Below are 57,671 nucleotides of genomic sequence, written 5' to 3' on the forward strand. Positions count from 1 at the left end.
TCTTTTATCAGATTCCATGCCGTCTGCCGCCCTCCGTGCGTCTAAAGAATAGATCAACTGCCAGCGATACGAAATGTGATTATGCGAGGTACTCAGAATAACCTATCGTTTCGCTGCCGCCATCAGAGATGAAAAAGCGCCCGCAGGCGCTTTTTCTTGGGCTTTACACCATTACTGCAGCACGGAGATATCCGCGACCTGCAGGAACAGCTCACGCAGCTTGCTCAGCAACGTCAGGCGGTTCACGCGCACCGCTTCATCTTCTGCCATCACCATCACGCTGTCGAAGAACGCATCCACGGTTTCACGCAGTGCGGCCAGTTCTACCAGCGCTTCCTGGTAGCGGCCTTCGGCGAAGAACGGTTGCAGCTTATCGCGCAGCACCACCAAGTGGGTTGCCAACTTCAGCTCGGCCGGTTCTTTCAATACCGAAGCGTGGACCTGGTCCAGCAGCGTATCGTTGGATTTGGCCAAGATATTGGAAACGCGCTTGTTGGCCGCCGCCAATGCCGCTGCTGCTTCCAACGTACGGAAATGCGTCACCGCTTTTACCCGCGCATCGAAGTCGGCTGGCTTGGTTGGACGACGTGCCAATACGGCCTGGATGGTATCCACCGCATGGCCTTCTTCCTGATACCAGGCGCGGAAACGGCCCAGCATAAAGTCGACAACCTCGTCCACCACCTTGGCGTTGGTCAGCTTGTCACCATACAGGCGGACAGCTTCTTCGGTCAGGGTTTGCAGATCCAGCGGCAGGTTTTTCTCAACGATAATACGCAGCACGCCCAGCGCAGCACGGCGCAGTGCGAACGGGTCTTTATCACCTTTTGGATGTTGCCCGATGCCGAAGATCCCGGCCAGGGTGTCCATCTTGTCGGCAATCGCCAACGAGCAGGCCACCAACGATTGCGGCAGTTCATCACCGGCAAAGCGTGGCTGGTACTGTTCGTTCAACGCCACTGCCACGTCTTCGGCTTCACCGTCGTGGCGCGCATAGTGCATGCCCATGACGCCTTGGGTGTCGGTGAATTCGAACACCATGTTGGTCATCAGATCGCACTTAGACAGTAGCCCCGCACGCGTAGCGTGGTTGACGTCAGCCCCGATCTGGCCGGCGATCCAGCCCGCCATGGCCTGAATACGGTCGGTCTTGGCGCGCAGGGTGCCCAGTTGCTGTTGGAACAGCACGGTTTCCAGACGCGGCAGGTTGTCTTCCAGACGTTGCTTGCGGTCGGTATTGAAGAAGAATTCAGCATCTGCCAGACGCGGGCGCACCACCTTCTCGTTACCGGAAATGATTTGCTGCGGATCTTTCGACTCGATATTGGCGACGAAGATAAAGTTTGGCAGCAGTTTGCCCGCGGCGTCATACACCGGGAAATACTTCTGATCGCCCTTCATGGTGTACACCAGCGCTTCCGCAGGCACCGCCAGGAATTTCTCTTCGAACTTGGCGGTCAGCACCACTGGCCATTCGACCAACGAGGTAACCTCTTCCAGCAGGCTCTCGCTCAGATCGGCTTTACCGCCAATCTGTTGTGCAGCCAACTCGGCATCGCGCTTGATCAACGCTTTACGAGTTTGATAATCCGCCACCACTTTGCCGCGCTCCAACAGGATCTGCGGGTATTGATCGGCGTTATCGATGGTGAATTCGGCTTCACCCATAAAGCGGTGGCCGCGAATAGTGCGTGCTGAGTCGATACCCAGCACGGTGCCAGGGATCAGTTCTGCCCCCAGCAGCATGGTCACGGTATGCACAGGGCGGACGAACTGGGTTTCTTTATCGCCCCAGCGCATCAGTTTCGGGATTGGCAGCTTGGACAGCGCGGTGCTCACCATACCGGCCAGCAGTTGCTGGGCAGATTGGCCTGGCACATGGGCGCGATACAGCAGCCATTCGCCTTTATCGGTCACCAGGCGCTCGGCCTGATCGACGGTAATACCACAGCCACGCGCCCAACCTTCGGCCGCTTTGCTCGGTTTGCCTTCGGCATCGAACGCCTGAGCAATGGCTGGACCACGTTTTTCAACTTCACGATCGGCCTGCGCAGCACTCAAATCCGTCACTTTCAACGCCAGGCGGCGCGGAGCGGCAAACCACTTTACTTCGCCATGTTCCAGGCCAGCGTTGTCCAGTTCAGCGGTAAAGTTGGCAGCAAAGGCTTCTGCCAGTGAGCGAAGAGCCTTCGGCGGCAGCTCTTCCGTGCCGATTTCCACCAGGAAAGTCTGTTGTGTCATAGCTGCCTCTACTTCTTGTTACACATTGGGAAGCCCAGCGCTTCGCGGGAAGCGTAGTAGGCCTCGGCAACGGCTTTGGTCAGCGTGCGAATACGCAGAATATAGCGCTGACGCTCGGTAACCGAGATCGCCTTGCGTGCATCCAACAGGTTGAAGGTATGAGCAGCCTTGAGGATACGTTCATAAGCCGGCAGCGGCAGCGGTTTCTCCAATGCCAGCAGCGTTTGCGCTTCCTTCTCATACTGCTCGAAGCAGGAGAACAGGAAATCGACATCGGCGTATTCGAAGTTATAGGTGGACTGCTCCACTTCGTTCTGATGGAACACGTCGCCGTAGGTGGTAACGCCCAACGGGCCGTTGCTCCACACCAAATCGTAGACGCTGTCCACGCCCTGGATGTACATCGCCAGGCGTTCCAGACCGTAGGTGATCTCACCGGTGACCGGTTTGCACTCCATACCGCCAACCTGCTGGAAATAGGTAAACTGCGTGACTTCCATGCCGTTTAACCACACTTCCCAACCCAGACCCCAGGCGCCGAGCGTCGGGTTTTCCCAGTTGTCTTCCACAAAGCGGATATCGTGGATGGTCGGATCCAGACCCAGTTCCTTCAAGGAACCCAGGTAGAGTTCCTGAATGTTTTCTGGCGATGGCTTAATCACCACCTGGAATTGGTAGTAATGCTGCAGGCGGTTCGGGTTTTCCCCGTAACGGCCGTCGGTTGGGCGGCGTGAAGGTTGCACATAGGCGGTGGCCATTGGCTCCGGGCCCAGTGCACGCAGGCAGGTCATCGGGTGGGATGTCCCCGCGCCAACTTCCATGTCCAGCGGTTGCACGATGGTGCAGCCCTGGCGCGCCCAATAGTCCTGTAGTGTCAGGATCAGACCCTGAAAGGTCTTGGTATCAAACTTTTGCATGTTGATTTCGCACGCGATACAAGTGGATTTAACAGAATGGGTCAGTATACCCGTTGACCGTAAGATATACAGCCAGAATCCCGCAGCAAGTGTCAATCTTCGTGAAAAAAGCGCGCTTCGCGGCCAGTTAGGAAGGGATCGGGTTGATAGCTGTTGCCTGAACGGGGTTGAGCCAGGCGATAGGCCCCAATTTAGGGTTGGCTTAAGCAACGGTGTGTAATACCGCAACACCACCCGACAATGATCATCGACACGTTCAAGCCGGAAGGCAACGTTGAGCTCTTGATCACTCTCATTCCCGATCGGAAAACACCGGCCTGATGAGCTTCAGTTCAACGCCAAGCCTGATGGCATGTTTGGCATTGGTAACGCCTAATTTTTTGACCACGTTGCCGATATGATATTTTACTGTGGTGAGCTTGATCCCCAAAATCAGCGCAATTTCCTGATAGGATTTTCCCATGCTTGCCCAGTAAATCACCTCATTCTCGCGCTTGGAGAGCAGCTCTTTTTGGTTGATTTGGTCATAATCGCTGGTGTTATTCAGTTCGTGATAAAGTGCGATTAATTTATCATGCACGGTGATCAACAGCATTTGCAGTTTATGTTGGTTCTCTTTGAGAATCTCTTCTATATTTTCGTCACAGGAATCATCCATAATAAGAGACAGCACCACCAGATTATTGTTGTGATCGTGCAACACAAACGTATAGCCATTGATGACATTATAGTTCTTGGCCATATCAAAAATATTGGGGTATTTTGCCCCGGAGCTGATCGTAATACTTTCATCCCAGAAGAAAGGGGTCACTCTGCGGGATGTGGCAATCAATACCGGATCGATGAACTGGTAGTTATTTGCGGTATAAAACTCAAACCATTCTGTTTTGTTGGAAATAATGGCGAAGTCGGCAGGATTTATTTTGCTCATGATCGCATAAGCGTACTTTATGCTGTTATACTCTTGTAAGTTCACTTCCAAATAGCTCTTTATGACTGAGTTAATAAATTCATTATTAAAGAATAAACTCGGCACGCAAAGTCTCCTTATTGAAATTCCCGTTACAAATTTCAGAGCACAGCATAGAAGTAATATTTTATCATAAAAAAAACAGAAAACTAATAGTAAGTAAAAAAATTCCGTGAGCTTTTAAGCAATAACACCGTGAAGATTTTAATGCTTGATATATTTAATGAAATCACTGTTCTTTTTTAACCACACTCACCCCAAGACATCAAAACCTGATTTTTTCGCTGCGTTAATAACGAGTTTGCGACAGTTTGCGTGATAAACGTTTAGTTGCTGAAGTGTTTTAAATTGGGTGTTTTTTTGCCAAAAATGTTAACATTCAGCAAAAAACACTACGTCATATCTGATAATAACTGACTTTCTGATTATCGACACCGGGTTAAAGCTAAAAAACTAATGATAGGGGCTGAAATTGATACGTTTTTTATATATTTAAGGCACGCAAAAGCCTCCCACTCGTTGATTAGCGAGCGAGAGAACAATTGACAGACAACCTGTTATTTATAATAATGACAACAAAATTTCCCTGGTGTTGGCCGAATTGGCTCCTGATCCTTTAAACGGGATCAGTTTTTTTTATTTAAATCTTTTGTTCTTATGGCGTAACGATAAAGTCTTTTAGGAACAAATGATAGTTATACTAAAGTACAGTCAGACACTGTACTTTTTCGGTGAAGTGCTTGGGCAAGGCGATGGCTAACAGGGCTGACAGCCCCTGATATCAGGCACTGTCCCGTAATAATGGTAAGCACAGCTCCCTCCTATTCTTCCCAGCACCAAACCGTCTGGCACCGGGCAATTAAGTTTAAAGCCATTCTTCAAAAACGCGCACTGACCCCCACGTTGTACATAAATTGCTCACCACTGCTCAAGCCGCTGGTTTGCGAAACCGTCGCAAACGCCGCCACCCGATCGCTCAACGGCATATTCGCCCCCAAGGTGATATCCATCCAGTTTTTATCCTGGCTGGCGCTGTCGCGGGTGAATGAGGTCTGGGTCGATTTCAATCCACCGCCTGCCCGGTAAACGCCATCACCAAACTGGTGCTGATAGCTCACCTCCGCATACGGATTAACTATCCCGAGCTGGCTATCCAATCGCCATCCTACAGCGCCGATCTGCGAATGATAGGTCTGATCGTTGAAACGCATGGCCGTACTGTCGTCGCCATTCTCGCTATAACCGGAGACGTTGCTGTAATCCCAGGCAAACTGGGCCATCGGCCCGGTGGTGAGGTACGAAGCGATCGGGAAGTCATACCCCGCCGTAACGCGTGCGCCCCACTGCTTACCATCGGTATCGCCGGTTTCTGTTCGGGTTAGCGAACCCAACTGCATACTGCGGTTAATGTCGTCGTAATTCACGCTGGCATAGTGCAAATCGGCATTAACCCATCCTTGCTCAAATAGCGTCAGGGAGCTGAAGGCCGACAGCAGCACACCGCGCGCCTTATAATCGTAACGGCTGGAAGGTTGCTGATTGTCGTTGGAACCCGAGATTAGCGCACCTATCAGCCACTCATCCGTCAGTTGGTAATCCACGCCCAGCGTTAGGTTATGCGTGGTGGCGTCGCCATCCCCGGCAACTGTATTGGCAGAATAATCGTAACGTTGCCCGGCATAGCCGCCGAACACGCCCAACGACCCCTGCGGATTGCTGCTGGTGCGTAACTGCTGAAGACGGCTGTCCAAGGTAGCACGGCTATCACGCGCGAAAGCGGCGGTTGCCTGGTTGAGAGCCACCGCCTGCGCCGGGCCATCCAATACCGCCTGAATATAATCGGCGATCAGTTGATGAGCCTGCGGGCTGGGGTGGAAATGGTCGGCAAACAGATAAGCCTGCTCGCTGTTAAAACCTGGCATGGACGAACTGCATACCGCCGAAGAAACTCCCGCTGGGCAGGCCATACCGGCAGTGTTGGTAAAACCAAACTGGCCCGGGTTGGCGATCGCCTCGCTGAACAGTTTGTTGACATCAACGCGCACGATATTACCGCCGCCCTGAGCCAGCAGGCGATCTTCGCTCTGGTTATAAAAATCGGTAAGCTGGGCCGCCTGGGCGCTGAAACTGTCAAAAGCCGCGCTCAATTGGGCAGCAATGGCCTGCTGCACCAGAGGATTGCTGCTGGCCTGCTGTGCAGCGGCACCTAAAGCCTGATGGATCGCCTGCTGGCGCGAAGCGTTATCCGGCGTGGCGAGAGTATTAAGCTTGCCATACGCCGCCAGTATGGCCGCACCCTGCACTGGCCCCAGCGCCTGCTGAATAATCAGTTCCATCAGTTGCGGGGTTGAGCCGATATTCGGTACCGTTGGCACTATTACCGTCCCGGCACCGGCGTTCAGTAAAGCGTGCACCTGCGTCGCCGCAGCCAAGGCGCTAGTGAAGGCCACCTCCGGTGCGGTTGCCACATTCATCGCCGCAGCGGCCAGATCGTTGCCGCCAATCCAATGAATATACAAACCGTCGCCGTCGGCCCTGCCGTTAACCCGCGCAAGGTAGCTTTGTAGCTGATCCTCGGTGTTGTCCGCCGGGTTTAGCGCCGGTACGGCAACACCACCACCGGCAGCATAGTTGTAGCCACCGTTATCGGACGCCACCAGCGCAGCACCGATACGCTGGCCCAGTATTTCGTCATATAGCTGATGTTGGTTACTGTCATAAGTGAAGCGGCCGTTATTGCCGGTATCACTCAGGCTGTCACCAAACACGTAAAGTTGATCGTAAGCCTGTGCCGTAGCACTGAGGCAAAAAGCTAACGCCACGGCAAGCACAGTTGGGGTGTGCTTGCCCTGTCTTTTCAGAGGCATAAATAGACTCCTAGTCATAGATAGAGGAAATCCTGTTCTTATCGTTGGCAGTTATCACCATAGCCGTGTAGTAAATATTGCGGGGATTCACATAACGTCAAGTTAACTGACGATAAATCGTGCAAAGGGTTGCCAAGCGGGCGGCTTACGGCGATGATTACCTGTAAATAATTACAGCATAAGGAATCCTCGTATGGCCAACGAACGTTGCGGTTGGGTTACCGCCGATCCGCTATATCTTGAGTATCATGACCAGGAATGGGGCGTACCCACCACCGACGCACGCGAGCTGTTCGAAATGCTGTGCCTGGAAGGCCAGCAGGCGGGTCTTTCCTGGATCACCGTGCTGAAAAAGCGTGAAAACTACCGCCGTGCCTTCCACAATTTCGATCCGCAGCGCATTGCAGCCATGACCGAACAAGACGTGGCAACGCTGATGCAAGACAGCGGCATTATCCGCCATCGCGGCAAGATCGAGGCCATTATCAATAATGCCAAAGCCTATCTGGCGATGGAGGCCGCCGGAGAAGATTTTGTCACCTTTATCTGGCAGTTCGTCACCGGCAAGCCGCTGCTCAATCACTGGCAGGCGCTTGGCGAAGTCCCCGCCAAAACCGAACAGTCCGATGCCCTGTCCAAGGCGCTGAAAAAGCGCGGCTTTAAGTTTATCGGCTCAACCACCTGCTATGCCTTTATGCAGGCCAGCGGCCTGGTGAACGATCATCTTACGGGGTGCTTCTGCCACCCAAAGCAGCGCCAGGCATGATCCGTACCGCCGTTCCGGCCGATATCGAGCCGCTGATGACGCTGTGGCTGGCAAGCACCACCCAGGCCCATCCGTTTATCGCGGCCGATTATTGGCAGCAAACTGCCCAGTTGGTGCGTGAAAGCTATCTGCCGCGTGCCAAAACCTGGGTTTATCTGCACCACCAGCAGATCGCCGGTTTTATCAGCGTGCTGGATGAACGCTTTGTGGGCGCGCTGTTTGTCGATGAGCGCTTCCACGGCCAAGGCGTCGGAGCCGCGCTGATGGAGCAAGTACAGCAACAGCACGGCTGGCTAAGCCTGGAGGTATACGAGCAGAATCTGCGGGCCTGCGCCTTTTACCGCAAGCTTGGGTTCAGTGAAGTACAACGCCAGTTCAATCAGGAGACCCAGGCCCATACGCTGATCATGAACTGGGCCACCGCGGAACTGCGCCATCCCTGAAGAAGCCGCGGGCGGGCTTTGTCATCCCTGCCCGCTTCTGGTACTTTGGCAGCCAACCTTGTCAACGAGATCCAGCATGTTTACCCATATCGCCTTATCCAAGCTCAACGGTCTTGAATTGATGGTGTACAACTACGTCATCAAAAATAAGGACAAGGTTATGTATATGACCATTCGCGAACTGGCGGACGGTGCCAAGGTCTCCACCACCACGGTATTACGCTTTTGTAAGAAAATGAATTTCAGCGGCTATTCGGAATTCCGCATTCGCTTTAAACTCTATCTGGAACAGGAAGACAAGCTGCTGCTAACCTCCGGTGTCAGTGAAATTGTCAGCTTCTTCAAAAGTATTAACAATGAAGAGTTTGAGCAGTTAATTACGGATGCGGCAGCACACATTGCCAACGCGGAACGGATCATCTTTGTCGGAGCAGGAACATCCGGCACGTTAGGTAAGTACGGCGCTCGCTTTTTCTCTAACGTTGGTAAATTCAGTAATTATATCGATGACCCTTATTATCCCATCAGCAGCGATATGTATAAAAATGCGGTGGCCATTATTTTATCGGTTTCTGGAGAAACGCCGGAAATTCTTAAACTGGCCAGCCAATTTAGCCTGCATAACTGTAAAATCGTCAGCATTACCAATAGCGAAACCTCTTCACTGGCGCGCATGGCGGACTTTAATCTCTCTTACCACATGCCGCAAATCCGCATTGCCAGCGAATATGATATCACTACTCAAGTACCTGTAATGTATATATTGGAAGCGATAGGCAAAAAGCTGGCAAAAAGTCTCGGCCATTAATTTTATTAGCTAAATCACGCTAAATAACACCCTGTTTTTTGCATGTGACAAATCACTATTTCGCCATTTTGTTATATCGTGACATTCCCTTGCTGTTTGCTACTATCCCTTTAGAAATCACCTTAGAGCGACAATAAAGTCCGATATTTCTGTACACCACAGATGGAGTTACGTTGATGGCAATTAATTATGCTGACTCGGCAAAAGAGATCGTACGCCTGATTGGCGGCGATAATAATGTGATTAATGTCACACATTGTGCCACACGTTTGCGATTTATTTTAAAAGACAGTAGCCAGGCCGATAAAGACACGCTGAAACGCGTCAAAGGCGTTATTACCGTTATCGAATCCAGTGGTCAATTGCAGGTGGTGATCGGCAACCACGTCGGCGATGCCTATCGGGAAGTGCTCAAGCTGGTCAATATGGATGAGAACGTGGCGGTCAGCGCGCCGAACGTCGGCATCGTCAGCCGCCTGATGGACATTATCTCCAGCATCTTCGCCCCCTTCCTGTATCCGCTGGCAGCCTGCGGGGTATTGCAGGGGCTCATCTCGCTGTTTGCTGCCTTAGGCTGGATGGATCCGGCCAGTGGCACCTATCGTATTCTGAACTTCGTTTCCTGGACCGGCTTCACCTTCCTGCCAGTGATGGTAGCCTTCACCGCCGCGAAAAAATTCAACGTCAATCCGTTCACCGCGGTGATCGCGGCCTGTGCGCTGGTCTCTCCAGACTATATGAACATGCTCACTGCCAATAAAATTCTGTTGGTGAACTCTGCCGATCCGGCCATGCAGGCCTTGATGCAGGAAGCCGTCAATAACCCACAGATTGCCAGGGTGCTGGCCGAGGTGGCCGGTATCCCGATTAACGCCGGTCCCCTCACCTTCCTGGGCATGCCGGTGCAGTATCTCAGCTACACCGCCTCGGTGATCCCGATCATCCTGATGGTCTGGATCATGTCTTATGTACAGCGTTTCTTTGAACGCATCCTGCCGCTGGTGATCCGCAACCTGTTCACGCCGATGTTCTGTATCGCGATCATGGTGCCGCTGACGCTGCTGGCCTTTGGCCCGATCGGTAACATGATTGGCGGGGCCATCGGCGGCGTCTATAACACGCTGTATCACCTCAGCCCTTCCATTGCCGGAGCGGTAGTCGGCGCACTGTGGATGCCGTTGGTAACGCTGGGCGTACACTGGGGGATCACGCCGGTCACCGTGGGAAACTATGCCACGCTGGGCTATGACACCTTTACCGGCCTGCAGGCCTCGCCGGTGTTTGCCATGGCGGGTGCCGTGCTGGGCGTCTATTTGAAATCCAAAGACCCGGAGATGAAGCGCGTTTCGCTGTCTGCAGGCATGACCGCGCTGTTTGGCATCACGGAACCCGCCATCTACGGCGTAGCGTTGCGTCTGAAACGCCCAATGATTTGCGGCTGTGTCGCCGGCGCGGTCGGTGGTTCCATTGCCGGAGCCTTCAACGCGGTGTCATGGAGTTATTGCCTGCCGGGGATTGCCGTGCTGCCGGTGTTCTTTAAAGAAGGCCATATGCCGCAGTTCCTTGGCTTCCTGCTGTCCATCTGCGTGGCGTTTGTGCTGGGTGCCGTACTAACCTATATCGTCGGCTTCAAAGAGGAACAGCCTGCGCCAACGGCACCGCTCAACAAGCCTGAAATGGCCTAAATTCATCTACCAAGAGAACCAACGTTATGAAAAAACAGTTACCGGATGATTTCCTGTGGGGCGGCGCGGTAGCGGCGCACCAGGTTGAAGGCGGCTGGGATCAGGGCGGTAAAGGCCCAAGCATCGTCGATGTACTGTCCAGCGGTGCCCACGGCGTCGATCGCGTGATCACCGACGGCATTGAACCTGGTTACCTCTACGCCAACCACGACGCGGTGGACTTCTATCACCGTTATAAAGGCGATATCGCGCTGTTTGCCGAAATGGGCTTCAAGTGCTTCCGCACCTCTATTGCCTGGTCGCGCATCTTCCCGCAAGGGGATGAGCTGGAGCCGAACGAGGAAGGATTACAGTTCTACGACAACCTGTTTGACGAGTTGCTGAAATACGGCATTGAGCCGGTGATCACCCTTTCCCATTTCGAGATGCCATGGCATCTGGTGAAAGAGTATGGCGGCTGGAAGAATCGCAAGGTGGTCGATTTCTTTGTGCGCTTTAGCGAAGTGGTCATCTCCCGTTACCAGCACAAAGTGAAGTACTGGATGACTTTCAACGAGATCAACAACCAGCGCAACTGGAAGACCCCGCTGTTCGGCTACTGCTGTTCAGGGGTGATTTTCACCCAGGAACCGAACCCGGAAGAGTGCATGTACCAGGTGCTGCACCATCAGTTTGTCGCCAGCGCACAGGTGGTCAAACTGGGGCATGCCATCAACCCGGCATTGCAGATTGGCTGCATGATCGCCATGGTACCGCTGTATCCGTTCTCCTGTAATCCGGACGATGTGATGTATGCGCAAGAGGCGATGCGTGAACGCTTCCTGTTTGGCGATGTGCATATGCGCGGCTATTACCCGTCCTACATTCTGCACGAATGGGAGCGCAAGGGTTACCACATCCAGATGCAGCCGGAAGATGAGCAGATCCTGCGTGAAGGCTGTGCGGACTATATCGGCCTGAGCTACTACATGAGTAACGCGGTGCAGGCGGACTCCATCGGCACGGGCACGGCGCTGGCCGGTTTTGAAGGCAGCGTGCCGAACCCTTATGTGAAAGCGTCCGACTGGGGCTGGCAGATCGATCCGGTGGGGCTGCGCTATACGCTCAACATCCTCTATGAACGCTACCAGAAGCCGCTGTTTATCGTCGAGAACGGCTTCGGTGCGCTGGATAAGCCCGAGGCCGATGGCCAGATCCACGACGATTACCGCATCGCCTATCTCCGCTCGCATATCGAGCAGATGAAAAAAGCGGTGATAGACGACGGCGTTGAGCTGATGGGCTTTACTCCCTGGGGCTGCATCGACTGTGTGTCCTTCACCACCGGGCAATACAGTAAGCGCTACGGTTTTATCTACGTGGATAAGCACGACGACGGCAGCGGCAGCTTTGCCCGCTCGAAGAAACAGAGCTTCGACTGGTATCGCCGCGTGATCGCCAGCAATGGCGAAACGTTGGCTTAACCGCATCTCATCGGGGCGAAACTCTTCGCCCCTTTGTCCTAAAGATCAACCCTTCCTGCATTAATTCAGTTTGTTCTGGTTCCCAAGCGGCGATTTGGCGGCTACCTTCCTGCCTGGCTTACAGGTTTATAATTTGTCACGATTTTTATCGGAACTGCTGGCCAAAAGGTACGTCATAGTTGCGCGGCCCGTTTGGGGCTCGCGGCTGAATGCCGATGATTTAGCGCCTCCAGTTTGGAGTAGCGCACGCAGATATCCCTGCTTTTAAAGGAACTAACAATGAAAAAACGCATTGCGATAATTGCTGGTGCAGTAGCCGTTGCCATGACGCTATCGGCTTGTACCACCAACCCTTACACCGGGGAGTCAGAAGCCGGCAAGTCCGGTATTGGCGCTGGCGTTGGCGCAGCCCTGGGTGCCGGTATCGGCATGATCTCTTCATCCAAAAAAGACCGGGGTAAAGGCGCGCTGATCGGCGCCGCAGCCGGTGCCGCATTGGGCGGCGGAGCCGGATACTACATGGACGTGCAGGAAGCCAAACTGCGCGACAAAATGAAAGGCACCGGCGTTAGCGTTACCCGTCAGGGCGATAATATCGTGCTGAATATGCCAAACAACGTGACCTTCGATACCGACAGCAGCACGCTGAAACCGGCGGGTGCCAACACCCTGACCGGCGTAGCGATGGTGCTGAAAGAGTATGAAAAAACCGCCGTCAACGTGGTGGGTTACACCGACAGCACTGGGGCTCGCGCGCACAATATGACGCTGTCCCAACAACGTGCAGACGGTGTGGCCAGCGCGCTGATCACCCAAGGGGTCGCCGCCAACCGCATCCGTTCAATCGGTGCCGGCCCGGATAACCCGATTGCCTCCAACAGCACCACCGCAGGCAAGGCGCAAAACCGCCGCGTTGAGATCACCCTCAGCCCGCTGTAAGCACACAGTGCGGGGCCTTTGCCCCGCCAGTTCGCATTTCCTGCCCTCGCCTCTCCCGCCAATTCCTCTGCCTGTGTTACTCTCGCCCGGCATCCCAATACCTTCTGTAGAGTGAAATATGTCCCTGAAAGCGATTGCCAAAGCATTGGATCTCTCCGTTACCACCGTGAGTCGCGCCCTGAATGGCTACGGCGACGTCGCCCAAGATACGCGCCAACGGGTAGAGGCTGAGGCAGAGCGTTTGGGTTATCGCCCCAATACCCTGGCACGCCGTTTGAAAATGGGCAAAATCGACGCCGTTGGGTTGGTTTTCCCGTTCAATAACTACACGTTAAGTAACTCTACCTTGATGGAAATGATCGGTTGTATCAGCAACGAGTTGGTACGCCACGAGATCGATCTGCTGTTGGTGGCAGATGATGCGCCCCATCATGCCTTTACTCGCCTGATTGCCAGCAAACGTGTTGATGCGTTGATTGTTGCCCATACGCTAGACAACGATCCGCGTCTGCAGGAATTACAGCGGCTTAACTTCCCCTTTCTGGCACTGGGCCGCAGCCAGCTGGAGAAAGATTACGCCTGGTTTGATTTTGATAACCGCGCTGGCAGCCTGATGGCCGTGGACTATCTGGTGGCGCTTGGCCACCGGAAAATTGCCTATCTGGGCGAAAATAACCAGCAGTCGTTTATCAGCCAGCGCCGCCAAGGGTATCTGGATGGATTGGCCAGCCACCAACTGCAACAACGTGACGATTATCTGTGCAGTATCACGCCAAGCCGTCGCGCGGGTTATCTGACCACCCAAGCGTTATTGGCGTTGGCCGATCCGCCGACGGCAATCATTACCGACGGCAACGGTCACGGCGAGGGGGCAGCAATGGCGCTACGTGATGCCAATAAACTCGGCCCCGGAGGGGTTTCTCTGGTGGTGTATGACGGATTACCAGCGGAAAGCCTGCTCGACCTGCCTGTAGCCGCCATAGTCCAAGCCACCCGCGCGGAAGTCGGCCAACAAATCGCGCAAATGACCCTTGGCCTGATCCGTGGTGAACCGCTGCAAAAATTACAAGTACTGTGGCAACCGGTGCTAAAACCCAACCCGGACGAACTCCCCTTGACCTCCTGATCGTTTAAAACAACGCCGTTTTTTGCCCGACCAGATCACAGATCCGAAACGTTTAGGTTTTAATCCGAAACGTTTCGGATCAATGATGACGCCACTGAGTTGAGCCAAAGATCGTAAAGGAGTCAAAAGATGGAACCCACCATTGTGCGGTTAACCAGCCCCACGACCGACGTCATTGTTCGTTGCCAGCCGTTTGCCGAAATTCTCTATTGGGGCCCCCATTTAAGCGGGTTTATGCCGGAGGATGTCTTGACGCTGGGCCGGGCGGTGCCAAACGGCAGGCTGGATGTAGATACGCCTCTGACGCTAGCGGCAGAATCTGGACGCGGTCTGTTTGGCTCGCCGGGAGTGGAAGGCCATCGTGACGGCTACGATTGGTCACCCGTGTTCACTACCAGCGAAATCACGCATCAGGACAATCAGTTGCTGATCCTGGCAGAAGACCCACAGGCAGGGCTGCAACTACGCAGCGAACTGCAATTGGACAGCGCTAGCGGCGTGCTAAAAATGCGCCATACGTTGATCAATCACCATGCTGCTCGTTACTGGGTTAACCGCTTGGCGTTGACACTGCCATTGCCAGAGCATGCTGGTGAAGTGATGGCGTTCCATGGCCGCTGGATCCGCGAGTTCCAACCGCACCGCGTCACCCTTGAGCATGGCGGGTACCTGCAGGAAAACCGCCGAGGTCGCAGCTCTCATGAATACTTCCCCGGCATGATGGTAGGTAGCCGTGGCTTCAGCGAGCAACAGGGGGAAGTCTGGGGTATCCATCTAGGCTGGAGCGGCAACCATCGTCTGCGCGCCGATGTGAAAACCGATGGCCGCCGCCTGTTGCAGGCAGAGGCCCTGTACCTGCCAGGCGAGCAGGAGTTGGAAGGCGGAGCCAGCCTAAGCACACCCTGGCTGTATGCTGCCAGCTCTCGCACTGGTCTGAATGCTCTTAGCCAGCAGTTTCACCGTTATGTCCGCCAGAATATTCTGCGCTTCCCCGACCACAGGCCGCGCCCCGTGCATCTCAATACCTGGGAGGGCATCTATTTCGACCACCAGCCCGAGTACATCATGCAGATGGCCACCAAGTCGGCCGAACTGGGTGTAGAACGCTTTATCATTGATGACGGCTGGTTCCGTGGACGCGACCACGATCGTGCCGCACTTGGCGACTGGTACCTGGACGAGAAAAAATACCCGAACGGGCTGGCTCCGGTGATCGAGCATGTTAAACAACTAGGCATGGAATTCGGTATCTGGGTGGAGCCAGAGATGATCAATCCAGATTCCGATCTGTTCCGGGCTCACCCCGACTGGGTGTTAGGTTTACCGGGCTATCAGCAACCTACCGGGCGTTTTCAGTACGTGCTCGATCTGTGCAACCCACAGGTCTTCGAATACCTGCTGGAACGCATGAACTGGCTACTGAGCAATCATGATATCGACTACATCAAGTGGGACATGAACCGCGAGATAGTACAACCCGCTCACCTTGGCCGCGCCTCGCTGACAGCCCAGACCGAGCAATTCTATCGCTTGCTGGATAGCTTGAGGGAACGCTTCCCGCAGGTGGAATTCGAATCCTGCGCCTCCGGTGGGGGCCGTATTGATTTTGAGGTCCTGCAACGCTGCCACCGCTTCTGGACCTCCGACAACAACGACGCGCTGGAACGCCAAACTATTCAACGCGGCATGAGCTATTTCTTCCCCCCGGAAGTGATGGGCTCACACATCGGCAACCGACGGTGTCACGCCACCGAACGTCAGCACAGCATCGGTTTTCGCGGCCTGACGGCGTTGTTCGGTCACATGGGTATAGAACTTGACCCGGTTAAAGAAGGCGACACAGAACAGCTTGGTTTCGTCCGCTATGTGGCGTTGCACAAATCTCTCCGGCCATTGCTACATAGCGGCGATGTTATCCGTATCGATCATCACGACCCAAGCACCCAGATTAATGGCGTGGTTGCCCCAGGACAGGAGCGAGCTGTCATTTTGGTCAGCCAGTTGACGATGCCAAATCACCAACTGCCGGGTAATTTGCGCATTCCAGGGTTGAGGCCGGATGCTCGTTATCGCATCACCCTGCTGGATACCCCGCCGCTTATTCACCAGCAGCAGGGCGGCCATACCATGCGCCAGTTGCCCGCCTGGATGAAACAGCCCTGCGACGTTAGCGGGGAATGGCTGGCACAGGTTGGCCTGGCATTACCGGTACTGGATCCGGAAAGCGCCATGCTGATCGGCCTGGAACAGCTCTGAGTTATCCCATAGATTTGCAGGTGCAGCGCTCACCACAGCGAGCCGCTGCACACCCAAAGCTCGTCGTGGAAGGACAATCACCATGAACGCCACCGTCTGTACCTATAAAAATAACCGTAATTTCTGGATATTTGGCGCTTTCTTTTTCCTCTACTTTTTCATTATGGCCACCTGCTTTCCGTTTCTGCCGATCTGGCTGTCGGAAGTCATCGGGCTGAATAAAACCGAAACTGGCCTGGTATTTTCCTGTCTGTCTCTGTTTGCCATTCTATTTCAACCCATTTTCGGCATTATTTCCGATAAGCTCGGGCTGAAAAAACATCTGCTTTGGGTGATTACCCTGTTGCTGTTTTTCTTTGCTCCCTTCTTCCTCTACGTCTTTGCACCGTTGTTGAAAATGAACGTCTTGCTCGGAGCCATGGTGGGCGGGGCCTATATCGGATTTGCTTTCTCAGGGGGGGCTGGAGCCGTTGAGGCTTATATCGAACGAGTCAGCCGCAAAAGTGCCTTCGAATACGGCAAGGCGCGGATGTTTGGCTGTTTCGGCTGGGGGATCTGTGCGTCTACCGCCGGAGTGTTATTCAACATCAATCCGGATATCGTCTTCTGGATGGGATCTGGAGCGGCAGTGCTACTGATGCTACTCCTGATACTGGCCAACCCGCGCGAAAATCCTAACGCCATTGTCATGGGCAAGCTGGGGGCCAATCAGAGCCAGTTCAATCTGAGGATGGTGGCAGAGCTGTTCAGGATGCCGAAGATGTGGATGTTCATCCTGTATGTGGTCGGGGTAGCCTGCGTCTATGACGTGTTCGATCAACAGTTTGCCAACTTCTTTAAAACCTTCTTCAGTTCTCCCCAGCGCGGTACCGAGGTCTTCGGCTATGCGACCACCGCCGGAGAGTTGGCCAATGCGCTGATCATGTTCTGTTCGCCGTGGATTATTAACCGCATCGGGGCGAAAAATACTCTGCTGCTGGCCGGTACCATCATGTCGATACGCATTATTGGCTCCGCCTTTGCCACAACCGCACTGGAAGTCATCATGCTGAAAATGCTGCACGCGCTGGAAGTGCCTTTCCTGCTGGTCGGTTCCTTCAAGTACATCACCGCCAACTTTGATACCCGCCTTTCCGCCACGATCTATCTGATTGGTTTCCAGTTTGCCAAACAGGGGGCCGCCATCTTCCTTTCTGCCTTTGCAGGTAGCCTGTATGACCGTATGGGGTTCGCCGAAACTTACTTGGTCCTCGGCAGCCTTGCCTTGGGTGTCACGCTGATTTCTGTCTTCACCCTCAGCAGCCCCGACAAGAAAATCCAGCCGCAGGCCAAAGCGCAGGAGGCCACCTCCTGACATGGGTCATTCCCGGCTTTAGGCTTGGTGTGTTAGTCTCCTTGGCATTGAACCGCAGGGGAGATTGGCTGTGAGCAGTGATAAAGCAACGCGTGCCTCAGGGCGCGCCACCATCAGTGATGTGGCAAAACACGCCCAAACCGGCAAAACCAGCGTGTCGCGCTATCTCAATGGTGAACAGCACCTGCTCTCCGACGCCCTCAAGCAACGTATCGATATTGCGATCCAGCAGCTCGACTATCGCCCAAGCCAGATGGCACGTAGCCTGAAGGGCGGACAAACGCGGCTGATCGGTCTGATCATCGCCGATATCACCAATCCCTATTCCGTCGACGTGATGCGCGGCATCGAAGCAGCCTGCCGCCAGCATGGCTTTACCCTGCTGGTCTGTAACACCAATAACGAGATCAATCAGGAACAGCATTACCTCCAGTTGCTGAGCAGCTACCGGGTGGAAGGGATTGTGGTGAACGCCGTCGGGATGCGTGAAGACGCGCTCTCCATGCTGCAACAGTCGATGCTGCCGATGGTGCTGATCGACCGTAAAATCCCCGACTTTGCCTGCGATGTGGTGGGTTTGAATAACCACGAGGCCACCGCCACCGCAACGGAACACCTGCTGCAACAGGGTTTCGAGGCTATCCTGTTCCTCAGTGAGCCGATTGGCACCGTGAATACCCGGCTTGAGCGTCTGCACGCTTTTCGCCAGACGATGGCCCAACATCCCGATTTGTCCGCTGAGCAGGCCGAAACTCCGCTAAACGACGCCGAAAAGCTGGCAACGGTATTACAGACCTTCAACACCCGCCATCGCGGGATGCGCAAAGCGGTGATCTCGGCCAACGGTGCCTTAACGCTGCAAGTTGCGCGCGCTATGCGCCACCTGGGCATGCAGTGGGGCAACGATATTGGCCTGCTGGGATTTGACGAACTGGATTGGGCCGAACTGGCCGGGGTGGGGATCACCACCCTGAAACAGCCCACCTACCAGATAGGGCATGCCGCGCTGGAACTGCTGGTGCAGCGTATTCAGGGTCTCAATGCTCCCGTTAGCGAGCAGCTATTCTCCGGTGAGCTGATCGTTCGTGGCTCCACCCTGCGTTGACCCCTCACCCTAACCCTCTCCGTTAGTGAGAGGGGACCGATCGAGTTCGTTGATTGCTTTGCGTAACACCTTGTCTTTGTTGTTTTTCCTACCTACTTTCCGAAACTGCACGAACTCACCACTTACTCTGGCAGCGCCACACAGGGGACCGTTCGAGTTAGCCTGAAAGTACGGTGACCCATCATGTGCATTCGTTGACTCTCCTTGGATAAATGGAAGCTCAAGCCTTGCTGAGATTATCTTCGTTCTTCCAACAGAGCAGGGGCTAACAGCTCCCTCTCCCTGTGGGAGAGGGTTGGGGTGAGGGGCCATTTTTTAACCAACTCCGTGATTGCGATCATAGTTCTGCATGCTGCTGCTTTTCAATGGAACCGGTTCCATTTACCGTTACAACAACAGTAGCGGTGGTGATAGGTCACCTCAGGAGCCAAAAGATGAAGCAACAGATTATTGTAGTAACCAGCGCCTACGGCAACGACAGGGTGCAGCAACTAGGTGGCCAGGCGGCGTTGTTGCCCCTGATCGCCCAGGCAGGTGCCGACGGCGTGGAAATCCGCCGTGAACTGCTTTCCCCGCAGGAGTTGGACGCTTTACCCACCCTGGCAAAAGCCCTACAGCAACACCAACTGGCCGCCGTGTATTCCGCACCTGAGTCACTGTTTACGCCACAGCATACCCTGAACCCGAATCTGCCCGCCTTTTTGGCTGAGGCGAAGATCCTGCAAGCCAGCCGTCTCAAGCTAGCCTTGGGTCACTACCAGCCGGGCTTTGACTTTACCGAGTTAAAAATCGCGCTGGGGCAATCCGCAACCCAACTGGTGGTCGAGAACGATCAAACACCAGACTGCGGCATCCTGTCGTTGATGAACGCCTTTTTCCATGCGGTGGAAGCGAGCCAGTTGCCGGTCGGCATGACGTTCGACATGGCCAACTGGCATTGGGTGGGGCAAGACGCCCTGGCCGCCGCCAATCTGCTGGCCGCACACGTTGGCTATATTCATGTTAAAGCCGCCACCCTTGGCCCACGCGGCTGGCGCGCCATCGCCCTGGATGACACCGACGGTAGCTGGCGTGAAGTGCTGGCCCGCTTGCCGCAGGACGTGCCGCGCGGCATCGAGTTCCCACTACAGGGCAGCGATCTGGAGGCGGTAACCCGCCATTACGTGGATGTGTTACGCGGGGAGCAGGCATGATGAACACGCAAAATTCTTTAGACGTCGTAACGCTGGGTGAAGCCATGGCGATGTTTGTCGCCGCGCAAACGGGTGATTTGGCCGAGGTAGAAACCTTTACCAAACGCATCGCCGGTGCCGAACTGAACGTGGCGATCGGGCTGGCCCGCCTGGGTTTGAACGTCGGCTGGGTAAGCCGGATAGGTAACGACTCCTTTGGCCGCTTTACCTTGCAACAGCTGGCGAAAGAAGGGGTTAACGCCCAGCAGGTCACCGTCGATGGCCGCTACCCAACCGGTTTTCAGCTGAAATCTAAAAACACAGATGGAACCGATCCCAGTGTGGAGTATTTCCGCAAAGGCTCCGCCGCTAGCCATCTTTCCACCGCCGATTTTGACCGCGACTACTTCGCTGGGGCGCGCCACCTGCACCTGAGTGGGGTGGCCGCCGCCCTGTCTGCCGAGTCGCTGGAGCTGTGCCATTTCGCCGCTGCCGAGATGCGCGCCCTGGGCAAAACCATTTCCTTCGACCCCAACCTGCGCCCAGTGCTGTGGTCTAGCCGGGAACTGATGATCGAACAGCTCAACAAGCTGGCCTGCGCGGCCGACTGGGTGCTGCCAGGGTTAAAAGAGGGCCAGATCCTGACCGGGCAATCCACCGCAGAAGGTATCGCCGACTTCTATCTGGAGCGCGGCGTACAGGCCGTGATCATCAAAACCGGGCCAGAGGGTGCCTGGTTTAAAACCGCCGCCGGCGACCAGGCTGCGGTACCCGCGGTCAAAGTCACCAACGTGGTAGATACCGTCGGTGCCGGAGACGGCTTCGCAGTAGGGACGCTGAGCGCCCTGCTGGAAGGCAAAACGCTGCTACAGGCAGTGCAACGCGGCAACAAGATCGGTTCGCTGGCCATCCAGGCCATCGGCGACAGCGAAGGGTTGCCAACCCGCGCCGCACTGGCGGAATAATCATTTGCTCCAATGAGCGCCCACCTCTGTCCCTACAACCGAGGCACGCCGGGAGAGCACAAGCCCCAGCGGATGGCGACAAGCCAGCGCTGGTGAGAAGACTCCACTGAAGGGTTCTGCACATGAATAAAGCAACTATTGCGGCCAAACGCTGGTGGTACATCATGCCCATCGTGTTTATCACCTACAGCCTGGCCTATCTGGACCGCGCCAATTTTAGCTTTGCCTCCGCCGCCGGGATTAATGACGATCTTGGCATCACCAAAGGGATGTCATCTCTGCTGGGTGCCCTGTTTTTCCTCGGCTATTTCTTCTTCCAAATTCCCGGTGCCATCTACGCCGAACGCCGCAGCGTCAAGAAGCTGATTTTCTGGTGTTTGATCCTGTGGGGCGGGTGCGCCTCGTTGACCGGCATGGTCAGCAATATCCCGATGCTGGCGGCGATCCGCTTTATCCTCGGTGTGGTGGAAGCTGCGGTAATGCCCGCGATGCTGATTTACATCAGCAACTGGTTTACCAAGTCTGAACGCTCCCGCGCCAACACCTTCCTGATCCTCGGCAATCCGGTCACGGTGTTGTGGATGTCGGTGGTTTCCGGCTACCTGATCCACGCCTTTGGCTGGCGTGAAATGTTTATCATCGAAGGGGTTCCAGCGGTGATCTGGGCATTTTGCTGGTGGGTACTGGTCAAAGACAAGCCGTCACAGGTCGGCTGGCTGAGCGATCAGGAAAAGCTGGCGTTGCAACAGCAACTGGCCGAGGAGCAGAAAGGCATCAAGGCGGTACGCAACTACGGCGAAGCCTTCCGCTCGCGCAACGTGATCCTGCTGTGCATGCAATATTTTGCCTGGAGCATCGGCGTGTATGGCTTTGTGCTGTGGCTGCCTTCTATCCTGCGCAGCGGTATGCAGATGGGGATGGTTGAAGCGGGCTGGTTGTCATCAGTACCTTATCTGGCCGCCACCATTGCGATGATCGTGGTTTCCTGGGCATCGGACAAGATGCAGAACCGCAAGCTGTTTGTCTGGCCGCTGTTGCTGATCGGCGCGCTGGCCTTCTTCGCCTCCTACGCCATTGGCCCGAACCATTTCTGGATCTCCTATGGTCTGCTGGTGGTCGCCGGGGCGGCCATGTATGCGCCTTACGGTCCGTTTTTCGCCATCATTCCGGAGATGCTGCCAAGAAACGTCGCCGGGGGTGCCATGGCGTTGATTAACAGCATGGGCGCGCTGGGCTCCTTCTTCGGCTCCTGGTTTGTCGGCTACCTCAACGGGGCGACCGGCAGCCCGGCAGCCTCTTATATGTTTATGGCTATCGCGCTGCTGGCCTCGGTGGGGCTGACGCTGATCGTCAAGCCTGCACGTAACGAAGCTCAGCCACAGGTGGCCTAATCTTGCGAGTGAGGGGCTCAGCCCTTCACTCTCCTGCAATATGTTATGTTGAACATCTCGTTCGCCAGATGGAGTTATTTGATGAAGCCTGCAATCGTGTTGTACAAAAGTATTCCTGCCGACCTGCGTGCCAAGCTGGACCAGCACTTTACCGTTCATGCCTTCGACGGTCTGCAACTGGACAACGCCGCCTTCGATCAGGCGCTACAACAGGCCGAAGGCATCCTCGGTTCCGGCGGCAAGATTGACGAAGCCTTTTTGCAACGCGCCCCCAAACTGCGTGCGGCATCCACCGTCTCCGTCGGTTACGACAACTTTGACGTCGCAGCGCTCAACGCCCACCGGGTGCTGTTGATGCATACCCCAACCGTCCTGACCGAAACCGTGGCCGATACCATCATGAGCCTGGTGCTGGCCACCGCACGCCGGGTGGTCGAGGTGGCCGAGCGGGTCAAAGCAGGGGAATGGCAAGGCAGCATCGGGCCTGACTGGTACGGCGTTGACGTGCATCATAAAACCATCGGCATCCTCGGCATGGGCCGCATCGGCCTGGCGCTGGCTCAGCGTGCGCACTTCGGCTTTGGCATGCCGGTGTTGTACAACGCGCGCCGTACACATGAAGAAGCAGAGCAACGCTTCAATGCCCGCCGCTGCGATCTTGATACGCTGCTGGCCGAGTCGGACTTCCTGTGCATTACGCTGCCGCTCACCGAGCAAACCTTCCATCTGATTGGCCGCGAACAGCTGGCGAAGATGAAGCAGAGCGGAATTCTGATCAACGCAGGGCGTGGCCCGGTGGTGGATGAGCAAGCGCTGATTGAAGCCTTACAGGACGGCACCATTCACGCCGCTGGGTTGGATGTGTTCGAGCAAGAGCCGGTCGCGGTCGATTCGCCGCTGCTGAAAATGGCCAACGTGGTCGCGTTGCCGCATATCGGTTCCGCCACCCATGAGACTCGCTACGGGATGGCCGAGTGCGCCGTGGATAACCTGATTGCCGCCTTGACCGGTACGGTCACAGAAAACTGCGTTAACCCGCAGCTGCTGAACAAGTAACCCTTATGAGATGCCAGCGTTTACCAACTGGCATCTCATCAAAAGAACCTGTAAGCGTTTCACTATTACGCAGGTGCTTACGATGTTCGGCGATTTCCAGCAGTGATAATGGACTTTCGTCACTTACTACCCCATTAATCACAGCCTGACGGACAAACTCATCACTCACTTTCTGGTGTTCTAGCGGGTCGTTGAAAACCATAATAACCTCAGTTACCAGCGTTTCTCCGGCGGTCGCCTTCGTGTATGAAATACTCTAAGAATATGTATTTCCTTATTTTTAATCCGGTAAGGGATCAAGTAAGGGAAAGTTTGCATGACAATTTCTCGGGTACCCATTACTCGACCAGGTCTTCCTAAAGCAGGTTGCGTAACCAGCAAGTTCACCGAGCGAACCACCTCTTTAGCAAATTCTGTCGCTACTTGCGGATCCTCTTGGTAAAGCCATTCATATTCATCATCAAAATTTGTTGCAGCTTTCCTTAGCCATTTAATTTTCATTGCTAATAGTCACCCCCATTTTCTTAAAACGGGCCGCCATTTCATCATCAGAGGCAAAGTCACCATTATCGGCTTCAACGATGGCCTGTTGAATTTCAGCAACCTGCCATGCCTCGCGGCTTAAAAAATCTTGTATCGCCTGAGTCGCCAAAAATGATTTCGTTCTGCCGGTCGCTTCTGCTAAGGCTTCAAGCTGCTCACTGAGATCGTCGGATAGCCGAACAGACATCACGCTCATAAGTTTACCTCACACTACAATGTATACATGACAATATAGATTAAAAAACCAACAGCGCATAGTCAAACCTCTCCCCCTTCCTCCTCCGCCCCCAAATTCTTACCCTGGGAGGAGGCGATTTTTTCTGCATAAAGCACACTGGGCTACCCTACGATAAAAACGCTTCCTGCCACGAGTAAGGAGAGCCTATGAAACGCCTGACCCTTCCCCTGCTGATGCTGCTGTCACCCGCAGCGCTGGCCAACTGGACGCTGCAAAGCTTCCCGACCTTCAGTGAACCCACCAGCGGTTTATTTACCAGCCAGGCTACCCTGGCCAAAGGCCAACTGCCGTTGCGGCTGTATCAGAACCAACAGTGCTGGCAGCCCAGCGACGCGGTTAAGCTGAACCAGACGTTGTCGCTGCAGCCCTGTAGCGATAGCGAGCCGGTCAGTTGGCGATTATTTCGCGATGGTGATTATCAGGTGCGGATCGATACCCGCAGCGGTACGCCTACCTTGCAGCTCAGCCTGAAGGCCGAACCGGAAAAAACCGTCGCCGCCGTGGCTCGCACCTGCCAACGCTGGGATGGCCAGCCGATCACGATCGCGGTGAAGGACACCTTTGCCGAAGGCGAAACGGTGCGTGATTTTTACTCCGGCCAGACCGCCACGGTGGTTCAGGGCCAGGTCACCCTGCAACCGGCGGCCAACAGCGGGGGGCTGCTATTGCTGGAATCAGCCAATACGCCGCCACAGGCGGCTTTCGACTGGCATAACGCCACGGTCTATTTTGTGCTGACCGATCGCTTTGAAAACGGCAACCCGGCCAACGATCACAGCTATGGCCGCCAAGGTGATGGCATGCAGGAGATCGGCACCTTCCACGGCGGCGACCTCGCCGGGTTGACGAAAAAGCTGGATTATCTGCAACAACTGGGGGTCAACGCCCTGTGGATCAGTTCCCCGTTGGAGCAGATCCACGGCTGGGTAGGCGGCGGTACCAAAGGGGATTTCCCACATTATGCCTACCACGGTTACTACCACCAGGACTGGACCAAGCTCGATGCCAATATGGGCAACGAGCAGGATCTGCGTAATCTGGTGGAGCAAGCACATCAACGTGGGATCCGCATCCTGTTTGACGTGGTGGTCAATCACGTCGGCTATGCCACGCTGGCCGATATGCAGCAGTTTCAGTTCGGCTCGCTGTACCTGAAGGGTAATGAAGCCGCAAAAACCCTCGGCAAAAACTGGGGCGATTGGCAACCTGGGCCTGGCCAGAGCTGGCACAGCTTTAACGACTACATCAACTTCAGCGATAAAGCAGGCTGGAGCCAATGGTGGGGGAAAAACTGGATCCGCACCGATATCGGCGATTACGACTCACCGGGCTTTGACGACCTGACCATGTCACTGGCTTTCCTTCCGGACATCAAAACTGAAGCGCCCGGAGCCAGCGGCCTACCGTCGTTCTTCCGCCATAAACCTGATACCGCCGCGCGCGAAATCCCAGGGGCCACCACCCGCGATTATCTGACGGTCTGGCTCAGCCAATGGGTGCGCGACTACGGTATTGACGGTTTCCGCGTTGATACCGCCAAACACGTCGATAAACCCACGCTGGACCTGCTAAAGCAACGAGCCACCGAGGCACTGGCAGAGTGGAAAGCGGCCAACCCCAAGCAGGCGCTGGATAACGCACCGTTCTGGATGACCGGTGAAGCCTGGGGCCACGGGGTGATGAAAAGCGACTATTACCAGCACGGCTTCGATGCGATGATCAACTTCGATTTTCAGGATCAGGCCTCGCAGGCGCTGGGCTGCTTCTCCAATATCGATGCCACCTATCAGCAGATGGCGAACAAGCTGCAGGGCTTCAACGTGCTGAGCTATATTTCCTCGCACGACACTCGCCTGTTCTTCGCCAGCGATGCCAAAGGTGCGTTGCCTTTGCAGCAACGAGCGGCAGACCTACTGTTATTGGCCCCGGGCGCGGTACAGATTTATTACGGTGATGAGAGTGGCCGGCCGTTTGGCCCTACCGGCTCCGATCCTTTACAAGGCACGCGCTCGGATATGAACTGGGGTGAATTGCAAGAAGCCAAAGCGCCGTTGTTGGCACATTGGCAGCGGCTAGGCCAGTTCCGCGAGCGCCACCCGGCAATCGGTGCCGGTACGCAGCAATCCCAGCAAACGCCTAATTACTATGCCTTTAGTCGCCAGCATGGGGGCGATAAGGTGATGGTGGTGTGGGCTGGCGATCGGTCACAATAATTCAGCGTGTTATGCTGTAAAAACCCCGCCGAGCAACATCTATGCCCGGCGGGTAAGATGTCAGCCGCATTGCACCCGCTTTTATCTGGCGGTATGGTGGGCGTCTACCCGCTTACAACCATATTGCAGCAGCTATGAATTTTTCACTTTTCGGCGACAAATTTACCCGTTACGCGGGCATCACCCGCTTGATGGACGATCTCAATGAAGGCCTGCGCACGCCAGGTGCCATCATGCTCGGCGGCGGTAACCCGGCGCACATCCCAGAGATGGACAACTACTTCAAACAGCTGTGCCAGGAGATGCTCGATCAGGGCAAGCTGACCGAGGCACTGTGCAACTACGACGGCCCACAAGGCAAAGACGCCCTGCTGAAAGCGCTGGCCACCATGCTGCAAGAAGAGCTTGGCTGGCAGATCGAACCACAGAATATTGCACTGACAAATGGCAGCCAGAGCGCGTTTTTCTACTTGTTTAACCTGTTTGCTGGCCGCTACGCCGACGGCACCCGCCGCCGCGTGCTGTTCCCGCTGGCGCCAGAATATATTGGCTATGCCGATTCCGGGTTGGATGAAGGGCTGTTTGTCTCTGCCAAACCCAATATCGAACTGCTGCCAGACGGCCAGTTCAAGTATCACGTCGATTTTGAGCATCTGAACATCGGTGACGACATCGGCATGATCTGCGTATCGCGCCCCACCAACCCGACCGGCAACGTGATCACCGACGAAGAGCTGATGAAGCTCGATCTGTTGGCGCAGCAGCGTGATATCCCACTGGTGATCGATAACGCTTACGGCGTGCCGTTCCCCGGTATTATTTTCAGCGAAGCCACGCCGCTGTGGAACCCGAACATCATCCTGTGCATGAGCTTGTCCAAGCTGGGCCTGCCTGGCTCACGCTGTGGCATCGTGATTGCCGACGAGAAGGTCATTACCGCACTGACCAATATGAACGGCATCATCAGCCTGTCCCCAGGCAGCATTGGCCCGGCGCTGGCCACGGAGATGATTGAGCGTGGTGATCTATTGCGTTTATCCAACGAGGTGATCCGCCCGTTCTACAAGCAGCGTGTCGAGCAGACCATCGGCATTATTCGCCGTTACCTGTCGCCAGAGCGCTGCCTGATCCATAAACCGGAAGGGGCTATCTTCCTCTGGCTGTGGTTCAAGGATCTGCCCATCACCACCGAGCTGCTGTATCAACGGCTGAAAAAGCGAGGCGTATTGATGGTGCCAGGCCACTACTTCTTCCCGGGGCTGGAGCATGAATGGCCGCATACGCATCAATGTATGCGCATGAACTATGTACCTAATCCGGAAGATATTGAGCGTGGCGTGATGATCCTGGCCGAAGAAGTTGAGCGCGCGCACCAGGAAGCGTAATCGGTTGAGATTTTGTCAGCAGTATATTGGGGCTCCGCAAGCGGAGCCCCTTTTGCTGGCTACATCGCCCAGAACAGCACCGCCAGCAGCTGCGGTGACATGATGCGCAGGAACATTGCCAGCGGGTAGACCGTGGCATAAGAGAGCGCCGCAGCGCCGCTGGTAGGGTGCAGGCCGTTGGCAAAGGCCAGCGCCGGTGGATCGGTCATTGAACCAGCCAGCATGCCGGAGAGCGTCAGGTAGTTCATCTTACCCACCACCCGAGCCAAAATACCCACGCTAATCAGCGGGATCGAGGTGATTAACGCACCGTAACCGACCCATGCCAACCCATCGCCATGCAGCAGGGTATCAATAAAGTTCCCACCAGACTTCAGGCCAACCACGGCCAGGAACAGTACGATCCCCAGTTCGCGCAGCGCCAGGTTGGCACTGGGCGGCATAAACCAGTACAGCTTGCCGATGCTGCCGATACGCCCCAGGATCAGGGCCACCACCAGCGGACCACCGGCCAACCCCAACCGCAACGCCGCCGGGAAACCGGGGATAAACAGCGGGATAGATCCCAACAGCACCCCAAGGCCAATACCAATAAAGACCGGCAGCATCTGCACCTGTTGCAGCTTCTGCTGGGCGTTACCCACAATCGCCGCCACCGCCTCGATAGATTCTGGCCGCCCCACCAGGTTGAGGATATCCCCGAACTGCAGCGTAACATTGCTGCCTGCCACCAGCTCGACCCCGGCACGGTTAAGGCGCGAGACCACCACTTCATATTTTTGCTTCAACTCCAGATCGCGGATTTTTTTACCCAGCACCTTTTCGTTGGTCACGACCGCACGAACCACTTGCAGTGAAGTCCCCCGGGTGGAGAGCGAAACGTCGACCTCCTCGCCAATCACCAGCCGGGCATTTTCCAGCTTTTCGCGCTTGCCTACCAGGTGCAGGAAATCCCCCAGTTCCAGCGTCTCATGCGGGGCTGGCACCATCAGTAAATCGCCGCGCTTGAGGCGCGAACAGATGATGTCATCGCTGTTGAGCAGCGGCACATTCTTGATGGCCATGCCTTGCAGATTGGGGTTACGCACCGCCACGTTCATGGTCTGCAACAGTTCGCGATTACTCCCCAGACTGTCTTCAAACTCCTGCGCTTCCTTATCGATATTGATGCGGAAGAACAGCCGGATCAGCCACATCACCAGCAGAATGCCGCAGATACCGAACGGATAGGCCATCGCATAGCCCATCCCCATGCGGTTAACCAGCGCCGGATCGGAACCCAGATCGGTGAGTATCTGCTGCCCGGCACCGAGCGCCGGGGTGTTGGTAACCGCACCGGAGAACACGCCGAGAATGATCGGCAACGGCACGGCAAACAGCTTATGGACAATCGCCGCCACCACGCCGCCCACCAGCACCAGCAGAATGGCGAAGCCATTGAGCTTGAGGCCGGAAACGCGCAGGGACGAGAAGAAACCAGGGCCAACCTGAATACCGATGGTGTAAACAAACAGGATCAGACCGAACTCCTGGATAAAGTGCAGCATGTCGCCGTTGAGAGTGATCTGGTAAGTCTGTGCAAAGTGCCCGACGATGATGCCACCGAACAAGACGCCGCCTATCCCTAAACCCACGCCATACACTTTCCAGTTGCCAATCCATAACCCGAGAATAGCCACCAACGCCAACATGCTGACGGTCAGGGCGATATCACTCATACGTCACATCCTTACCAAAGTTTAACAATCGGCATGCGATTAAATACCTGCAATTAATAGGGATTCTGACATAAGGCGCGGGGGGGTAATGTGGGGTATGCCACAGAATGCAACGGGGGAGGCCCGAATGGACCTCCCCCGCAAGTTTTTGTTTTTTTTCAGCCGGTTATTTGGCTTCCAGCCCCGGAGTGCTACCGATGCTGATGCGTTGTGGCTGCAAGGCTTCCGGCACGTGACGTACCAGAACGATGTGCAGCAGGCCATTTTCAAATTTGGCTTCGGCCACCTGCAGGTGTTCTGCCAGGGTAAAGGTCAGGGTGAACTCTTTGCACACCAGCCCCTGATGCAGATACTCCACCTGTTTTTCCGGCGGTGTGGGGTTGCCACGCACGGTCAGGCGCGGGCCTTCCACTTCAATATCCAGTTCGCTCTGTTTGAACCCGGCTAACGCCAGGGAAATGCGATAGTGGTTATCGTCGCTTTTCTCAATGTTATATGGCGGGAACCCTTGTGGCTCCTGGCCGCCCATTGAACTGGCCAGCTTGTCAAAACCGATCCATTGACGCAGAAGTGGGGATAAATCGTAGTTACGCATAGTATAAACTCCTTCAAAGAAGCGAGATTCAAAGTTTGCCCCCTAACGGCAGGCACGGTGATACAACAATTACTTAATTTCGATCCGACGCGGCTTTAATGTTTCCGGCACGATACGTTCCAGATCGATATACAGCAGGCCGTTTTCCAGTTTGGCGCCTCTAATTTGAATATGCTCGGCCAGCTGGAATTTGCGTTCAAAATTACGCTCGGCAATGCCTTGATATAAATAGGTTCTCTCAGCAGGTTCGTTGGTGTGGGCCCCGCGCACAATCAACAGATTGTCTTGCGTGGTGATCTCCAGTTCCTGCTCGGCAAACCCGGCCACCGCGATGGCAATGCGGTAATGATTTTCATCAACCAGCTCAACGTTATACGGTGGATAGCCACCGTTACCCTGGCTTTGGCCAGCCTCAAGGGTGTTAAACAGGCGATCAAAACCGATCGCGGAACGGTACAGCGGGGAAAGATCAAAGTTGCGCATAAAACAGCCTCCTAAGGCACTTCAGCGAGGTTGATAATGAAGCCTTCCATCATGGACAGGCTATAAGGCTTGAATTCCCTTACGGCAAATTCTTAATTTGGCCTTGTAAAGAAGATGGGGTTTGCTTTCCACATTTCAACTGGTGATGATGAAATAATTGCCAATGGAAACGGCGAAAATTTGTTTATCACATACACTCAAAGTGAGATAGCCGCCACAGTGCGGAACGTTGCATCTTTCAATGCTTTGGCTGGATGTTATAAATCAGCAAATTTCAGGGGATGTGTACCCCCTCAGGATGGACGAATGAAACCAATAAAAAAAATGATAGCGACCGGTTGCCTGCTGCTGACCACTAACGGTTGCTCCAGCGTAGCCAGCCACACCGGGGCCGACCAGGGTTATTACTCCGGTACGCGCGCCAATGTCGATATGATGAAGAGCGAAGATACCAGTTGGGCCATGATGCCCCTGCTGGCGATCGACCTGCCCCTGTCGGCGGCAATGGACACCATTTTGCTGCCTTACGACTACCTGCGCTCAGGCAGCGATAAAGCGGCAGCCTCACCCAAAGCGCGTATCCAGCATGATGAAGAACGAAATCTGGCTGTCAGCGGCAATCCAGGCCAGGGCATGGCAACCTCGCCAGCACCGGCCGGGCCGTAGTTAAACCGCCACCACAAAAATCTGGTTAAATCCGGCGACTTCACGCATAAAGGCCACCTGTTTGCCGTCCGGTGAAAACACCACGGCGTCCCCCAGTGGTGGCTGCGCAGTCCGCTTGGTCAGGCGCTGCAGATTGCCATTGGCGATATCACACAGCATCACGCTGTTATCACACACCAGCGCAATCTTGCCCCCCTGCGGATGCCAACTGAAGGCCGACTGGATGCTGTGATCCGCTTGTGTCACCTGATTCGCCTCCCCGCCATTTGGGGAAATAGTCCACAGTTGCACAATGCCCCGATCGTCCTGCATCAGAAAGGCGATGGCGCTGCCGTCTGGCGAACTCCGCAACCAATGGCGTGGCGTGGTGGCAACCCCAGGATACTTGCGTTGGCCGGTATAGGTTAACCGCCGTTGTTGAACCCCCAACGGGGGGGCAGGTAAGGTTGTTGCCGTTCCCTGCAAGGGAGCATCTCCGGCTTTGGCATAGTCGGCATCGTTTTCCGGCAAATCCACTACAAACACTTCCGGCAGTTTTTCCCCCTGCTGCGAGAGGGTGTCGCCGATAAACGCCAACGCCCAACGCTGGCGGCTGCCATCGGGTTTGCTATAGCCTTGCAGGCCAATCCAGCCTTCTTCATAAGCCCGATTGATTTGATCGCTGCCTGGCTGCGGGATTGGCGTGGTTGCGCTAACCAGTACACAGTAATGGCTACCGTCGTATTCACGCGGGTGCTGCTTGGGCGGATTAACCCCTTGCAGCGGCACCGCTATGCCGACATTGCGCAAATCCAGTGCTGGATCGAGTTCATGCATCACATGGTCGTTATAGGTAAAGCTCAGGCGGCTGGCATCTGGGCTGAATACATGCACGTGGGTACCGCCACGCAGCGCACCAGGGGTATAGGGGGCAGTAATGTCCAGGGCGTCGAGGGTGATCGCCAATTCACGATCCGGTTCGCTGACGATCACGCCACGGCGATGGTGGAAGTCATAATGCCAGTGGCTGTCCGGGTGTTCCGGCCCATGGATAAACACATAACGCGCTGGCGCATCCGGGCTCACCGTTACCACGCCGACATGGGCTCCATGCTGCGCCCGATAAACCACCTCCACCTGACCGCTGGCAACGTTCACCCGTTCAATACTCAGCCCGGTAAAGGATGCGCCGCTTGGCCGTACGTCATACGCCAGCCATTGGCTGCACGGCGTCCAGACGTTAATGTTGGTGAGCTGATGACCTCGCGGATCAAAAGTCAGTTGTCGTTCCTGATGGCTCATGGCGGCTCCTGTATACCGGCTGGCATAGAACCGCCATAGTACCCGATCGGCCTGGCTGTTTCACACCACTCAGGTTTGGGTGACTAATCTCCCCCCCTCTTCCGCAGTACCGATCGAGTACCTGATGAACACTTGCCTGTGGAGAGGGCTAAGGTGAAGGGCTAAGGAATGGAAAATGTCGGGAATGAGTTTACGGCCTAGACGCGGATTTAAGCTAAATCCCTGACACTTAAAAAGGAGGCAGATATTCTGCCCCCATGGTCAATATCAATGCGTGCCAGCTTTTCTCACAAGTATAAAATGGCTACCTTTTCCCCTAATTACTCCATCTCCGCTCTTATGGTGGCAGTTGCATTAAACAGTCCTGCGGATGGCCTGTTGCCAGTCACATTAATCGGGGCCACACTCATGGTGCTAGTACCAGTTTGGGTTGCGTAATTCATGCTAACGGGTAATAACCCACCGTTAGGTGTGACAGTTCCCCCCATGGCATCCAATATCCGTATACCGATATCTGTATTACTGGTTGCCAGCGCGGTCTCATCCCCCGATGAGATTTCACCGTTGATAGATAAACTGATTTTTACACCATCAGAAATATTGCTGCACGCCAGCGTCAAATCCACGACTTTGGGGGTAAAACCGTCAACCCCCGCCCCCTTGGTTATTATATCGCCCGCTTTTATATCCCCAAAGTTCACGTTAATGACCTGACCCGCGTTAATATTACAGGATTGAGGGACAGTTACCGTTGCACTCATGGTGACCTGTGCCAACGGTATCGTGTCATAGCGTCCCTTTATTTTTGTGCCATAGATCTTCAGTATTGGCGTCGGCGGAATCACTACTTCCCCTACAAAAGGACGGATAAAATATAAAGAAACATACCCTTGGCTACCTGATGCATAATTCGAGGAAACTGCACACATGGTGCCAGAATTATTACTATAATCGTTTATAGGTGTGGCAACGTAATCTTTAACATTCCCGCCAATATACAGTTCACTGGCGATGGAGAGATATTTATTTATTGCATAATAATTCAGGCCACTCAGAGTGCGATCGAATACCAAGCCCGGTATCTCGGCTTTGTAGTAGTTATTGCCTCCCTCATTAGTGCCACAGTTACACGTACCAGGATATGTTCCTCCCAGATTCCAGTTATATATTCTTGCCTTAGTAAGTCCCGCCTGATTCTCTGCCACCGTGGCAATTTTTGGCTTAAAATCAAAACCAAAAACTTGTGTCCCTTTATCAGGAGTACAGGACCCCCAGACGGACGCCGCCTGGGCCATATTCATGCCCGCGAGCATACAGAACACAATCGCCGCTATCTTTTTCATTCCCATCACACTTCCCTTACCGGCATTGCCCGTTCAGGATCTGAACCCTGGCATGCTCTACTGTCTGTTTCGCCAGCGTATAATTCACCTGGCACCGCTGATCTGCTTCGGTTCCCCATTGCACATTGAGGGAGCCGCTCTCCGCCAACCCCGTCATATACACCTGACCGTTGTCGCCCACGATAAAGCCCTGCGCTGTCTTCTGCATCGGGTCACTGACCGTTGCGCCAAATGGCACTGGTACACTGCCAACCTTAAGCAAGGTCATCAAAACACGCTGCCCCACGTTAGTAGCAAAGTCGGCGCGGATAACCGCCCCTCGCGTTGGAACCACGTTCTGGCTCGACAGCGTCAGGTCGACATTGTCCGGCAGTGTTTCGGTATTTAACCGCACCTGATTCTTACGATATGGGCTGCTGTACGGCACTATGGCATAACCCCGCCAGTCGGTTTTCACCCCAGTTTGGCCACCGACATCGACACCTACGGCACCCGGCGCTTTCACCAGTGTCACAGTTTCCCCAAGTAATTGACCGAAGGTCACACCGTTCTCATGCAAGACAACCCCCCCCTGCACTCCGTAATTCAGGCGCTGACTGTTGTTGTCATAACCATAACCGGCATTCACCTGCCCATAAGTACCACGGTAATCGGCATTCAGACTGCCGCTGTTACCCACACCGTTGGTACCGTACCCCTGCTGCACCCCCCAACTCAGGTTATTAGCGGCCAGGGCCGTTCCATTCATACCCGCAGTGTGGGTGGTCCCACCTTTCTGACTGGTATTCAGGCTGTAGCTGGCGTAGGTATTCCTCACCCAGCGGTCCAACGGCACGCTGACACCAAGCGAAAACACCTGGTCTTTGTCATACACGCGCCCGCTGCCATTGCTGCCGCTGGCGGTAGCGTTCTCGTTATAGCTGTAGTTCAACCCATAGCTGATACCGTTCCAGCTGTTGTTGTACCCCGCACCGATAGAGCGCATGGTGCGATTGCTATTCCAGTAATCTTCACTGATCCAGCTCAGCGAAAGGGTACCCGCCCCTTCCCACAGGTTCTGGTTCATGGTCAGTTCGGAACGGTTGCGGCGGCGTTCAACCAACGGTTGGCTGGCTTGGTCCCGATGGGTATCCAGTACTTCCTGCAAGGAGTAGTAGCCGTCGGTAGAGTAGCGGTAACCCGCAATCGCAAAGTTGGTCCCGGTCTGGACAAAGTTCTTGCTGTAACGGATACGCCACGACTGACCATTCTCCTGTGGTTGGTCTTTCATGGTCGACCATGCCTGGGTCACATCCGTCGACAAGGCACCAAAGTCACCCAGGTTTTTTCCCATCCCCAGCGCCAGAGAGTGGTACTTCTCGTTGGCGAACTGCCCACCGCCGTAGGCAGTCAGCCCATAGGGCAAGCCGTAAATTGCGGTGGCTTGGCCGAAGGGGGTTTTCTCCACGCTGCTGTCGTATGAGCGGTATTGCCCGCTGGTCACCGCGTATTTCAGGCGTCCTTCACGCTGCAGCACCGGCAGTGATGCATATGGCACCACCAGTTCCTGTTCACTGCCGTCCGACTCACGTATGGTCACGTACAGGTTGCCGCTGCCGCCGGTCGGGAACATGTCGTTGATTTCAAAAGCCCCTGGTGCCACAAAGGTCTGGTAAATCACATAGCCGTTTTGGCGGATGGTCACCTGGGCATTGCTCCGGGCAATACCCCGCACTGATGGTGCATAGCCCTTCAGGCTGTCGGGTATCATGTCATCGTCCGACGCCATCTGTGCACCACGGAACGGTACGCCGTCAAACACATCGCTTGGTGAAGTACTGTCCCCCAGCACCAGTTGGCTCTTGAGCGAAACGATATTGCGTGCAGCGTAGGTATACACTGTGCTCCATTCACTCTTACCTTGGCTGTCACGGTTCCAGGTGGTGTAGTTGCGCAACCGCCACGGGCCGAAGTTAATGCCAGGCCGCAGGTTGGCAAACTGACTATTGCTATCGCCGTTGTTATTGTCACGGGCAACGGTGTTTGCACCACTCAGGCTGTAATTCAGCAAGAAAGACGAAATACCATCATTCCACTGGGTTTCCGGTACGTAGCCCCGTGCTTTTTGCGACATCGCCGCCTGGGGAATACTCAGCAAGAGTTGTTGAGCACTGAAGCGGAACTCGGCGCTGGCTTGCGGGATGGCATTGAGGTTGGCACACTGTGCTTCAGCTTTCCCAATGGCAGGAAACAGGTCGGTTTTAACACCCATTTCATTCAGTTGAGCGACCGTCAGACAAGGCTGCAGCCCCTCTTTACCTTCGGCGCTTTTCCCTATCTTGAATTCAACTTCACGCGTGTCCTGCTGTTCATTATTGAGATAGATATCTACCCGGTAAGAGCCAGGAGCCTGCATCGCCCGCTCTTCAAACACTGACAGGTCGGTTTTCCCGTGTTGTGGATTATCTGTCTCCAGCAGCGCCGGGTTAAAAAACTCACGTGCCTGTGTTTCAAAGGACACCCCCCCCAACAGGGTCATGTGTACTGCAATAAAATACGCAAGCGGGCTGACACGCAGTGAAGACTGACTTTTTTGCATATTTCTAGTCATATAATTAACTTGGCCTTTGTCACTATTCATTCATTTTTCCAGCGGCCTACAGAAGAATGCCTTTTCTTCCGATGTTTTAACGTTCAAGGCTTTTCTGAGTTACCGCGTTTTTATCTGTACCCTTTGTGACTTAAAGTGAGCCAGTATGCTCTTTGCCGGCTCCGCCAAAATCATTGATGATGGTCCAACTCACGCTTCCACTACTCACACCGGCAGGCAAGGCGAAGCGGGCAGTAGTGCCTGGGGCCACAAGGGTTGCCTCTTTCACGTCCTTACCCGCCACTTTTACCTTTTGAAAGTTCATGTAGTACGGGGTCGGGTTGGTCACGCGAAGCTCATTACCACTGCGCTGCCAAGTGAGTTTGTCGGCCATGTTGTCTGGCGCCCCTTTCAATCCATGAGGGCGATAAATCAGCTTCATACGTGTTTTGATGGCAATTTGTAGCGTATTTCTGTCACTTTCTTTTTCTGCCGACGGAATGGCCTTGATGTTCATCCAGAATAGTGATTCCTTATCCTCTGGTAGATTGCCGCCCGCACGCACTACACGCAGCAGGTTCTCTTGCCCAGCGTCCAAGCGAAATAGCGGTGGGGTCACAATAAAGGGGGCTTTCTCAACACCATCGGTGCTTTCAACCCATGTCTGCACTAAATACGCTTTTTTATCCGGGTTGCTGACGCTCAGTGAAGACTCCTTCTTATTGCCGTCATAAATCAGTCGGGTTCCGCCTACAATGACACCTGCCTGTGACATATGAGCGGTAAATAACAGTGCTAAAATTAGCGCAGGTGAGAAATTCATATTTTATATCCTTCACGATATAAATAACGGGGCTATAGCCCCGTTATTTATAATTATCGCCAACCAGATTAGTTCTTAGTTATAAACAATAGAGAAGCTTGCTACTGCGTTGGCTGGGCCGCTGGTTACGGTTGCTGCCGTTGCGATATAACGCGCAACGAAATCAAGGTTGGCCGCACCTGATGTCAGAGCGTAATTGGTGGAAGCTGTATTTAACGGCAGTACGCTTTGTGATGCGTCAGCCAACTGGATACCCACACCTGTAGCGACGCCAGCGTCCTGAGTCAGGGCTAAAACGCTGTTGTCACCAGCAACGGTAGTGCCGTCGAATTTAACGTTGACGCTGTCTACGCCTGTTGGGCAACCACTCACCTGTAAGGTGAACTTGGTAGCTGCAGTTTTGTCACCCGCAGCAGCAAACGCAGTCTTAGACACTTTACCCAAACTAACATCTAAAGAACCGCTGGTAGCATTAGTAACGTTACAAGCAGCATCGATTACAGAACCGGTGAAATTAATCTGGCCATCAGCAGCAAAAGCAGAAACAGTGGCCATAGCGGCAGCAGCAACCAAAGTAGCAACGATAATATTCTTTTTCATTTAAGACTTTCCTTTCAAATGCGACCAATGCGCATTTATGATTTAACGTGACGTCGAAACATCAATCCATGCAATACTATTCATTACGGTTAAATAACCGCTCGGCCAATAGCGTCCTATAACGTCTCTGTGAAAGGCATTCACAAAAAGGATATTCTTCGCTTTACGCGAGGTGTCATTTAACGCGATTAATATAGACAAAAAAAGATAATACTGTAAATGTAATTTTTATTTATCAGCGATATAAAAAACTTATTTAAATTAAAAAAAACAATGAAAATCAGACTACTACACACACATGTTAACAACGCAACTACGACAAATTAATTTAAAATAATTTTATTCATCTCTTATAGGAAAAACTTATCACTGCAAACCATCATCAATTATCTAATTCGAATTCCAGGGTATCTTTACTCAAAAAGAGGCTTTATTGAATAAATCTAACTTCTGGCTGCAATCAGGATCAGAACACCACATTCCTTATCCTGTAGCGGCCACCCTGCGTGGATACCGATACCCATGAGGTTAAGCCTCTTTATCAAAGCGGGTTCGTCTACCTGCACTGGCTTTTCCATTCAACTTAATACGGAATGACGACCTTAATAACGCTCACTTTAAAATAATCACTTAACACTCTGTTTTAATGGATTTTATCAATAATCACCGCCTTACATCGACGCTTCATAAAATCCTACTTTCTGAGAACGCTAATGCCATCTACTAGCCGTAACGCAAACTGACTTCCTCTCGCGGGGTAAAACCCTCGTGATTATCCGCTAGAAACGCCACTTCATTATCCGCTCGCAGGCGCGGCAATCTCTCTATAGCAACTGCTCTGGTAGAACGCCGGTAGTCCTCTGTTGGCTTCGTCAATCATTTCCAGACATTTATCGAACGGCGAGGGGTGCACAGGGTTACTACTGAACCCTGTGACTGTCTACAGCGAAGTTGTTATTGATAAGTAAGCGTGAATGTCGCCGTCGCATTTGCCTTTCCAGGGGTTATATCATTAGAGGTTTGATAATAACGGGCCTGAAATGCGAGCGAGTTACTTCCTGATGTGGACAAACCGATTTCGACTTTGCTGCCGAGTGCTAATGGTTTGCTATCGTGCAAGATCTGGACAGCTGCACCAGTGGCGCTATTACCCGACGCGGTTAAATTCAATAATCCCTCTGCTGCATTTGGAGTATCACCGTCTATTTGGACAGTGACCCGTGTTTCAGCTGCGCATGTGAGAGGAATGGTAAAAACTTTAGTTCTAGCATCTCCGGGCCAAGAACCAACGCCCTTAAATGCATTTCTATCTACGTCTCCCATTACAACACTGATCGTGCTGCTGTCGACGCTACAGGTCAGTGTTTTTATATTGAATGAATTTATAGATACAGTAGGTTCTGGTTGCGTCCAGCTGGTTCTATTATTAAAAATAATAAATGAACCTACTTGTCGAGAACGTACAGAACCAGAGCCTGTGACCTGCGCTGTTTTATAAAGCTGTACCCCGATCTGACCTGTTATCGCCTGGGTTGATAACAAGCCATTGGCATTACAAAAAAGCCTGTTATTTGCATTCGTGTCGCCCATATTGGTTCCATCAACCCAAGCTAAGGTACCACAAGTGTTACCTGACTGCCCCTGAATTGCGTAGCCGACCCCTTCAACACCGGTAGCGTAGATTCTTTTACCATCGATTTTCGTTACGTACGTTCCAGCAGCTTTGATCCCAAAACTCTGACTAGTGATGAGCGGGACAGTATTTGTACACTTATATGTCTCAATAAAATCTGTAGTAATTAAGTTACCAATCGGTGAACCGACGGGTAAATCTTTTCGTATCGAAATATCGGGCAAGGTGAGTGTAGTCGCCGTTGTTTGGGCCGAACATGTGAAGGCTTGGGCACAGAATGGCATGAAAAACCATACTGACACGAAGAATAAACACACCTTGAATTTTATTTTTTTCACTTATACTTTACCTGAGTTATAATGAGCGACATATGGTTATTAACTAGATACAAATTGTTACCATGGGTAGATCTTGGCGTTTTCATGCCGACAGTGCGTTGAAACAACATTTTCTATCATGTGATAAAGATAAATCGCTATCTTTGAATCAAGATCTATTATAATACTTTCCTTCACAATCGAGAATGAACTATTTTTTATTAGCGATAGAAAAAAGTAATAATATCTTGAATTAAAAAATAGTAATAATTGTAAATTACCAATCACTTTATCCTTCGCATTGATAATCAAGATTTTTCTTGATAAAAATAAATTTTGTTATCACTGATAATTAAAAGTTTATTTACACGAATAGCATGTGGGGACTATAGTTCACCACATCAAGAAATACACAAGCATAAGTATGCGAGTTACCTTGATGTCCTCTTTAATGTATCAGCTTCGATAAATTTCTTATCGTGTTTATTGAGAGCAGCCTTTATATAAAGGCCGTTCTACACTTGTTCGCTAAAGAGTCAAACCATACTGACACCTCTTAATATAGAGAACAGTATTATTAACTAATAAAGTAAGTAAGGAATAACTTAATGAAAAAGAATATTATTGCAATGACCGTATTGGCTTCTTCTGTAGTTGGTACAACAGCATACGCTGCAGATGGGCAAATAAATTTCACCGGTGAAATCACTGATGCCGCTTGTGAAGTGACTAACTCTGTAGGTTCACCCTTGGAGGTAACGCTAGGTAAAATCTCAAAAACGGCATTCTCTTCGGTTGGCTCCAAGGTATCTACTACACAGTTTTCTCTGGAGTTGAAAAATTGCCCGGACACAGTAACCAGTGTGAAAATTAAATTTGATGGCGCGACTGTTAATGGCGACAACAGCGTATTAGCTCTGTCTCCTGATGTAGATGTTGCAGAAGGCGTTGGCATCCAGTTGTCTGACGCCAGCAACAATGTGTTGCCGTTGTTTAGCGCTTCCCAGGCTTATCCCTTGACAAAAGGTGCGGTGAATAACCTTGGTTTCACCGCGAGCTACATTGCTATCGCTGATGTTGCTGAGATTAAACCAGGTAAAGCTAACGCAACGGCTAACTTCACCATTAATTACAACTAAGGTCTGAGCAGCCCATTATTTGGGCTATGGCGTAAATATTGTGAACCCTGGCCGACACAAAAATGGGTTGGCCTATTTTTTTATAGATATTGGAGTCTCTTATGAAATTTTCCCCTATTACTCTACTGACGACATTGCTGGTGATCAGCAGTACTGCGCAGGCAGGTGTGGTTATCGGCGGTACACGTCTGATTTATGACGGTAGCAAGAAGGAATCTTCACTGGCCGTCAGCAACCCAGACAAAGTGCCCTACCTAATCCAGAGCTGGGTTGAGAACGACGTGGACGGCGCTAAAAAAGCCCCTTTCATGATCACTCCACCACTGTTCCGTTTAAATGCAGGGCAGGAAAACTTGATGCGTGTTGTCCGTGTGGGCGGCAATCTACCAGAAGATAAGGAATCACTGTTCTGGCTCAACATTAAATCCATCCCATCAACGGTAAAGGATGAGAGCAAGAATACTCTACAAATTGCGGTGAAAACACGTATCAAGCTGATTTATAGGCCTAAGAACCTGAAAGGCACCCCAGAAGAAGTGACTGACAAACTGATTTGGCAGCGTAATGGCAACACTCTGCAAGTCACCAACCCTACCTCTTTTTACATGAACTTCCAGCAAGTGAAAGTGACCGGTAAAGAAGTGAAAGAGGCAACTTATGTCGCACCAGGTGATACGGCGAGATTTACATTGCCAGCAGGAGCTACCGGCAACAGCGTAAGCTGGATGATTATCAGTGATTACGGTGCCGTGGGCAAAGAACATGTGAGCAAAATGTAACTATCTTAAGTAAAAGTAAATTATCCAAGAAATTCAGCACGCACTCAAAAATGCTAATACAACGGTCGAACAGTTTCCTTGCAAACAATGGATTAAAACGGATGAATAATAAAAATTATATACACCGCTTACTACGTGTCAGCAAGTGGGGGTATTTAATTACCGCTCAATTAACTTTATTGGCTAGCGTATCTTTCGATGCACAGGCTCAGGACTACTTTAATCCAGCGTTGCTTGAGATTGATAATTCACATCAAGGCAGCGCAGATCTGAGCGTATTTGAAGATAGTAATATGCAGATCCCGGGCACTTATCGAGTTGATATTTATCTCAACAAAGAACGCCAGAGCACAAGTGATGTTGAGTTTAAAGCGTCGAAAAATAAAGAAGGTAAAGAAAGCCTGCAACCTTGCCTGAGCGTTGAACAATTACAAGCTATGGGGGTAAGAACAGAACTGTTTACCAACATCAGTGATGTGGAAAACCAGTGTGCTAATTTAGGTGCAATTCCGCAGGCCAGTGCTGAATTTCGCTTCAGCGCTCAGCAGTTGCTGCTGAGTGTTCCACAGGCAGCCATGTCGCAGAAGGCTCGTGGCTATGTACCTGAAGAACAGTGGGATAATGGCATTTCAGCCTTTTTGTTAAACTACAGTCTGAAAGGTGCCACTGCCAGTACGAACAACGCTAACAGCAGCAGTCAGTTTGCCAACCTGCGGCCCGGTATAAATATCGGGCCCTGGAGGTTACGCAACTATACCACTTGGCAACGTGATAATAGCGGGCAGGATAAATGGAGTACTGTCTACTCATACGCACAACGCGACGTCATCGCGCTGAAGAGTCGACTGATTCTGGGGGACAGTACTTCGCCAAGCGACGTGTTTGACAGCGTACCGTTCCGTGGTGCACAGATGGCGTCGGACGATGACATGATACCCGACAGCCTGAAAGGCTATGCCCCGGTAGTACGTGGCGTGGCGCGAACCAATGCTCAGGTTGTCATTCGCCAGAACGGCTATGTGATTTACCAGAGTTTTGTAGCTCCAGGTGCATTTGAAATCAATGATATGTACCCGACCGGCAGCAGCGGTGACCTGTTTGTGACAATCAAAGAAGCCGACGGCAGTGAGCAACAACTTGTCATACCATTTGCTTCACTTCCCGTACTGCAGCGTGAAGGATATTTCAAATATACCTTAACCGGTGGGCAATATCGTTCCTATGACAGCAAAGTGGCTCAGACGCCTTTCAGCCAACTGACGGGTATATACGGTCTGCCTCACGGCTTAACCGCCTATGGCGGTGTACAATTTGCGAATAATTACCAGTCAGTGGCAATCGGTTTGGGTAAAAACCTTGGCCGTTTCGGCGCACTTTCCACTGATATCACCCATACCAGGTCTACGCAGCAGGATCAGCCAGATGAGAGTGGCCAATCATTACGTATCCGCTATAGCAAGAATATTGTTCAGACAGGAACCAACCTTGCGATTGCCGGATATCGATACTCAACCGACGGCTACTACAGCCTGCAAGAGGTTATGGATACCTATCGAAATGAAGGTGTGCAGTCGCAGATGGAACGCAGGCGCAACCGTTCCGAAGTGACACTCAGTCAAAACCTGTGGGAAGGCGCTGGTGCTTTATCTTTGAGCTGGGTGAGCGAGGACTATTGGAACAACAACCGAACCATGCGTTCTATCGGTACCGGTTACAATAACAGTTGGAATGGCATCAATTATGGATTTTCTTACAACTACAACGAAGATTCAGTAGCTAGCGGCAACAATAGGGGAAACAGCGGGCGCACCTACGAACGTGATCAGGTATTTTCCTTCAATGTAAGCGTGCCACTCAATCGTTGGATGGGAAATAGCTATGCCACCTATAGCATGAGCACTAGTCAGAAAAACGCCACAACAAACACTGTGGGCCTGAGTGGTACCGCGTTGACGAACAACAATCTGAACTGGAGTATGCAGCAAGGGCACGTCAACCAGGGCGGGGGCAGCACGACTAACCTGAATGCAGATTATCGCGGAACCTACGGCCAAATCAACGCTGGTTACGCCTATGAACCAAATAGCCAAAGGCTGAGCTATGGCCTGCAGGGTGGTATTGTAGCGCATGAGGATGGAGTGACTTTTGGCCAGCAACTGGGAGAAACAACTGTACTGGTAAAGGCGCAGGGTGCTGCCGGTGTGAGTGTAGGCAACCAAGCGGGGGTTAAAACCGACGGGCGTGGCTACGCCATCGTCCCTTATGGCACTCCTTACCGTAAAAATCAGGTGCAGTTAAATACCGAAACGCTACCGTATGAGGTTGATATAGTGCAAAACACCCAAAGTGTTGTTCCTACTCGGGGAGCTTTAGTCCGCGCCACCTTCGAGGCTAACGTCGGACAACGTGCGATGATGACAGTGTTACGGAAAGATGGAACCCCTGTACCGTTCGGCGCAACAGTGACTAATCAGGCACAGAAAACCGAACAGGGTTTTATCGTTGGAGACAACGGTCAAGTGTATCTGACTGGTCTTGCTGAACGCGGTGTTGTTAATGTTCAGTGGGGCAATGGCACAGAGCAGAAATGCCAAGTCAGTTACTCGTTGACCAAAAAAGCACAAAATACGATGAATGTTCCTGAGCTAAGCGGACAGTGCAAATGATTATACCGATAGATTATCGAAAGCACTGCCGGTGTGGCATTGGCTGCCGCCTGCTAATTGGTTCTCGAGTTTAGGGGAAAAAAGTGGCGGTTGTGTTGTGCTGGAAAAATACCTGCAGGCTATTGTCCCCCAACCCTTATGTCTTGATCTTCTCCGCTAAGGCGGAGAAGATCAAGACATAAGGGTTGGGGTGAGGGGCAACTACAGCACAAACTTCTCGATCGCCAGTGCGACGCCGTCTTCGGTATTGGTGCCGGTTACGTGCTGGGCAATTTCCTTTAATTCTGGAATAGCATTGCCCATCGCTACGCCCATCCCGGCATACTCGATCATCGCAATATCATTAGCCTGATCGCCTAACGCCATCACGTTTTCCTGCTTGATACCCAAATGTTCGGCCAGCATTCTGACGCCCGCGCCCTTATCCACATTCTTATGCAGGATCTCCAGGAAGTAAGGGGCGCTTTTCATGATGGTGTAGCGATCCCAGGCCTCTGAAGGCAAGCGGGCTATCGCATCGTCCAGCAAGGCAGGCTCATCAATCATCATCACCTTCGGGAAACGCATAGTGCGATCCATCTCTTCCACGCTGCGGTATTTCAGCGGGATACCGGTCATTTGGGATTCATGGACGGTATATTTGCCAATGTCTTTATTCGGCGTGTAAAGGGTATCAAAATCAAACGCCTGATAATGAACGCCAAGCTCCCGTGCCAACTGCTCAAAATAGAGATAATCGTCAAAGCCGAGAGTTTCTTGCAGCACACAGGCACCGTCCGTCGCCTTCAACACCAGGGCACCGTTATAGGTGATGCAGAAATCGCCCTCACCCTGAATATCCAACTGACGCAGATAGTCCTGCACGCCGACATAAGGCCGCCCGGTAGCCAGCACCACATGCACGCCTTTAGCGCGCGCGGCGGTCAGCGCCTGCTTTACCGCAGGCGTAATCTGGTGCTGCGGATTGAGCAGCGTGCCGTCCATATCAATTGCAATCAGTTCAATAGCCATTCGAGTGTCTCCCAGTGGTTTTTTCTCATGCTAACGCGTTTCAGCTTGCCATGTTAGTGCTAAAAACGGCATAAAAAAATCCGCGCGGGCGAACCGGCGCGGATTTTTAATAGCCAAATAAGGCGTTAGATATCGATATTCGCCGCTTTCAGGGCGTTTTCTTCGATAAAGGCACGACGTGGTTCAACCGCATCGCCCATCAGGGTGGTGAACAGCTGATCGGCTGCAATAGCGTCTTTCACCGCTACGCGCAGCATACGCCGCTGATCGGGATCCATGGTAGTTTCCCACAGCTGATCCGGGTTCATTTCGCCCAGCCCTTTATAACGCTGGATCGACAGGCCACGGCGCGATTCTTTCACCAGCCACTCCAACGCCTGTTCGAAGCTGTCTACCGGCTGGCGACGTTCGCCACGTTCGATATAGGCATCTTCTTCCAGCAGGCCACGCAGTTTTTCGCCCAGCGCACAGATCCTGCGGTATTCACCTCCGCGGATAAATTCAAAGTCCAGCGGGTAGTCAGTATCCACACCATGGGTACGAATACGCAGCACCGGTTCGAACATCTGGCGTTCACGGTTTTCAACCAGCACAGAACTGTAGCTGCTACCGTGCTGCTCGTTATCGTTGAGCAATTTCACCAGCGATTCGATCCAGCTTTCCACCTTGGCACGGTCGCCCAGATCTTCTTCGTTCAAGGTTGGCTGGTAGATCAGGTTGTTCAGCAACGCGCGTGGATAGCGGCGTTCCATCCGGCCAATCTGTTTCTGCACGGCGTAATGTTCAGCCACCAGCTTCTCTAACGGCTCACCCGCCAAGGCTGGTGCAGAACCGTTGGTGTGCAGGGTCGCGCCGTCGAGGGCGATGGAAATCTGATACTGATCCATCGCTTCGTCGTCTTTGATGTACTGCTCCTGCTTGCCTTTTTTCACCTTGTACAACGGCGGCTGGGCAATATACACGTGGCCACGCTCGATGATTTCCGGCATCTGACGATAGAAGAAGGTCAACAGCAGCGTACGGATGTGCGAGCCGTCGACGTCGGCATCGGTCATGATAATGATGCTGTGATAACGCAGTTTGTCCGGGTTGTATTCGTCACGGCCAATGCCGCAACCCAGCGCGGTGATCAGCGTGGCAACTTCCTGTGAGGACAGCATCTTGTCGAAGCGGGCTTTCTCAACGTTGAGGATTTTCCCTTTCAGCGGCAAGATCGCCTGGTTCTTACGGTTACGGCCCTGCTTGGCTGAGCCGCCCGCGGAGTCCCCTTCCACCAGGTAGAGTTCGGACAACGCCGGGTCACGTTCCTGACAGTCCGCCAGTTTGCCTGGCAAGCCAGCCAAATCCAGCGCGCCTTTACGGCGGGTCATTTCACGCGCTTTACGCGCCGCTTCACGAGCACGGGCCGCATCGATGATTTTACCAACCACGATTTTGGCGTCTGCTGGGTTTTCCATCAGGTAATCCACCAGCTTCTCGTTCATCAGCGATTCGACCGCCGTTTTCACTTCCGAAGACACCAGCTTGTCTTTGGTCTGGGAAGAGAATTTAGGATCGGGCACTTTCACCGACACCACGGCAATCAGACCTTCACGCGCATCGTCACCGGTGGCGCTGATTTTGGACTTTTTGCTGTAGCCTTCTTTATCCATGTAGGTGTTCAGGGTACGGGTCATCGCGGCACGGAAGCCGGCCAGGTGAGTCCCCCCATCACGCTGCGGGATGTTGTTGGTGAAGCAGTAGATGTTTTCCTGGAAACCATCGTTCCACTGCAGCGCCACTTCCACACCGATATCGTCTTTCACGGTTGAGAAGTAGAACACCGTTGGGTGGATCGGCGTCTTGTTCTTGTTCAGGTATTCCACAAACGCACGGATACCGCCTTCATAATGGAAGTGGTCTTCTCTGTCGTTGCGCTTGTCTTTCAGGCGAATAGAGACGCCCGAGTTGAGGAACGACAGTTCACGCAGGCGCTTGGCCAGGATGTCGTACTCAAACTCGACGTTATTGGTAAAGGTCTGGAAGCTCGGCCAGAAGCGTAGGGTAGTCCCAGTCTGGTCGGTTTCACCGACGACTTTTAGTGGGGCCTGTGGTTCGCCATGCTTGTAAGTTTGCTCATGGACCTTGCCTTCGCGGCGGATCACCAGTTCCAGCTTTTCTGACAGGGCGTTAACAACCGAAACGCCTACGCCGTGCAGACCGCCGGATACCTTATAGGAGTTGTCGTCAAACTTACCGCCGGCGTGCAGTACGGTCATGATGACCTGTGCCGCAGACACCCCTTCCTCTTCGTGGATACCGGTTGGGATACCACGGCCATCATCCTGCACCGAGACGGAGTTGTCGGCGTGGATCGTCACCTGAATGTCGCTACAGTGGCCAGCGAGTGCTTCGTCGATAGCGTTGTCCACGACCTCGAATACCATGTGGTGCAGACCGGTGCCGTCATCAGTATCACCGATATACATGCCCGGACGCTTACGTACCGCATCCAGCCCTTTTAATACCTTGATACTTGAGGAGTCATAAGAATTCGACATCAACGTTTCTCGCTCATTTTAGTCCTGTGGTTGAACCTCTATTTTACCTTGTTCCACGCGGAACATCTTGCCCTTTTCACCCATCATGTCGGTTACTTGTTCAGCGCTTACCGCACTGACAAAAACCTGAGCCTGGGTGGCTTTCAGGCGATCGGCCAGCAACCGGCGACGGCCGGTGTCCAGCTCGGAGGCAAAATCATCAATCAGATACAGGCAACGCCGCCCGCTCTGGCGGGTGAGAAACTCACCCTGCGCCAAGCGCAATGCGCACATCAGCAGTTTAAGCTGACCGCGCGATAACAAATCCTCTACCGGCGTACCTTCGGCACGAATGCGGAAGTCCGCTTTATGCGGCCCCACCGCGGTATAGGTTAACGCCCTGTCGCGCTCAAACTGGCGCTCCAGCAGCTCTCCGTAGTCGCTCTCTTTGTCCCAGCCACGCTGGAAAGAGAAACTCAGGGCAAATTCGGGCAAAAACTGCGCGCAGGTCGCGGTGATATCCGCGGCAATTGCATCGCTGTAAGCTGCCCGCCACTCGCTGATACGCTCGGCCAACGGGATCAGTTCCTGATCCCAGGCGCGGATCTGCGCATAGCGATTGACCTGGCGCAGCGCGGCATTGCGCTGCTTCAGTAACCTTTTCAGGTTGCTCCAGGCGGTGAAAAAACCGGGTTCGTTGTGAAAACACCCCCAGTCCAGGAAGGCACGCCGATACTTCGGCCCGCCATTAAGCAGGGTAAAACCTTCGGGGGTGATCAACTGCATGGGCAGTAGCTGTGCCAGCTCTGCCACCTTATGGCCATCGCGGCCATCGATGCGCACTTTGCTGTCACCCTGACGGCTTTTACTCAGTCCTACCGATAATTCGCGCCCGCTGCCTTCGATCCGGCCATGCAACACAAACTCCGGCTGATCGTGGCGGATCACTCGCCCGGCCTGCAGGCTGCGAAATGCGCGCCCATGGCCAAGGGTATACACCGCCTCCAGCACGCTGGTCTTGCCGCTGCCGTTGGCCCCCACCAGGAAGTTAAACCCCGGGGCAGGTGCCAGATCGGCAGCTTCGATATTGCGGAAATCTTTAATCAGTAAGCGCGTCAGAGCCATACTGTAGTTGTCTTAATCATCTAACAATCCAGGGCGTTATCGTCGCAGGTCATTTGCGTGCGGCCAGCACACAGCAACCGCAGCGTACTTAAAGTACGTGAGGATTGCGAGCACTGCCCAATCGCAAAGGGGCAAGTAAGATAGCCCGATAATTTCTACAGTCGCATTGGCATGACGACGTAGGCGGCAGACTTACTGGCACCGTCTTCGATCTGCACGCTGGAAACGGAATCGGTCAGCAGCAGGCGCACATTTTCACACTTGAGCGCGTTCAGCACGTCCAGCACATAGCTGACGTTGAAACCAATTTCCATCTCGGTGCCATCATAGCTGACATCGAGGATCTCTTCCGCCTCTTCCTGTTCCGGGTTGTTGGCGGTGATCTTGAGCTGGTTCTGGCTGACGTACAGGCGCACACCGCGGAACTTTTCGTTCGACAGAATGGCCGCACGGGCAAACGCCTGCTTGAGCAGGTCACAGCCCGCATCCAGCGTTTTGTCCGGATTTTTCGGCAATACGCGGCGATAATCAGGGAAACGGCCATCAACCAGCTTGGAGGTGAAGATAAAGTCACCGACGTGAGCGCGGATGTTGTTGCTGCCAATCTGCACCCGTAGCGGCGTATCACCACCGTCCAGCAAGCGGACCAGCTCCATCACCCCTTTACGCGGCACGATCACCGAATGAGTAGGCAACTGCTGGCCAATCGGCATCGAACACACCGCCAGGCGGTGGCCGTCGGTAGCCACGGTGCGCAGCTCTTCCCCTTCGGTTTCAAACAGCATACCGTTCAGGTAATAACGCACATCCTGATGAGCCATCGAAAACTGGGTGGCTTCGATCAGGCGCTTTAACGTCGCCTGCGGCAAGGTGAACTCCACCTCGCTCTGCCAATCATCCAGATTCGGGAAGTCTATCGCCGGCAGCGTGGACAGCGAGAAGCGGCTGCGGCCAGAACGCACCAGCATACGGTCGCCTTCGAGGATCACCGTAATCTCAGCCCCTTCCGGCAGGCCACGGCAGATATCAAAGAATTTACGCGCGGGGACGGTCGTCGCGCCCGCTTCATGGGGCTGAGACAGGGCAACGCGGGCCACCATCTCCATCTCCAGATCGGTACCTGTCAGCAACAGGGAACCTTCCGTCACCTGCAGCAGCAGGTTACCCAGAATTGGCAGCGTCGGGCGGCCACCCAGTGGGCTGCTCACCTGTTGCAGCGGTTTTAGCAGATGCTCACGTTCAACGATAAATTTCATATGGGCTATGACGACAATGTTCTGATTAAATTGGAGAAATCTTCTTTGATGTCGTGACTTTCCTCACGCAGCTGCTCAATCTTCCGGCAGGCGTGCAACACCGTAGTATGGTCGCGGCCACCAAACGCATCGCCGATTTCTGGCAGGCTGTGGTTGGTGAGCTCTTTTGCCAATGCCATCGCCATCTGGCGCGGGCGGGCAACCGAGCGCGAACGCCGTTTAGACAGCAGGTCCGCGATTTTGATTTTGTAGTACTCGGCCACCGTCTTCTGGATATTGTCGATGGTGACCAGCTTTTCCTGCAACGCCAGCAGATCCCGCAGTGCTTCACGCACGAAATCGATGGTGATGGCGCGGCCAGTAAAGTTGGCGTTGGCGATCACCCGGTTCAGCGCCCCTTCGAGCTCACGCACGTTGGAACGCAGGCGTTTGGCGATAAAGAACGCCACTTCGCCCGGCAGACGGATATCGTTCTCGTCGGCCTTTTTCATCAGGATCGCGACGCGGGTTTCCAGTTCCGGCGGCTCGATCGCCACCGTCAGGCCCCAGCCGAAGCGGGATTTCAAACGATCTTCCACCCCGTTGATCTCTTTTGGATAGCGATCCGAGGTCAGGATGATCTGTTGATTGCCTTCCAACAGGGCGTTAAAGGTATGGAAGAACTCTTCCTGTGAACGCTCTTTGTTGGCAAAGAATTGAATATCATCGATCAGCAACGCATCCACCGAGCGGTAGTAGCGTTTGAATTCTTCAATGGCGTTATTTTGCAGCGCCTTGACCATGTCCTGCACAAAGCGTTCCGAGTGCATATACACCACTTTGGCATTGGCCTTACGCGCCATGATGCCGTTGCCTACCGCATGCAACAGGTGCGTTTTACCCAGGCCGGTACCGCCATACAGGAACAGTGGGTTATAAGCGCCCCCCGGATTGTCTGCCACCTGCCGCGCCGCAGCACGAGCCAGCTGGTTAGACTTACCCTCAACGAAGTTATCGAAGGTGTGCTTGGGGTTGACGTTGGAACGATAGGACAGCTCAGGCGGCGGTGCCGCATTGTCCCAGCTTGGGCGGGACGGTGCAGCCGTGCGCACCACCGGGGCAACCGGAGCGCTGTTGACGCTGGCCATCACGGGCTGGCTGAGGGTTTGTGTCAGTGGCTTGCTGCCCACCTCAAAACGCAACAGCGGCGCATCCGTACCGCAGAAATCATTCAACAGGCCATTGATATTGTTTAAGTACTTATCGCGAACCCAATCCAGCACAAAACGATTGGGCGCATACAGCGCCAGGGTATTGTCACTCAGTTCCGCCTGCAATGGGCGTATCCACATACTAAATTCTGTGGCAGGTAACTCATCCTGCAATCGGGCAAGACACTGCTGCCAAAGCGAAAGTGACACGGCGGACTCCACTCGAACAAGATCAATAAAAAGAAAAGAATCAGGCTACTTTTTTATAACTCATGATTTTTGACACACGCCCGGTATTGGCTGAAAAACCTGTAGGGTATGCGAACCGCCTTTCACGGTTTATGCCCTTAACGATCCTGATTTGGGATCGCGATCGGAATGACGGATCATAGCGCAATCTGCGCAAGAGATCCTCCCCTTCATCACAGATTAGATCCATTTTATCCACAGCCCGTGAAGAGTGGCCAGTTTTTAACCAGCCCTGGATCGACACCGATGAGATCTGAGCCTGTGGGGCCGGGTTTTAGCGCCTTTCACAGGTTATACCTGGTTATCCACGCGGATCCTTGCAGAAAACACGCAGGATCGTACGGAGATCCTTGTGATTTACCCCCGAGTCCGTATAATCTTCGCCCACGTGTGATACCTGGTTCCTTAATGGTGAGTCATTTAGCCAAGACAGGATTCTGCGGTGACCACGGGCCAACACCGGATTTTACTCCGAATTGGCAGACAACCAGGTAGGCTAGCGCGATGTGAATTGACTCAGGACTGTACAATTATTACAATCCCGCCTCTTTATGTATTGCGATTGAGGCGTCGGTCATCTTCACGCCGAGTAGCCAAACGCATTTGACTTATCAGTATTTCATTTAAGTTTAGGTAGAAATCGCTATGAAACGCACTTTCCAACCGTCCGTACTGAAGCGTAACCGTAGCCACGGTTTCCGTGCTCGTATGGCCACCAAGAATGGTCGTCAAGTTCTGGCCCGCCGTCGTGCGAAAGGCCGTACTCGTCTGACTGTTTCTAAGTAATAAAAGCTAACCCGCTGAGTGGTTAAGCTCGCTTTTCCTAGGGAGTTACGTTTGTTAACTCCCACTCATTTCACTTTCGTCTTCCAGCAGCCACAACGGGCTGGCACGCCGCAAATCACCATCCTCGGCCGCCTGAACCAGCTGGGGCATCCCCGCATCGGTCTTACCGTCGCCAAAAAACACGTCAAGCGCGCGCATGAACGCAACCGGATCAAACGCCTAACCCGCGAGAGCTTCCGTTTACGTCAGCACGAACTACCGGCGATGGATTTTGTGGTGGTGGCCAAAAAAGGGATAGCGGATTTGGATAATCGTGCACTGACGGAAGCTTTGGAAAAATTATGGCGTCGCCACTGTCGCCAGGCTCCCGCATCCTGATCGGGCTGGTTCGGGCGTATCAGCTCGTGCTCAGCCCGCTGCTTGGGCCACGTTGTCGCTTCCAGCCGACATGTTCTCATTACGCAATTGAGGCATTACGCAGGTTTGGCATGTTAAAAGGCAGTTGGTTGACATTGAAACGCGTATTAAAATGCCACCCTTTGAACCCAGGTGGCGATGATCCCGTGCCGCCGAAAACCGACGATAACAGAGAACACTAACGATGGATTCGCAACGCAATCTTCTCCTCATCGCTCTGCTGTTCGTGTCTTTCATGATCTGGCAGGCCTGGCAAGTGGACAACGCTCCGCAACCAGCAGCCACCCAGACCACGCAACAGACTGCGAACCCAGCAACCGGTGATGCCGCAAGTTCAGCTGTACCAGGCAGTGGCCAGGGTAAACTGATCACCGTTAACACTGACGTGCTGTCGCTGACCATCAATACCCGTGGTGGCGATATCGAGCAGGCTAAACTGTTGGCCTACCCGGATACCCTGGGTTCATCGACTCCATTTACGCTGCTGGAATCCACTCCGTCATTCGTCTACCAGGCACAAAGCGGCCTGACGGGCAGAGACGGCCCGGATAACCCGGCAAACGGCGAGCGTCCTCTGTTTGAGGCGGCGCAGGATACCTTCACGCTGGCTGATGGCCAGGATGAACTGCGTATTCCGCTGACCTTTACCGGCAAAGACGGCTCGGTCTTCACCAAGACCTTTGTGCTCAAGCGTAACCATTATGCCGTTGGCGTGGACTATTCCATCGTCAACAAAAGCGCGACTCCGCTGGAACTGACCCTGTTTGGCCAGTTGAAGCAGACCACCGACTTGCCTAAGCATCGTGACACCGGCAGCAACAACTTTGCGCTGCATACCTTCCGTGGTGCGGCTTACTCTTCCAGCGACAACAAATACCAAAAGTATGCGTTCGACAAGGATGAGAATCTGAACGTCACCACCCAGGGCGGCTGGATTGCGATGTTGCAACAGTACTTCGCCACCGCGTGGGTGCCGCAGACTCAGGGCGTCAACACGTTCTATACCTCTAAGCCAGGTACCAACCTGTCTGCCATCGGCTTTAAAGCTGAGCCAGTAATTGTACAGCCAGGTGCTGAGAAGCAGCTGAATGCAACCCTGTGGGTTGGCCCAGAGCTGCAAGATCAGATGGCCCAACTGGCACCGCATCTGGATCTGACCGTTGATTACGGCTGGCTGTGGTTCATCTCCCAACCGCTGTTCAAACTGCTGAAGTTCATTCACAGTTTCATCGGCAACTGGGGCTTCTCGATCATCATCATCACCTTCATCGTGCGCGGCATCATGTACCCGCTGACCAAAGCGCAGTACACCTCGATGGCCAAAATGCGCATGCTGCAGCCAAAACTGCAGGCGATGCGTGAACGTATCGGTGATGACAAGCAGCGTATGAGCCAGGAAATGATGGCGTTGTACAAAGCTGAGAAGGTGAACCCGTTAGGGGGTTGCTTGCCGCTGGTTATCCAGATGCCAATCTTCCTGGCCCTGTACTACATGCTGATGGGCTCGGTTGAGCTGCGTCATGCGCCGTTCATCTGGTGGATCCATGACCTGTCGGCGCAAGACCCGTACTACATCCTGCCAGTGCTGATGGGTGTGACCATGTACTTCATCCAGAAGATGTCACCAACCACCGTGACTGACCCGATGCAGCAGAAAATCATGACCTTTATGCCGGTGATCTTCACAGTGTTCTTCCTGTGGTTCCCGTCTGGTCTGGTGCTGTACTATATCGTCAGTAACCTGGTGACCATCGTCCAGCAGCAGCTGATTTACCGCGGGCTGGAAAAACGTGGTCTGCACAGCCGCGACAAGAAGAAAGTCTAGTCTTGTTTTAGGCAACATCCGTAGGGGCCAGTGCCCCTACGACACCAGCCACGTTGCCAGTAGAGGCGGTCATTAGACCGCCTTTTTGCATATTGTCAGAGAGATAAACCGCTATGAACACCACCGATACCATCGCTGCTCTTGCTACTCCGCCCGGACGCGGCGGTGTCGGCATCCTGCGCATTTCAGGCCGCGGAGCCAAGGACGTTGCCCTGGCGGTACTCGGTAAACTGCCCAAGCCTCGTTATGCCGATTATCTGCCGTTCCGTGACGCCGAAGGCAGCACGCTGGATCAGGGGATTGCACTGTGGTTCCCCGGCCCCAATTCCTTTACCGGTGAAGACGTGCTGGAACTACAGGGCCACGGTGGGCCGGTGATCCTCGATCTGCTGCTCAAGCGCGTGTTGGCGCTGCCAGACGTGCGGATTGCCCGCCCAGGAGAGTTCTCGGAGCGCGCTTTCCTCAATGACAAGCTGGATTTAGCCCAGGCTGAAGCCATTGCCGATCTGATTGATGCCAGTTCCGAACAGGCAGCCCGTTCAGCGATGAACTCGCTGCAAGGCGCTTTTTCCATCCGTATCCATCAGCTTGTGGAAGCGCTCACTCACCTGCGCATCTATGTAGAAGCGGCGATCGACTTCCCGGATGAGGAGATCGACTTCCTTTCGGACGGTAAAATCGAAGCTCAGCTGAACGGCGTGATGGCCGATCTGGACGGCGTACGAGCCGAAGCGCGTCAAGGCAGCCTGCTGCGTGAAGGGATGAAGGTAGTGATCGCCGGGCGGCCCAACGCTGGCAAATCGAGCCTGCTCAATGAGCTGGCAGGACGTGAAGCGGCTATCGTCACCGACATTGCAGGTACCACGCGCGATGTGTTGCGCGAACATATTCATATCGATGGCATGCCACTGCACATTATCGATACCGCCGGGCTGCGGGAAGCCAGCGACGAAGTTGAGCGTATCGGCATCGAACGTGCCTGGAACGAGATCGAACAGGCGGATCGCGTGCTGTTTATGGTGGATGGCACCACCACCGACGCCACCGAACCCGCCGAGATCTGGCCAGAATTTATGGCACGTCTGCCCAGCACTTTGCCGATCACCGTCGTGCGCAACAAGGCCGACATTACCGGCGAGGCATTGGGCCTGAGCGAAGTAAATGGTCACTCACTTATTCGCCTGTCGGCGCGTACCGGTGAGGGGATCGACCTGCTGCGTGACCATCTGAAGCAGAGCATGGGCTTCACCAGCAATATGGAAGGTGGCTTCCTGGCCCGCCGCCGTCATTTGCAAGCACTGGAGCAGGCGGCACAGCATCTGGTGCAGGGTAAAGAACAGTTAGTGAGCGCTTACGCGGGGGAGTTGCTGGCCGAAGAACTGCGGTTGGCACAGCAGGCATTGAGCGAAATCACCGGGGAGTTTACCTCCGATGACCTGCTCGGGCGCATCTTCTCCAGCTTCTGTATTGGTAAGTAACCCAAGGTTCAGATACACGACCTCTTCAGCGTCCAAAGCCAAGCATTAACTCACTGTTTATGCTTGGCTTTATTTTTACACCCGCCAAAGTCTGCCCCGCGCCGCACTCCTGCCACTCCGCTGTTTTTTCATTCAACAGAAGAATAATTAAGAAAAAGATCATGCGAATTCTTAATGAAAAATCTTAACGTAATGCTTACTCTAGCACTCCAGTTTTTTTATGAGCCTCGGTCATGGAGTGAACAATGGCTTGTCATTTTATCCGATGGGATACGGTTGCAGAGCGTTTAGAGACCCATCGGCTACCTAAAGACCTGATCGAAAGAACTGCTAGCTTCTCCGTCAAGCGCCGTCGGCGTTTTTTGCAAGGCCGGATCCTGTTGGCCGAAATGATATTTTATTTGTATGGTATCCCGGTACTTCCCCCCATTGCTACGGCACCGACCGGGCGACCGTGCTTTGCCGATCATCATCTACCTGACTTCAGCCTCGCCTATGCTGGCAATACCATAGGCGTGCTACTGAGCCTGGAAGGCAAGGTAGGGTTGGATATTGAGGTGATGCGCGCGCGGAGTCACAACCTGCTGCATCAATACTCCAGCACCACAGAGAACGCCTGGATTGCGGCACAGCACGACCGTTTGGAAGCTGAAACCCAACTGTGGAGCATTCGCCAATGCGTGCTGAAACTGGCCGGCTTGGGTAACAGCGGCCAGGGTTTGCTGAATTTGCACCCTTTTTCCGGCCAATTACGCTGCAACACCCTACCCAACGTGCACGTCATGAGTGATGCAGGTGAGTATCTCAGCTGGGCCTGTGCCCATCAGCCTGGCTTGGATCGGCTGATCTGCTGGCAATATGACGAAAGCCAGGGCTTACAGAAATGCGACGAAATTTCATCACGTAACCCACCTCCCTCCACGCACTTTTTGAAATTGACCAGCCTCGCTTCTGTTACACGTTGAAAGCACCGATTTAACGTCTGTCTTCGGGGGAATATACAAAACAAAACTTTCCTTAACGCATGATTTACTGCTTTGAATTGTAAAAACAGATAAAAACTTAGACTCTGCCTAGGATACATCACCTATTTGCCCTATTATCTGCTGGTTGTTCTAAGCTGAGTCTGTTCATCAGAAAAGGGAGAATCAAAATGTCAGAGCAAGCACTAAAGATCGTCACGCTACTGGGGAGCCTGCGTAAAGGCTCTTATAACGCCATAGTCGCACGCGCTTTACCTCAGTTAGCTCCTCAGGGTGTCACTATCGAAGCCCTTCCCTCCATACGCGATATCCCACTG

Annotated in this window: 48 protein-coding genes (1 of these 48 running past the window's edge); 27 read left to right on the top strand and 21 right to left on the bottom strand. The window is 53.5% G+C overall.

Annotated features, from left to right (window positions below; all coding sequences use genetic code 11):
* Positions 1-171 precede the first annotated feature (171 nt).
* The 4 genes from glyS to N6G83_RS46795 all read right to left on the bottom strand — a co-directional run bounded on the left by glyS (position 172) and on the right by N6G83_RS46795 (position 6,995).
* Positions 172-2,241 (bottom strand): glycine--tRNA ligase subunit beta, encoded by a 2,070-nt coding sequence (gene glyS, locus N6G83_RS46780; RefSeq protein ID WP_074030858.1) that lies wholly within the window; start codon positions 2,239-2,241, stop codon positions 172-174.
* Between the two features lie 8 nt (positions 2,242-2,249).
* Entirely contained in the window at positions 2,250-3,158 is a 909-nt protein-coding gene (gene glyQ, locus N6G83_RS46785; protein WP_024483285.1) for a glycine--tRNA ligase subunit alpha, read from the bottom strand.
* 292 nt (positions 3,159-3,450) lie between these two features.
* Complete coding sequence (locus tag N6G83_RS46790) at positions 3,451-4,194, bottom strand: helix-turn-helix transcriptional regulator (protein WP_065683435.1); 744 nt, start codon at positions 4,192-4,194, stop codon at positions 3,451-3,453.
* 812 nt (positions 4,195-5,006) lie between these two features.
* On the bottom strand, positions 5,007-6,995 hold the full coding sequence (locus N6G83_RS46795) for an autotransporter outer membrane beta-barrel domain-containing protein (RefSeq protein ID WP_211136413.1): 1,989 nt from the start codon (positions 6,993-6,995) through the stop codon (positions 5,007-5,009).
* A gap of 193 nt (positions 6,996-7,188) precedes the next feature.
* Between N6G83_RS46795 and N6G83_RS46800 the strand changes: the two genes are divergently transcribed.
* From N6G83_RS46800 to ghrB, 14 genes are all read left to right on the top strand, one after another.
* Positions 7,189-7,761 (top strand): DNA-3-methyladenine glycosylase I, encoded by a 573-nt coding sequence (locus N6G83_RS46800; RefSeq protein WP_065683433.1) that lies wholly within the window; start codon positions 7,189-7,191, stop codon positions 7,759-7,761.
* The gene (locus N6G83_RS46805) at positions 7,758-8,204 is read left to right on the top strand and encodes an N-acetyltransferase (RefSeq protein WP_024527336.1); all 447 of its coding nucleotides are present in this window, start codon (positions 7,758-7,760) and stop codon (positions 8,202-8,204) included. The genes N6G83_RS46800 and N6G83_RS46805 overlap by 4 nt, the downstream gene beginning before the upstream one ends.
* Before the next feature lie 76 nt (positions 8,205-8,280).
* Positions 8,281-9,012 carry a MurR/RpiR family transcriptional regulator gene (locus N6G83_RS46810; protein ID WP_199063479.1) on the top strand — a complete coding sequence of 244 codons (732 nt, stop codon included), beginning with the start codon at positions 8,281-8,283 and terminating at the stop codon, positions 9,010-9,012.
* 176 nt (positions 9,013-9,188) lie between these two features.
* On the top strand, positions 9,189-10,697 hold the full coding sequence (locus N6G83_RS46815; protein ID WP_211136412.1) for a PTS transporter subunit EIIC: 1,509 nt from the start codon (positions 9,189-9,191) through the stop codon (positions 10,695-10,697).
* A gap of 26 nt (positions 10,698-10,723) precedes the next feature.
* Complete coding sequence (locus N6G83_RS46820) at positions 10,724-12,160, top strand: 6-phospho-beta-glucosidase (RefSeq protein ID WP_024527338.1); 1,437 nt, start codon at positions 10,724-10,726, stop codon at positions 12,158-12,160.
* 279 nt (positions 12,161-12,439) lie between these two features.
* On the top strand, positions 12,440-13,099 hold the full coding sequence (locus N6G83_RS46825; RefSeq protein WP_024527339.1) for an OmpA family lipoprotein: 660 nt from the start codon (positions 12,440-12,442) through the stop codon (positions 13,097-13,099).
* A 118-nt stretch (positions 13,100-13,217) separates the two neighbouring features.
* On the top strand, positions 13,218-14,225 hold the full coding sequence (locus N6G83_RS46830; protein ID WP_211136411.1) for a LacI family DNA-binding transcriptional regulator: 1,008 nt from the start codon (positions 13,218-13,220) through the stop codon (positions 14,223-14,225).
* Positions 14,226-14,354: 129 nt separating this feature from the next.
* On the top strand, positions 14,355-16,481 hold the full coding sequence (locus tag N6G83_RS46835) for an alpha-galactosidase (protein WP_211136410.1): 2,127 nt from the start codon (positions 14,355-14,357) through the stop codon (positions 16,479-16,481).
* A gap of 82 nt (positions 16,482-16,563) precedes the next feature.
* Entirely contained in the window at positions 16,564-17,835 is a 1,272-nt protein-coding gene (locus tag N6G83_RS46840) for an MFS transporter (RefSeq protein WP_024527342.1), read from the top strand.
* Between the two features lie 70 nt (positions 17,836-17,905).
* A complete protein-coding gene (locus tag N6G83_RS46845) occupies positions 17,906-18,940 on the top strand; it encodes a LacI family DNA-binding transcriptional regulator (RefSeq protein ID WP_024527343.1) in 1,035 nt (344 codons plus the stop codon).
* Between the two features lie 434 nt (positions 18,941-19,374).
* On the top strand, positions 19,375-20,133 hold the full coding sequence (locus tag N6G83_RS46850; protein WP_161713276.1) for a sugar phosphate isomerase/epimerase family protein: 759 nt from the start codon (positions 19,375-19,377) through the stop codon (positions 20,131-20,133).
* A complete protein-coding gene (locus tag N6G83_RS46855; RefSeq protein ID WP_178380924.1) occupies positions 20,130-21,077 on the top strand; it encodes a sugar kinase in 948 nt (315 codons plus the stop codon). Before N6G83_RS46850 ends, N6G83_RS46855 begins: the two co-directional genes overlap by 4 nt.
* Positions 21,078-21,199: 122 nt before the next feature.
* Positions 21,200-22,468 (top strand): MFS transporter, encoded by a 1,269-nt coding sequence (locus tag N6G83_RS46860; RefSeq protein WP_065683425.1) that lies wholly within the window; start codon positions 21,200-21,202, stop codon positions 22,466-22,468.
* 81 nt (positions 22,469-22,549) lie between these two features.
* Complete coding sequence (gene ghrB, locus N6G83_RS46865) at positions 22,550-23,524, top strand: glyoxylate/hydroxypyruvate reductase GhrB (protein ID WP_024527347.1); 975 nt, start codon at positions 22,550-22,552, stop codon at positions 23,522-23,524.
* On the opposite strand, the gene N6G83_RS46870 is transcribed toward ghrB, so the two are convergent.
* Genes N6G83_RS46870 through N6G83_RS46880 form a run of 3 tightly spaced genes read right to left on the bottom strand, consistent with a single transcriptional unit; the run spans position 23,499 to position 24,263 of the window.
* Positions 23,499-23,726 carry a hypothetical protein gene (locus N6G83_RS46870; RefSeq protein ID WP_211136409.1) on the bottom strand — a complete coding sequence of 76 codons (228 nt, stop codon included), beginning with the start codon at positions 23,724-23,726 and terminating at the stop codon, positions 23,499-23,501. The two genes, ghrB and N6G83_RS46870, sit on opposite strands and share 26 nt — an antisense overlap.
* A gap of 11 nt (positions 23,727-23,737) precedes the next feature.
* Entirely contained in the window at positions 23,738-24,025 is a 288-nt protein-coding gene (locus tag N6G83_RS46875; protein WP_071784396.1) for a type II toxin-antitoxin system RelE/ParE family toxin, read from the bottom strand.
* Positions 24,015-24,263: a CopG family ribbon-helix-helix protein gene (locus N6G83_RS46880; protein ID WP_024527348.1), complete on the bottom strand. Its 249-nt coding sequence runs from the start codon at positions 24,261-24,263 to the stop codon at positions 24,015-24,017. Before N6G83_RS46880 ends, N6G83_RS46875 begins: the two co-directional genes overlap by 11 nt.
* Before the next feature lie 188 nt (positions 24,264-24,451).
* Between N6G83_RS46880 and N6G83_RS46885 the strand changes: the two genes are divergently transcribed.
* Complete coding sequence (locus tag N6G83_RS46885) at positions 24,452-26,518, top strand: alpha-amylase (protein WP_211136407.1); 2,067 nt, start codon at positions 24,452-24,454, stop codon at positions 26,516-26,518.
* A gap of 134 nt (positions 26,519-26,652) precedes the next feature.
* Positions 26,653-27,903: a valine--pyruvate transaminase gene (locus N6G83_RS46890; protein ID WP_065683422.1), complete on the top strand. Its 1,251-nt coding sequence runs from the start codon at positions 26,653-26,655 to the stop codon at positions 27,901-27,903.
* A gap of 59 nt (positions 27,904-27,962) precedes the next feature.
* On the opposite strand, the gene N6G83_RS46895 is transcribed toward N6G83_RS46890, so the two are convergent.
* The 3 genes from N6G83_RS46895 to ibpA all read right to left on the bottom strand — a co-directional run bounded on the left by N6G83_RS46895 (position 27,963) and on the right by ibpA (position 30,699).
* On the bottom strand, positions 27,963-29,621 hold the full coding sequence (locus N6G83_RS46895; protein ID WP_065683421.1) for a putative transporter: 1,659 nt from the start codon (positions 29,619-29,621) through the stop codon (positions 27,963-27,965).
* Between the two features lie 166 nt (positions 29,622-29,787).
* Entirely contained in the window at positions 29,788-30,216 is a 429-nt protein-coding gene (gene ibpB / locus N6G83_RS46900) for a small heat shock chaperone IbpB (RefSeq protein ID WP_211136406.1), read from the bottom strand.
* Between the two features lie 69 nt (positions 30,217-30,285).
* Positions 30,286-30,699, bottom strand: coding sequence for a small heat shock chaperone IbpA (gene ibpA, locus N6G83_RS46905; RefSeq protein ID WP_211136405.1), 414 nt, complete (start codon positions 30,697-30,699; stop codon positions 30,286-30,288).
* Between the two features lie 306 nt (positions 30,700-31,005).
* On the opposite strand from ibpA, the gene N6G83_RS46910 reads away from it, so the two are divergent.
* A complete protein-coding gene (locus tag N6G83_RS46910) occupies positions 31,006-31,365 on the top strand; it encodes a YceK/YidQ family lipoprotein (protein ID WP_024527353.1) in 360 nt (119 codons plus the stop codon).
* Here the strand turns inward: N6G83_RS46910 and N6G83_RS46915 are convergent, their stop codons facing one another.
* The 6 genes from N6G83_RS46915 to N6G83_RS46940 all read right to left on the bottom strand — a co-directional run bounded on the left by N6G83_RS46915 (position 31,366) and on the right by N6G83_RS46940 (position 39,952).
* On the bottom strand, positions 31,366-32,646 hold the full coding sequence (locus tag N6G83_RS46915) for a DUF3748 domain-containing protein (RefSeq protein WP_211136404.1): 1,281 nt from the start codon (positions 32,644-32,646) through the stop codon (positions 31,366-31,368).
* 320 nt (positions 32,647-32,966) lie between these two features.
* Entirely contained in the window at positions 32,967-33,989 is a 1,023-nt protein-coding gene (locus N6G83_RS46920) for a fimbrial protein (protein ID WP_074030913.1), read from the bottom strand.
* 16 nt (positions 33,990-34,005) lie between these two features.
* On the bottom strand, positions 34,006-36,567 hold the full coding sequence (locus tag N6G83_RS46925; protein ID WP_081375810.1) for a fimbria/pilus outer membrane usher protein: 2,562 nt from the start codon (positions 36,565-36,567) through the stop codon (positions 34,006-34,008).
* A 142-nt stretch (positions 36,568-36,709) separates the two neighbouring features.
* Positions 36,710-37,381: a molecular chaperone gene (locus tag N6G83_RS46930; RefSeq protein ID WP_199063805.1), complete on the bottom strand. Its 672-nt coding sequence runs from the start codon at positions 37,379-37,381 to the stop codon at positions 36,710-36,712.
* A 75-nt stretch (positions 37,382-37,456) separates the two neighbouring features.
* Entirely contained in the window at positions 37,457-37,981 is a 525-nt protein-coding gene (locus tag N6G83_RS46935) for a fimbrial protein (protein ID WP_074030836.1), read from the bottom strand.
* Between the two features lie 954 nt (positions 37,982-38,935).
* Positions 38,936-39,952, bottom strand: a complete 1,017-nt coding sequence (locus N6G83_RS46940; RefSeq protein ID WP_074030834.1) for a fimbrial protein — start codon at positions 39,950-39,952, stop codon at positions 38,936-38,938.
* Positions 39,953-40,539: 587 nt separating this feature from the next.
* On the opposite strand from N6G83_RS46940, the gene N6G83_RS46945 reads away from it, so the two are divergent.
* From N6G83_RS46945 to N6G83_RS46955, 3 genes are all read left to right on the top strand, one after another.
* Positions 40,540-41,070 carry a fimbrial protein gene (locus N6G83_RS46945; protein WP_074030832.1) on the top strand — a complete coding sequence of 177 codons (531 nt, stop codon included), beginning with the start codon at positions 40,540-40,542 and terminating at the stop codon, positions 41,068-41,070.
* A gap of 101 nt (positions 41,071-41,171) precedes the next feature.
* The gene (locus N6G83_RS46950; protein WP_196062650.1) at positions 41,172-41,849 is read left to right on the top strand and encodes a molecular chaperone; all 678 of its coding nucleotides are present in this window, start codon (positions 41,172-41,174) and stop codon (positions 41,847-41,849) included.
* A gap of 101 nt (positions 41,850-41,950) precedes the next feature.
* Positions 41,951-44,515 (top strand): fimbria/pilus outer membrane usher protein, encoded by a 2,565-nt coding sequence (locus N6G83_RS46955; protein WP_260524211.1) that lies wholly within the window; start codon positions 41,951-41,953, stop codon positions 44,513-44,515.
* A gap of 201 nt (positions 44,516-44,716) precedes the next feature.
* On the opposite strand, the gene yidA is transcribed toward N6G83_RS46955, so the two are convergent.
* The 5 genes from yidA to dnaA all read right to left on the bottom strand — a co-directional run bounded on the left by yidA (position 44,717) and on the right by dnaA (position 51,826).
* Positions 44,717-45,526, bottom strand: a complete 810-nt coding sequence (gene yidA, locus N6G83_RS46960; protein ID WP_211134728.1) for a sugar-phosphatase — start codon at positions 45,524-45,526, stop codon at positions 44,717-44,719.
* A 125-nt stretch (positions 45,527-45,651) separates the two neighbouring features.
* Entirely contained in the window at positions 45,652-48,066 is a 2,415-nt protein-coding gene (gyrB, locus tag N6G83_RS46965; RefSeq protein ID WP_211134727.1) for a DNA topoisomerase (ATP-hydrolyzing) subunit B, read from the bottom strand.
* Between the two features lie 18 nt (positions 48,067-48,084).
* Entirely contained in the window at positions 48,085-49,170 is a 1,086-nt protein-coding gene (gene recF / locus N6G83_RS46970; RefSeq protein ID WP_211134726.1) for a DNA replication/repair protein RecF, read from the bottom strand.
* Between the two features lie 155 nt (positions 49,171-49,325).
* The gene (gene dnaN / locus N6G83_RS46975; protein ID WP_211134725.1) at positions 49,326-50,426 is read right to left on the bottom strand and encodes a DNA polymerase III subunit beta; all 1,101 of its coding nucleotides are present in this window, start codon (positions 50,424-50,426) and stop codon (positions 49,326-49,328) included.
* A 5-nt stretch (positions 50,427-50,431) separates the two neighbouring features.
* Positions 50,432-51,826, bottom strand: a complete 1,395-nt coding sequence (gene dnaA / locus N6G83_RS46980; RefSeq protein WP_021181394.1) for a chromosomal replication initiator protein DnaA — start codon at positions 51,824-51,826, stop codon at positions 50,432-50,434.
* Positions 51,827-52,510: 684 nt separating this feature from the next.
* On the opposite strand from dnaA, the gene rpmH reads away from it, so the two are divergent.
* The 7 genes from rpmH to N6G83_RS47015 form a co-directional block, all read left to right on the top strand.
* Positions 52,511-52,651 carry a 50S ribosomal protein L34 gene (rpmH, locus tag N6G83_RS46985; protein WP_004093983.1) on the top strand — a complete coding sequence of 47 codons (141 nt, stop codon included), beginning with the start codon at positions 52,511-52,513 and terminating at the stop codon, positions 52,649-52,651.
* A gap of 18 nt (positions 52,652-52,669) precedes the next feature.
* The gene (gene rnpA / locus N6G83_RS46990; RefSeq protein WP_004950547.1) at positions 52,670-53,029 is read left to right on the top strand and encodes a ribonuclease P protein component; all 360 of its coding nucleotides are present in this window, start codon (positions 52,670-52,672) and stop codon (positions 53,027-53,029) included.
* The gene (yidD, locus tag N6G83_RS46995) at positions 52,993-53,250 is read left to right on the top strand and encodes a membrane protein insertion efficiency factor YidD (protein ID WP_025120915.1); all 258 of its coding nucleotides are present in this window, start codon (positions 52,993-52,995) and stop codon (positions 53,248-53,250) included. Before rnpA ends, yidD begins: the two co-directional genes overlap by 37 nt.
* A 2-nt stretch (positions 53,251-53,252) precedes the next feature.
* Positions 53,253-54,893: a membrane protein insertase YidC gene (yidC, locus tag N6G83_RS47000; RefSeq protein ID WP_074030826.1), complete on the top strand. Its 1,641-nt coding sequence runs from the start codon at positions 53,253-53,255 to the stop codon at positions 54,891-54,893.
* Between the two features lie 113 nt (positions 54,894-55,006).
* Positions 55,007-56,371, top strand: coding sequence for a tRNA uridine-5-carboxymethylaminomethyl(34) synthesis GTPase MnmE (mnmE, locus tag N6G83_RS47005; protein WP_024527359.1), 1,365 nt, complete (start codon positions 55,007-55,009; stop codon positions 56,369-56,371).
* A gap of 245 nt (positions 56,372-56,616) precedes the next feature.
* The gene (locus N6G83_RS47010) at positions 56,617-57,336 is read left to right on the top strand and encodes a 4'-phosphopantetheinyl transferase family protein (protein ID WP_024527360.1); all 720 of its coding nucleotides are present in this window, start codon (positions 56,617-56,619) and stop codon (positions 57,334-57,336) included.
* Between the two features lie 188 nt (positions 57,337-57,524).
* Positions 57,525-57,671 carry the start of an NADPH-dependent FMN reductase gene (locus N6G83_RS47015; protein WP_024483320.1) on the top strand. It continues 420 nt past the right edge of the window, so the window shows 147 of its 567 coding nt (coding positions 1-147); its start codon is at positions 57,525-57,527; its stop codon lies beyond the right edge, outside the window.

It is taken from the genome of Serratia sp. PL7 (genome assembly GCF_945957435.1).

What these genes read in the sequence shown, in the direction of transcription:
- N6G83_RS46945 (WP_074030832.1), top strand. Translation starts at nt 40,540, where the DNA reads ATGAAAAAGAATATTATTGCAATGACCGTATTGGCTTCTTCTGTAGTT.
- N6G83_RS46805 (WP_024527336.1), top strand. Translation starts at nt 7,758, where the DNA reads ATGATCCGTACCGCCGTTCCGGCCGATATCGAGCCGCTGATGACGCTG.
- mnmE (WP_024527359.1), top strand. Translation starts at nt 55,007, where the DNA reads ATGAACACCACCGATACCATCGCTGCTCTTGCTACTCCGCCCGGACGC.
- N6G83_RS46910 (WP_024527353.1), top strand. Translation starts at nt 31,006, where the DNA reads ATGAAACCAATAAAAAAAATGATAGCGACCGGTTGCCTGCTGCTGACC.
- N6G83_RS46935 (WP_074030836.1), bottom strand. Translation starts at nt 37,981, where the DNA reads ATGAAAAAGAATATTATCGTTGCTACTTTGGTTGCTGCTGCCGCTATG.
- N6G83_RS46825 (WP_024527339.1), top strand. Translation starts at nt 12,440, where the DNA reads ATGAAAAAACGCATTGCGATAATTGCTGGTGCAGTAGCCGTTGCCATG.
- N6G83_RS46830 (WP_211136411.1), top strand. Translation starts at nt 13,218, where the DNA reads ATGTCCCTGAAAGCGATTGCCAAAGCATTGGATCTCTCCGTTACCACC.
- recF (WP_211134726.1), bottom strand. Translation starts at nt 49,170, where the DNA reads ATGGCTCTGACGCGCTTACTGATTAAAGATTTCCGCAATATCGAAGCT.
- N6G83_RS46880 (WP_024527348.1), bottom strand. Translation starts at nt 24,263, where the DNA reads ATGAGCGTGATGTCTGTTCGGCTATCCGACGATCTCAGTGAGCAGCTT.
- N6G83_RS46810 (WP_199063479.1), top strand. Translation starts at nt 8,281, where the DNA reads ATGTTTACCCATATCGCCTTATCCAAGCTCAACGGTCTTGAATTGATG.
- N6G83_RS46895 (WP_065683421.1), bottom strand. Translation starts at nt 29,621, where the DNA reads ATGAGTGATATCGCCCTGACCGTCAGCATGTTGGCGTTGGTGGCTATT.
- N6G83_RS46915 (WP_211136404.1), bottom strand. Translation starts at nt 32,646, where the DNA reads ATGAGCCATCAGGAACGACAACTGACTTTTGATCCGCGAGGTCATCAG.
- N6G83_RS46930 (WP_199063805.1), bottom strand. Translation starts at nt 37,381, where the DNA reads ATGAATTTCTCACCTGCGCTAATTTTAGCACTGTTATTTACCGCTCAT.
- ibpA (WP_211136405.1), bottom strand. Translation starts at nt 30,699, where the DNA reads ATGCGCAACTTTGATCTTTCCCCGCTGTACCGTTCCGCGATCGGTTTT.
- N6G83_RS46950 (WP_196062650.1), top strand. Translation starts at nt 41,172, where the DNA reads ATGAAATTTTCCCCTATTACTCTACTGACGACATTGCTGGTGATCAGC.
- N6G83_RS47010 (WP_024527360.1), top strand. Translation starts at nt 56,617, where the DNA reads ATGGCTTGTCATTTTATCCGATGGGATACGGTTGCAGAGCGTTTAGAG.
- N6G83_RS46795 (WP_211136413.1), bottom strand. Translation starts at nt 6,995, where the DNA reads ATGCCTCTGAAAAGACAGGGCAAGCACACCCCAACTGTGCTTGCCGTG.
- N6G83_RS46875 (WP_071784396.1), bottom strand. Translation starts at nt 24,025, where the DNA reads ATGAAAATTAAATGGCTAAGGAAAGCTGCAACAAATTTTGATGATGAA.
- N6G83_RS46835 (WP_211136410.1), top strand. Translation starts at nt 14,355, where the DNA reads ATGGAACCCACCATTGTGCGGTTAACCAGCCCCACGACCGACGTCATT.
- N6G83_RS46885 (WP_211136407.1), top strand. Translation starts at nt 24,452, where the DNA reads ATGAAACGCCTGACCCTTCCCCTGCTGATGCTGCTGTCACCCGCAGCG.
- N6G83_RS46855 (WP_178380924.1), top strand. Translation starts at nt 20,130, where the DNA reads ATGATGAACACGCAAAATTCTTTAGACGTCGTAACGCTGGGTGAAGCC.
- N6G83_RS46800 (WP_065683433.1), top strand. Translation starts at nt 7,189, where the DNA reads ATGGCCAACGAACGTTGCGGTTGGGTTACCGCCGATCCGCTATATCTT.
- N6G83_RS46890 (WP_065683422.1), top strand. Translation starts at nt 26,653, where the DNA reads ATGAATTTTTCACTTTTCGGCGACAAATTTACCCGTTACGCGGGCATC.
- yidC (WP_074030826.1), top strand. Translation starts at nt 53,253, where the DNA reads ATGGATTCGCAACGCAATCTTCTCCTCATCGCTCTGCTGTTCGTGTCT.
- yidD (WP_025120915.1), top strand. Translation starts at nt 52,993, where the DNA reads ATGGCGTCGCCACTGTCGCCAGGCTCCCGCATCCTGATCGGGCTGGTT.
- ghrB (WP_024527347.1), top strand. Translation starts at nt 22,550, where the DNA reads ATGAAGCCTGCAATCGTGTTGTACAAAAGTATTCCTGCCGACCTGCGT.
- N6G83_RS46955 (WP_260524211.1), top strand. Translation starts at nt 41,951, where the DNA reads ATGAATAATAAAAATTATATACACCGCTTACTACGTGTCAGCAAGTGG.
- glyS (WP_074030858.1), bottom strand. Translation starts at nt 2,241, where the DNA reads ATGACACAACAGACTTTCCTGGTGGAAATCGGCACGGAAGAGCTGCCG.
- N6G83_RS46925 (WP_081375810.1), bottom strand. Translation starts at nt 36,567, where the DNA reads ATGCAAAAAAGTCAGTCTTCACTGCGTGTCAGCCCGCTTGCGTATTTT.
- glyQ (WP_024483285.1), bottom strand. Translation starts at nt 3,158, where the DNA reads ATGCAAAAGTTTGATACCAAGACCTTTCAGGGTCTGATCCTGACACTA.
- dnaN (WP_211134725.1), bottom strand. Translation starts at nt 50,426, where the DNA reads ATGAAATTTATCGTTGAACGTGAGCATCTGCTAAAACCGCTGCAACAG.
- N6G83_RS46815 (WP_211136412.1), top strand. Translation starts at nt 9,189, where the DNA reads ATGGCAATTAATTATGCTGACTCGGCAAAAGAGATCGTACGCCTGATT.
- N6G83_RS46820 (WP_024527338.1), top strand. Translation starts at nt 10,724, where the DNA reads ATGAAAAAACAGTTACCGGATGATTTCCTGTGGGGCGGCGCGGTAGCG.
- rpmH (WP_004093983.1), top strand. Translation starts at nt 52,511, where the DNA reads ATGAAACGCACTTTCCAACCGTCCGTACTGAAGCGTAACCGTAGCCAC.
- ibpB (WP_211136406.1), bottom strand. Translation starts at nt 30,216, where the DNA reads ATGCGTAACTACGATTTATCCCCACTTCTGCGTCAATGGATCGGTTTT.
- N6G83_RS46920 (WP_074030913.1), bottom strand. Translation starts at nt 33,989, where the DNA reads ATGAAAAAGATAGCGGCGATTGTGTTCTGTATGCTCGCGGGCATGAAT.
- gyrB (WP_211134727.1), bottom strand. Translation starts at nt 48,066, where the DNA reads ATGTCGAATTCTTATGACTCCTCAAGTATCAAGGTATTAAAAGGGCTG.
- N6G83_RS46860 (WP_065683425.1), top strand. Translation starts at nt 21,200, where the DNA reads ATGAATAAAGCAACTATTGCGGCCAAACGCTGGTGGTACATCATGCCC.
- N6G83_RS46850 (WP_161713276.1), top strand. Translation starts at nt 19,375, where the DNA reads ATGAAGCAACAGATTATTGTAGTAACCAGCGCCTACGGCAACGACAGG.
- N6G83_RS46840 (WP_024527342.1), top strand. Translation starts at nt 16,564, where the DNA reads ATGAACGCCACCGTCTGTACCTATAAAAATAACCGTAATTTCTGGATA.
- yidA (WP_211134728.1), bottom strand. Translation starts at nt 45,526, where the DNA reads ATGGCTATTGAACTGATTGCAATTGATATGGACGGCACGCTGCTCAAT.
- N6G83_RS46870 (WP_211136409.1), bottom strand. Translation starts at nt 23,726, where the DNA reads ATGGTTTTCAACGACCCGCTAGAACACCAGAAAGTGAGTGATGAGTTT.